Below are 57671 nucleotides of genomic sequence, written 5' to 3'. Positions count from 1 at the left end.
GCATTAGATGATGAATTAGATTACCAAATATTGAAACTCCTTCAAAAAGACGGTAGAATGTCGTTTACTGAAATTTCTAAAGAAATTAATGTGGCAGTGAGTACCATTAGACACCGTTATATTAACTTAATTGAAGATGGGACTTTGCAAATTATTGGTAGAGTCGATCCTAATAAAATTGGGTTTAATGCTTATGCAAGTGTTTTGATTTCGGTTAAACCAAAATCATACATGAAAACCATTTTTGAGGAATTAGCAAAGTTGCCTGAAATTAGTTTCTTGGCATCTGTTTCAGGGGATTATGATATTGAAGCCAATATTATGTGTCGGGATATGGAGCATTTGAATGAATTATTAGGAGATAAAATTCATGCAATGGAAGGTGTTTTTGATACCAAAACAAATATGTATATGAAAATTTACAAATTCGCGCAACCCGATTTAGAATTAGCAAAATTATCAAGCAAGCAAAATGAATAATACAGACAAATTATACGAAAGAAGAAAAAAAAGTGTTCCAAACGCTTTGGGAATTTTCAATCCATCCAGCATTCAATCTGCCAAAGGAGCCATCATTATTGATGCCGATGGCAGAGAATTGATTGATTTTGCAGGAGGAATTGGGGTAAATAATGCGGGACATGGTGTGCCGGAAATTATTGAAGCAATTCAAAAACAAGCGGAGAAGTTCATTCATGCTTCCTTCAATGTTTCTGTCTACGAACAATATTTAGACTTAACAGAAAAATTGTGCGAAATATTGCCACACGGGGATTCTACAAAAGCCATGCTGACATTATCAGGTGCGGAATCAGTGGAAAACGCCATTAAAATTGCTCGTGCCGTAACCGGAAAATCAGGAATTATCTGTTATGATGGTTCTTTTCACGGACGTACGATGATGGCGATGACTTTGACATCCAACGTGAAATACAAAGAAGGTGCCGGACCTTATGCTCCTGAAGTATACCGTTTGGAATTTCCGTATTATAAACCGAGTATGAGCGCCAGAATGACTTCAGATGAGTTTGATGATTTGATGATTATGAAGTTACATAAAACTTTTTCATCAACCGTTTCAGTAAGTCAAACTGCTGCAATTATATTGGAATTAGTACAAGGGGAAGGCGGTTTTACCGTTGCTTCCAAAAAATATGTTCAATATTTGCGTAAATTCTGTACCGAAAATAACATTTTCTTAATTTTTGATGAGGTGCAATCCGGTTTTGGACGTACCGGAAAATGGGCCGCTTATGAGCATTATGGCGTGACTCCAGATTTGTCTACTTGGGCAAAATCTATGGGCGGCGGAATGCCTATTGGAGCTGTTATTGGAAAACAAGAAATAATGGATGCCGTAAAACCGGGACTTATTGGAGGAACGTATTTAGGAAATCCGTTGAGTTGCGTGGCTTCATTGGCAAGTATCAATTACATGCAAAAAAATAATATCAATGCAGCTGGCGAAAAAGTAGGTAAGATAGTTCGAGACAGATTCAATCAGTTTCAGGCAAAATATCCAAAAAACATTACCGATGTCCGTGGATTGGGAGCTATGCTGGCGATTGAATTCTTTAATCCAGTAACTAAAATGCCTGATGGTGATGCCACAAAAGCCATTGTCAATAGATGTTTGGAGAAAGGATTAATCGTGATCACTTCGGGGACTTACGGAAATTGCATCCGAATTTTAAGTCCCTTATTTATAGAAGAAGAAATTTTAGAAAAAGGCTTATCTATTTTGGAACAAACAATAGAAGAAATACTATGAGAAAGCAATATATAAATGGAGCATGGTGCGACGCAATTGGTGGCGCCACTTGGGATTTACAAAGTCCGGCTACAGAAGAAATAATTGATAAAGTCCCTTTTGGAAATACTGCCGATTGTACGTTAGCTATTGCAGCCGCTGATGCTTCTTTCAAAGAATGGAAAAGTACAACACCTTATTTTAGAGCTGAAATATTAAAAAAAGCAGCTAATTATATTCGGACAAATGTTGAAGCTTTTGCAAAGGAAACTTCATTGGAGACAGGAAAACCAATGTTGGAATCAAGAGGAGAATGGCAAGTTTCTGCTAATCTTTTTGAATGGTTTGCAGAGGAAGGAAAAAGGAATTATGGACGAGTAGTTCCTACGAATGGAGCTGATAAAAGAGCGATGGTTATTTATCAGCCAGTAGGAGTTGTGGGAGTGATTACAGCTTGGAATTTTCCGGCGTACAATCCGGCACGTGCTGTTGCAGCTGCTTTGGCCGCTGGTTGTTCTGTAGTCATGAGAGGTTCGGAATTTACGCCGTTGTCGAGTTTTAATTTGGCTACAGCCCTACACGAAGCCGGAATTCCTAAAGGAGTTTTTAATTTAATCAACACAGAACCAGTTTCTACGGGAACTGAAATGATTGATAATCCTTTATTGAAAAAAATAAGCTTTACGGGAAGTACCCGAGTGGGGAAAATATTAATGGATGGCGCTTCAAAAACGGCAACTAAATTGTCTTTGGAACTTGGTGGAAATGCACCAGTAATTATCGATAAAGATGTAGATGTTGCTGTAATCGCTCATCAAGCTTTGGTTGCTAAATTGAGAAATTGTGGACAAGTTTGTGTTTCACCGCAACGTTTTTATGTGCATGCTGCCATTTTTGGGCAATTCATCGCTATTGTGAAAGATGATATTTCAAAATTAAAAACAGGAATTAACGGGGGAGAAATTGATTTTCTGGGTCCGCTTATCAATAAAAAACAACAGGAACATTCATTGGCTATGCTTGAAAAAGCAAGAAATGAAGGCGCAACAATTCATATTGGCGGTGAACCGGCTGAAAAAGGGTTTTTTGTGCATCCGGCTTTGATTGAAGCGCGACAAAGTCAATCTTTTATCAAGACGGAGATGTTTGGACCGTTGATGATCGTGATTCCTTTTGAAACAAAGGAGCAAGTTATCGAATGGGCAAATGATACTGAATACGGCTTAGCTTCCTATGCTTTTACCAATCATATAAAAACAGCTAATTTCTATGCCGAAAATCTTGAATTTGGAATGGTAGGAATTAATGAATGGGCTCCTCAAGGGACTGAATTGCCCTTTTCAGGTTGGAAAAGTAGCGGAATAGGCCACGAATCCGGTTCTGAAGGATTGAAAGAATACATGGAATTGAAACTAATCAGTTATGGAAATATGTCATAAAGATTTTTGATTTAAGATTAACGATTTTTGATTGCAGATTGTGAATCCATTTTTGTCATCATGAGCGCGGTTAAGAGAAGTGTTCCAAATGATAACAAGATTAAATAAAAAATTATGAAAAAAGAAATTTTAGGTAAATACACGTTGCAAACGCCTTTGCCGGAACATGCAAAACAGCAAGCGGAATTACAGGAAATTGTTTTTCCTACTTTGTCTGCTGAGGAATTAATTACGGAAGAAAAATATAAAAGACATTTGGAGATTTTTCCAGAAGGACAATTTATTGTTTTAGACGATGATAAAGTGATCGCTTCTTGTACGACTTTGCTTCAAAATTACCACAAAGGACATCATACTTTTTTGGATATTTCTGATGATTTATGGTTGGGAACGCACGACCCTAAAGCCGATTGGATTTATGGTCTGGATGTTTCAGTTCATCCGGATTACCAAGGAAAAGGTATTGGAAGAGCAATTTATAATGCACGTCAGGATGTGGCTAAAGTATTAGGTTGTAAAGGGCAAATGACTGCGGGAATGCCAATAGGTTATGACAAAGTAAAAGATCAAATGACGATTGCGCAATACTGTGATAAACTGATAAAAGGGGAAATCAGTGACCCAACTGTTACGGCTCAAACCAAATGCGGATTCATTCTGGTGGAACCATTATTCGATTATTTAGATGATCCAAGAAGCGGGAATTGTTCGGTATTGATGTATTGGCCTTTGGATCCAAACACTAAATTAAGCGTGAACCATTAAAAAAGTGTTCAGTTTGCAGTATTCAGTCGCAGTTAACAGCTAGACAAACTTTGATTTATTATTGAATAATAAGGGGACTATCTTAATGGTTCAAAAGCAAAAAAAATTAAAAAAAACAAAATGATATTCAAATCAATAAATCCATTTTCAAGAGAAATTATTGCGGAACACGAAGTGTTGACAAACGCACAACTGAATCAGAAATTGGAATTGTCAGAAAGTACTTTTAAAAATTGGCGAAATACTTCTTTTCAGGAAAGAGCTGATAAAATGAAAAAACTGGCCAATATTCTGAGAGAAAAGAAGGACGAGTTAGGTTTATTGATTACTAATGAAATGGGTAAAATTTTACCTGAAGGAATTAGTGAAGTCGAAAAATCAGCAGGAAATTGTGACTTCTATGCGGAGAATGCAGAGAAAATGCTGAAAGACGAAAAGTACGATACGCCTTTTACTAGCCTATCTGTTTATGATCCGATGGGTGCTGTTTTTGCGATTATGCCATGGAATTATCCTTTTTGGCAAGTATTGCGTTATGCTGCGCCGGCAATTATGGCTGGTAATGTGACACTATTAAAACATGCACCTAATGTTATTGGTTGTGCCAAAGCTATTGAAAATGCATTTCTGGAAGCTGGTTTTCCGGAAGGTGTTTTCCAACAAATAACCATCGATATTGAGCAAGTCGAAAGTGTAATCGCGTCGGATATTGTACATGGAATTACGTTGACAGGTAGTGAAATAGCAGGTTCTTCTGTGGCTTCATTGGCTGGAAAGCATATCAAAAAATCAGTTATGGAGTTGGGAGGTTCAGATGCATTTATTGTTTTGAATGATGCCGATATTGAAAAAGCAGCTACTGTCGCTACCCAATCCAGAATGTTAAATGCAGGTCAGGCTTGCATTTGTGCCAAACGTTTTATCGTTACCGAAAAAGTTGCAGATGAATTTGCTGCCCTTTTTGCCCAAAAAGTAAATGCTTTACATCAAGGAAATCCATTGCAGGACGGAATCAATATGGGACCATTAGCCCGATTGGATTTGGCCGAAAAACTAAGCAATCAATTAGAAAAATCATTGCAACAAGGGGCTAAATTAATACTGGGAGGAGAGCGTGAAAATTGCAATTTCCAACCAACATTAATTGATTTTGTGGATGCTAATAATATTGCTTTTCAAGAGGAAACTTTTGGTCCATTGGCTACAATTATAAGAGCCAAAGATGAAAACGATGCTATCGCTATTACTAATAATCACAGATACGGTTTGGCATCCGCAATTTGGACGGAAGATCGTGAAAATGCATACCGATTAGCTAGAAAAATTGAAGCTGGAAATGTTTTTATAAACTCATTGGTACGTTCTGATTCCAGAATTCCTTTTGGTGGAACAAAAAAATCAGGGTATGGAAGAGAATTGTCTGAAATTGGTATCAAAGAATTTATGAATATGAAATCAGTAATTATCGAATAATTATAATTTAAGAATAGAAAATGGATTTTAAAATTAACGACCAAAACCAACCAAAAATGAAAAAAGCAGTATTAATTTTAGCATTAATGTTAACAAGCGGTTTGGCATTTGCACAAGATGCACCTGTTTCCGAACCAGAAGCTCCAGAGCCTAAATTTACAGCTGCAGTAGATGTTGTGTATCCTTATTTGTGGAGAGGAATAAAATATTATGGAGATAAAGTAGCTTTTCAGCCTTATATGGCATATGCCTTTACGGATAAATTGTCTGTTGGAGTATGGGCAACAACAAATTTTTCTAATGCTGCCGATGCTTACAACGAGTTTGATTGGAGTATCTCCTATCAAATATCTCCTGTTGTGAAAGTAATGTTGAGTGATTACTATTGGCCGGCAACTAAGAATAATCAAGATTGGGAGAGAAGCAGCTATTTTGATTATTCAGAAGGTTCAGCACAGAGTTTAGATCTTTCTGTATTATTAGATTTTTCTGAAAAAGGAGTGCCATTAGACTTTCAATGGAACACGTTTATTGGTGGAGGTGATTATAAATATGATGATAATGGAAATCCGACTACCAGAGCTTTTTCTAGTTATGCTGAAATAGGATATACGTATTCTTTAGAAAGTGCAGGTTTGGATATTAGACCTTTTGTAGGCGCTGTGGTTATTAATGGAGGGTATTATGGTGTTGATGCGAGTGGCAAGGCAGGATTTACTTTCTCGAATGTAGGAGTAAATGTTGCTAAAGAGTTAAAAATTACGGAGAAATTTAGTTTGCCGGTTTTTGTTAGATACACGAACAATGACTACGGAATTCAAGAATTTGATGCCAATGATAATTTGACTAAAACGGTTAGAAATTTCTTTTCTGCGGGTGTGACTTTTAATATTAAATAATTTGTTTATCTATCAAAAACACTTCTTCTTTTGATAGCCTAGTTTAAGAATTATATAAAAAAAAATCGCCTTATGGCGATTTTTTTTTATTTTAGAATCTCAATTGATAGACTTCATCTAAATCCTTTTCTGAACTGATATTTACATTTAAATCAGTTACAAAACCTGAATTTAATCCATAAACCCAGCCGTGTAGTGTTAAATCTTGTCCATTTTTCCAAGCTGCTTGAACAATGGATGTTTTGGCTAAGTCATAAACTTGTTCTTTTACATTAACTTCAACGAAAGCATTGAAGCGTTCTGTCTCATCAGCAATTGAATTTAGGTATTCATCATGTAATCGATAAACATCTTTTATGTGTCGAATCCAGTTGTCAATAATCCCAATGGAATCATTCCCCATCGCAGCCTTTACACCTCCGCAACCATAATGGCCGCAAACAAGGACATGTTTTACTTTCAAAACATTTACAGCATAATCTAATACACTCAACATATTCATATCTGAGTGTACCACCATATTGGCAATATTTCTATGCACAAATACTTCGCCAGGTTTAGCACCAATTATTTCATTAGCAGGAACTCTACTGTCTGAACAGCCAATCCATAATAATGGTGGAGTTTGGCCTTTGGCTAAATCTTGAAAATAATTGGGATCCTTAGCTAAAGAGGTTTCGACCCATTCTTTATTGTTGTCTAATATTTTTTTATAAAAATCTTTCATTTTTTTTAATAATTAAAATTTAACTTTCTATGTGTTTTTAATATAAATGTATTTTCTTAAATCTTATTTTTTGATTAAATCTTCTGAGGTAATTTCTCTTTGAACCATTTTTCTTTTTGCAACATCATAATAATGTTCAAAAGTAACTTTGTTTGGTGTTTCTTGACTATTTTCTAACTGATAGGCTTTTTTAAATCCTCTAAGCTTAACTTTTATATGATCCTCTTTGGCTCTGGTAGTTTTAAATTCATGGATTAAATCCAAAATATCATGGGCAATATAAACAGTGTCTGTTGCATCAATAATTACTTTGGAGTTTTCAGGGATATCATTCAAAGTAGATTTGATTGCGGCTTTATTCAAAAAAGAAACTTCTTGTGCTAAATCGATGTGAATAACATCACCATCTGCATATTCTTCTTTTCTAAAATGGTACGCTCGTTTCAAGTTTCCTTTTAAAACAAATATAATACTGATGATAATTCCCAATGCTACTCCTTTTAATAAATCGGTGAACACAACTGCTAGCAAGGTAGCGATGAAAGGGACGAATTGGTATTTTCCTTTTTCCCAAAAATGCTTAAATGTTGATGGTTTAGCCAATTTATATCCTACTAATAACAATATAGCGGCTAAGGTAGCTAATGGAATTTTATTCAAAATTAATGGAATAGAGAGAACACTAATCAATAACAACGCACCATGAATGATGGTTGACATTTTAGATTTGGCCCCAGAATTACTATTTGCAGACGTACGTACAATTACCGATGTTAATGGCAAACCACCTAAAAGAGCGCTAACCATGTTCCCAATTCCTTGAGCTTTCAGCTCTATATTGGTGTCGGTATATCTTTTTTGAATATCCATTCTGTCGGCCGCTTCGATGCTTAATAATGTTTCTATCGAAGCAACAATAGCAATTGTAAAGGCAACAACCCAAACTTTAGAATTTGTAATTCCAGAAAAATTTGGGGTTACAATTATTTGTTTGAATTCCTCTAAAGATGTTGGAACGGGTAGTGATACTAAATGTTCTTTGGCTATAGTCAAAAAACTACCAGTTGATGTGAAAATTTCGTTCAAAACAACTCCAACAATTACTGCTACAAGTGCACCTGGAATCAATTTTAATTTTTTCAAAAAAGGAACCTTATCCCACGAAATCAATATTAGTAATGAAACGGCTGTTATTACTATAGAGCCCAATTGTATGTAATTAAAAATATTCAATAGTGCAGAAAATGTATTGCTTCCTCCCAATTCGGAGAAGGCTTGATCCCCTTCAAAATCATTATCATAACCAAAAGCATGGGGAAGTTGTTTCAGAATAATAATAATTCCAATTCCGGCCAGCATTCCCTCAATCACATTGGTTGGGAAATAATTTGAAATAGTTCCTGCTTTGATAAATCCCAATGCTAATTGAATTAAACCGGCAATAAAAACTGCAGTTAGAAAAACGTCAAAAGCACCTAAATCAGTAATAGCAGTAAGAACTATAGCAGTTAGTCCAGCGGCTGGACCAGAGACGCTTAAATTAGATGTACTTAAATAACCCACAACGATACCACCTACAATACCTGAAATTATTCCCGAAAATAGCGGTGCACCAGAAGCCATTGCAATACCTAAGCACAATGGAAGCGCCACCAAAAAAACCACTAAACCAGATGCAAAATCGGATTTAAGGTTAGCAAAAAGATTGATTTTTTTTGTCATAATACCTTACTGAAAATTGAATACAAAGAACTTGTTCACATTGTTATAATGTGAGAATTAGATTTTAAAATTTTAAAATCAACGTTGTATTAAACTTGGTCGGGTGGGGGAATAAATATAGAAGAAGCAATTATATCGTGCTTAGACAAATTCTCTGATAGAATAAGAGTTGAAGTTAATTCTGATAAATTGATTATTTCATAACCCATATCAAAATGGCAAATTGCTTTAATCTGTTTGTGTAATTGTTCTTCCTCAGAAAAACTATAGGTAATAGAAGTGTCAGCACTTTTCTGTATTGCACTAACAATTGTTGGTGTTAAAAGAAAAGCAATAAAAACAAACAATAATATTTGTGCGATCAGCTTCATAGCTGCAAAAATAGAATTTAACAAATGAAATCAATACTACTTTGTGAAATTTAAAATAAAATTAACATCTGTATAGCTAATAAAAGGAGAAAAAGGTTTTCATGATGGTATTTCTCTTGCAATTGAAATTTTGATTTACGGGTAATTAATTATTTGATAATACATAAAATAAATTTCTGTAAAATTTTGGCTTTTTAATCTTTAGATGTTTTTTATTTCTTGCACATTGGATTGGAAATTGGGAAAGCGTTTTTATTTATAGTTTGGATTTTTATAATGAAGAATTGGATAATAATAGTTGTTTTATTTTTTTAATGTAAAAAGAATGATTTTAGTCACAAGGGGTAAAAATATAGGGTATGAAATAATTTAAAGTATAAAATAGATATAAAAAATCATTTTTAATAGGTGTTTTAATGGTGGTGTATGAAAAAATGGAGGTTTTGAGAATATCCTTATTATTGATTTTTTAAAATATTACAATAATAATATGGAATGTATATTATTCTCCAATGATTTTTTGTTATCAATAATTCTTCTCAGAAAGAGCTAAAAAAGTAATTATTAATTATTCATCTTAAAATAAAAGTTAATAAATTCGCCAAAAGAAAAAGGTGTTTTACTCATAAAAAAGAATAATTATCACTGCTTTTTTTTATTTCGTATTAATAAAAAGGATTTGATTTGAATATTTTATAAGCATTAAACTAAAACAATAACCAACCAGATTAATAATTAAAACTAAATTAAACATGAAAAAAGCAGGACTAATTTTAGCATTAATGCTAACGACGAGTATGACATTTGCACAAGAAACACCAGCACCAGCAACTACTTTTGGAGGATCAGCAGATATGTATTACAAATATGATTTTGCTAATTTAGCGGGAAACGGTAAAACTAGTTTTACTAATTCTCATAACTCATTTGAGTTAGGGATGGCTTCTATTGAGGCATCTCATAAAATGGGAAAAGGATCTGTGTTTGTTGATTTAGGCTTTGGAAATAGAGCAAAGGAATTTACATACAATGATAATGCAAGTTCATTTATGATTAAACAATTAAATTTCACTTATGAATTTTCAGATAAATTTAAAGTTACTGCAGGTAGCTTTGGTACTCATATAGGATATGAGTTATTGGATGCTGTGGATAATAAAAACTACAGTATGTCTTATGCTTTTACAAACGGACCATTTTTTAATACAGGTGTAAAAGCGCAATTTACCTCAGGTAAAGTTAGTTTTATGGCAGGGGTAACTAATCCAACGGATTTTAAAACGGCTATTGAAGCTGGTTCTACTCAAAAAACATTCATAGGACAAGTTGCTTATGTTGGGGATTCAGGAAGTGTTTATTTTAATGCAACTTCTGGAAGTGCAAATCCTGCAACTACTGTGAATAAAACGCAATTTGATATAGTAGCTTCTAAAAAGATTTCTGATAAATTTTCTCTAGGATTTAACGGAACGTACGCTTTAATAAATGATGATGTGACTAGTGCAAATGATGAAAAATGGTTTGCTTTGATTGGATATGCTAGTTATGCTGCAAAAGATAATCTTAGTTTAGCATACAGATTAGAATATTTTGATGCAACGGATGCAGCTGTAGCTCTTTCTGCTTTAGGCGGGTCTAGTATTGTGGGGAACACGCTTTCATTGAATTACAAAGTTGGTAATTTAACGATTATTCCTGAGGTTAGAATTGATCTTTCATCAGAAGATGTATTTTTAGATAGCGATGCACTTCCAACAAGTTCTAATGCATATGTTTTACTTGGAACAACGTATAGTTTCTAATTAATTTAGAGAAAATAATATTTTTTTTTTGCTGTCAAGATACTTTTTAAGTATTTTGGCAGCTTTTTTTATTGAACCAAAACTGGATATTTTTACAGATGAATTGTCTTGAGATGAGTGATTTTTTATCTTTGAAAATGCAGTGTCTTTATAATGTCAAATAGAGTCTTTTTATCAAAATTTAAGACAGAATATAGTTAAAGGATTTGTTGTTGTTTAATAGTATTAATAAGGGTTTAGACTTTGTTAAATCTGACAATTATCAACAATCAATTTATTCATGCAAATTATTAGAGAAATAGTATCAAACAAAAAAATCGGCTTTTTGAATTTTTCAAAAAGCCGATTTTGCTTTAATTTATTTGGAACGAATGAATTATTGTTTTTTATAAATAGAGTAGATGGTATTCTTAGTGTTTTCATCTACTGTAGCATCAACCTGAGATTGAATATAATGTAATTTGAATGCAATTACAGCTGCCGAAAGATTTTTAGTATCATAGCCGATAATTCGTAATCCTTGTTCTACATTAAAATCTAATGGAGCAATTTCTAAAAAATCATCTGACCAAATTCCAAAACCTTTCTCCGCTAAAATTTTCCATGGAAATAAAGCACTGGGATCTTTTTTTCTGGTTGGAGCAATATCAGAATGACCAATTATATTTTGAGCAGGAATATTATAGTCTTTTTTTAATTTAGTCAAAAGTGCCAGTAAACTGTTTATTTGTAATTCAGTAAAAGGTTCTGTACCATTATTATCTAACTCAATTCCTATAGATGATGAGTTGATGTCAGTGTTTTTTCCCCATGAACCCGTCCCGGCGTGCCAGGCTCTTAAATAATCATTTAACATTTGAACCACTTTTCCATTATCTGAAATTACATAATGGGAACTTACCTGTGTTTCCGTTTTTGTAAATGTTTTAACGGTTTGTTGCAATGAGTCTTGGGCAGTATGATGAATAATTATGAAGTTAGGTTTTCGTAAATTAAAATTTACGGTACCTATCCATTCTGTATTAATTCCATTTTGCAAAGGGGTTGATCCCATTTTTGAAATGGAATCTTTAAAAATATGTAATTGTTTCGCGTATAAAGTATCAATGCTTATTGCAGTTTCGGCAACATATGGCAAAGGCTGTGGCTCTTTAGTTGAAATCTGGTCTTTTAATGTTTTAAGTTTTGCGTCATAAACTTTCTCACTGGCTTTATAAGGATTAGTGGAGCAAGATGTAATTACAACAGCTGAAATCAGGTAGTAAAAGGATTTTCTCATATTTTAAATTTCATTTTTACGTACCAAAATACGAGTTATCTATTTCTTTTTGGATTTTTTCGGGTTTTTACTTTCTTCTTTAAGAACCTTGTATTTTTCTTTTTGATCATCATTCAATAATTCCACGATTTTCCGTTCAGTATTTTCGTTCAGAATTTGAATATCTTTCATTTGATCGCTTTGATTGGTTTCTTGTTTTAGTATGACCCCTTGGCGTTTTATACTTTCAATGAAAATATTTGATATAGCAATTTCTTGAAGCGCATCAAGAGTAAGTGCGGGCTTTATTTTTTCCATTATTTTTCCAACGGTCTCTTCCACAGGAATTTCTTTTGGTTTTTCTTGACTTCTATCTTGGTCCATGCTGCTATTCATGCGGCCGCTTCCATAGCCATTTCCACCATAACCGCCGTAACCACCTCCGCCATACCCATTATTTCCATATTGTGCGGATATAGTGTTAATAGATAATAACATAAATGCACCCACTACTAATGACTGAACTATTTTCATATAAAATGTTTTAAAAATGTTTTCAAAAACTATATTATAAATCTAAGCGGGCTCACCATACAAATCAAATTCTGTAGCCTCGATAATTTTTATCATTACAAACTCACCAGTTTTTACATAATGTTTTGAAGCATCAATTAAAACTTCGTTATCTACATCAGGACTATCAAATTCAGTACGTCCCACAAAATGACCACCTTCTTTTCTGTCGATGATACATTTGAATGTTTGTCCTACTTTCTCTTGGTTTAAATCCCAGGAAATTTGAGATTGTAATTCCATAATTTCATTCGCACGCTCCTGTTTGACTGTATCTGGAACATCGTCTTCCAATAAATAAGCATGGGTATTTTCTTCGTGAGAATAAGCAAAACAACCCATTCTGTCAAATTTCATTTCTTGAACAAAATCTTTCAATATGTTGAAATCCTCTTGTGTTTCTCCGGGATATCCTACGATCAAAGTGGTACGAATTGCCATTCCGGGAACAGCTTCACGGAAATCTTTCAATAATTTTGTTGTTTTTGCCTGAGTTGTTCCGCGACGCATTGATTTCAAAATTGAATCTGAAATATGTTGCAACGGAATATCAATATAATTACAAATCTTAGGTTCACGTTTCATGATTTCCAGAACATCCATTGGGAAACCAGTCGGAAAGGCGTAATGCAAACGAATCCATTCGATTCCTTCTACTTTTACCAACGCTTCTAATAATTCACCAAGATTTCTTTTTTTGTAAAGATCCAGCCCATAATAAGTCAAATCCTGGGCAATCAAAATTAATTCTTTTACACCGTTTTTAGCTAAGCCTTCAGCTTCTTTTACCAATTTTTCAATGGTTTGTGAAACGTTTTTTCCTCGCATCAATGGAATCGCACAAAAACTGCATGGTCTGTCGCAACCTTCGGAAATTTTTAAATAGGCATAATTTTTAGGAGTTGTAGTTAATCGTTCTCCCAATAATTCATGCCTATAATCGGCACCCAAAGCTTTCAGTAATTGCGGCAACTCAGTAGTACCAAAAAACTGATCCACATTTGGAATCTCTTTTTCTAAATCAGGTCGGTAACGTTCAGATAAACATCCGGTAACGAATACTTTATCTACTAATCCTCTTTCTTTTTTATCGGCATATTGCAAAATCATGTTTACTGATTCTGCCTTAGCATTATCAATAAATCCACAAGTATTTATCACAATAATATTTCCTTCTTCAGCTTCTGGAGCTTCGTGAGTAACATCTTTTCCGCTTGCGCGAAGCTGTCCCATAAGCACTTCACTGTCATATACATTTTTCGAACACCCAAGAGTGATTACGTTGATTTTATTCTTTTTTAAAGACTTCGTTCTCATAACATTAGAATCCCGATAATTTGGGAATTTTGCAAAATTACAATTTTTTATTCAAACTGAACTTATTTCAGTTTCTTTTCAATTTTTTTATGGAGCCATTCCTGCTGTACGTTGCAATCTCCCGAAAAAAAATCGGGAGGATTTCTCCCGAAATTTCGGGACCATCAGGGCTAAAAAAAACCGTTCCATAATAACGAAACGGATTCTTATTAGTATTTTTTTTTGGGGAAACTATAATTCAAACAATAAAGTCAAAGAAACGTTATTGTTGATAGTATTTATTTTAGCGCCATCTGTAAATCCTTGATTGAAAAATCCTTGTTGAGAATTTCTTTCCGACGATGAATACGATAAATCTACCTTGGTTGAGCCAAAATTATAACCCAAACCGCCTGAATAACCAGTCAAATCACCAACAGTTGTTTTGTTTTTATAGGGGCTTTGTTCGTAGCGGTATCCTGCTCTTAAACTTAATCGCTCAATTTTGTATTCAGCGCCCACTCTTACTTCATTGGTTTTATCCAAAACTGAATTCATATAGCTGTTTGTATTACTGAAATAAGAATCGTTTTCTGGTTTGAATTTCGTCTTGCTGTAATCTTTCATGGCATAATCAATGCTTATCAATCCTGATTTGCCAAAAACATAAGCAAAACTTCCCGTAAGTTTACTTGGTGTTTGTAATTTGTAAGGTTCGTAATAATTTGTAACTTGGGGATTTACCACATCATTCGTGTCTGGAAGATTTGTTGCGCTACTCACGGCTACTAATCGTTGTGAAAACTCGTCGCTTAAGTGATACCAAGTTGATGATTCGTAAGCTAGTCCTAAGCGAATTTCATTAGTAACTTTTGCAATAGCACCGACTTGAAATGAAAATCCAGTTCCGTAAGTATATAATTCGTTGTTAAAATGTAAATTAGTCACAGTATAATCCGAGGTTAATGGAGCGCTGTTCTCTTCGTAAAAAATGGAAGATTGTCTGTAATCTGTAAAATGGGAGTTTAAATTAACTCCTATATATAGTTTGTCTTTATAGGATGTTGCGGCATTAAATGATAATTTTCCGTTATATCCATTAGTGCTGATGGTGTTTTCTTGATAATAATTTCCACCTGCAGGAACATTTGAATTGTATTGTGTGTTGTTTGGATTTGTGCTAACAGGGTTAATGATATATCCTTGATATCCTAAAAAAGCTTGTTGAGCTCCGTGATCTAAATTTCCATAGCTTGAGTTTTCTAGTATATTTAATGGGACTCCATCAGCATAACTTAAAAAATAGCCGTCAACTGAATTATTTGGATTGGTTCCCGCAGCGAACAAAGAATTATTGAAGTTGTTTATGTTGTCATAATTAACTCCTACTGAAAACTTTTTCCAATTGCTATTTGAATTTCTATTATTAAAAACAAAAACACCTCCAGCTTGATTTAAATCAAATGAATTATCTTTCTCGGTGGTTTCAGTACCAAAATAGTTGGAATTATTTTTCGTATTGTAACTGCTCAAAGTTACACCTATTTGATTATTTGAAAAAACAGCAGAACCTGCGGGATTTATATTCAAAGAAGATAAATCTCCACCAAGCGCTCCAAAAGCACCACCCATAGCTCTAAAACGTGCTGTTCCATTCAAATTGTCCTGCGCATATCGCATCGCATCTGTTATTTCTTGTGACTGTGCAGCACTAAAAGTGAAGCCAGTTATTAGTAGGAATAAATATTTTTTCATTTTTATTTCAGGTAAAGTTTAGTTTTTATTCAAATATGAGGGAAGCGTTATCGTCTTCCACCTCCGCCAGATGATCTTCCGCCACCGCCACTGTTTCCGCCACCGCTTCCACCATAGTTGGAACCACTTGAGCTAGGGTTATATGATCTGGAAGTTGAAGGACTGCTGTCGCTTCTTGAACTTGGTGTGTAAGATCTTGTAGTGTTGTTGTTGTTGTTGCTTTCGCTGCGAGCACTGTTTGTATTTGTGCTAGTTCTTCGATTAGAATTACTGAAAGTATTGTTCTGATTCTGATTTCTTGTGAAAGTAGGACTTGTTCTGCTGTTGATGCTATTATAAGTAGAATTTCTATCGTTTGATCCTCTGTAACTATTAGTTTGGTTTTGAGAATAATTTGTGGAACTTCGGTTGGTATAGTTTCTATTGCCGTTTACTGTATTAGAATAGGAGGAGGAGCCTCTTCGGCTAGGATTGTAAGAGTAGTTGTTGTAATAGCCTTGATTATAGCCATATCCATAATTAGCATACCCGTAATTAGCATATCCAAATCCAAACCCAAAACCGTAATATGGGAAGTTCCAGCCAAAACCAGAGTAACCAAAACTAGAATATCCATATCCATAATATGGATAACCATAGCCGTAATTTGCATAACCATAATTAGGATAGCCCATACCATAGCCTAAAGAAAAATCCCAGTAATTAGGCGATACATTTATTACGGTTTCACGGGAATTACTTCCCCATCCGCCATAGTTTTGGTTCGTGCCTTGGATGCTATCGTCATAAGAAGTATAGTTATCCACATCGGTAAAAACCTCAGGCGATTGATTGTTGTCTTGTAAAGAACCAAAATAATTTTTGTAATAATTATTTGGAGTATTTTGATTCTCACTTTCAATGATTTTTCTGTTTGAATTTCCATAAATCCCATCCCCGTCATAGTAAGAGCTATTTTGATAAGAGCCACATGAGGTTAACAGAATGCTCAAAAAACCAACAATATAATAAATTGATGTGTTTTTGAGGGAAAAAGTACTAGTTTTCATATCTATGGGGTTTTTTATTGTTGGACAATACAAAAATAGTTAGTTTTGCGGAACTATTTAGTTAAAATTATTAAAACAAAATTTGTGCCAAACTATTCAATATGAGTAAGAACTTAACTACAAGATCAGAAGATTATTCAAAATGGTATAACGAGTTGGTTGTAAAAGCCGATTTAGCCGAAAATTCAGGAGTTAGAGGCTGTATGGTTATCAAGCCTTACGGTTATGCAATATGGGAAAAAATGCAAGCTGAGTTGGATCGAATGTTTAAAGAAACAGGTCATCAAAACGCCTATTTTCCTTTATTTGTTCCAAAAAGCATGTTTGAAGCAGAAGAAAAAAATGCGGAAGGATTTGCAAAAGAATGTGCTATTGTAACGCATTATAGATTAAAAAATGATCCCGATAGGCCAGGAAAACTTATGGTGGACCCTAATGCAAAACTGGAAGAAGAATTAATTGTTCGTCCAACAAGTGAAGCTATTATTTGGTCAACCTACAAAGGATGGGTGCAATCTTATAGAGATTTGCCGTTGTTGATTAATCAATGGGCAAATGTGGTGCGATGGGAAATGAGAACAAGATTGTTTTTACGTACTGCAGAGTTTTTATGGCAAGAAGGGCACACTGCTCATGCTACAAAAGCTGAAGCTATTGAAGAATCTGAAAAAATGATGCATGTGTATGCTGAATTTGCGGAGAATTTTATGGCAATTCCAGTAATAAAAGGTTTTAAAACTGAAACAGAACGTTTTGCCGGTGCTGAGGAAACCTATTGCATAGAAGCCTTAATGCAAGACGGAAAAGCATTGCAGGCAGGAACGTCTCACTTTTTAGGACAAAACTTCGCTAAAGCATTTGATGTTAAATTTGCTAATGCTGAAGGAAAGCAAGAACACGTTTGGGGAACTTCATGGGGAGTTTCTACTCGATTAATGGGGGCTTTGGTAATGACACATTCAGATGATAAAGGATTGGTTTTACCTCCAAATTTAGCGCCTATTCAGGTGGTTATTGTTCCAATTCACAGAACAGATGAACAATTAGAAGAAATATCAACTGTGGTTGCTGATTTAGTTTCCCAATTCAAGAAACTAAAAATTGCGGTTAAATACGATGACAGGACTACGCAAAAACCAGGATTCAAATTCAATGAATATGAATTGAAAGGAGTTCCTATTAGAATTGCTGTTGGTCCTAAAGATTTAGAGAACGGCACTTTTGAAGTTGCACGAAGAGATACATTGACTAAAGAAGTTGTTTCCAAAGACGGAATTGTAACTTATATCAACGATTTATTAGCTCAAATTCAGATTGATTTGTTTGATAAAGCCTTAAATTATCGTGACACGCATATTACTGAAGTAAATAGTTTTGATGAATTTAAACAAGTTTTAGAGGCTAAAGGAGGCTTTGTATCAGCTCATTGGGATGGAACTGCAGCAACGGAAGAGAAGATAAAAGATTTAACCAAAGCTACGATTAGATGCATCCCTTTGGATAGGGTAGAAGAGGCGGGAAGCTGTGTTTTTACTGGGGCTGAGTCTGTAGGAAGAGTGTTGTTTGCGAAGGCATATTAAAAAAAAATAATTTTTTTTGCATCTACTATTGTACGTTTCAAAAATAGTTGTATTTTTGCATCCGCATTAGAGAAGCAGGGCCCGTTCGTCTATCGGTTAGGACGCATGGTTTTCATCCATGTAAGAGCGGTTCGATTCCGCTACGGGCTACTATTTTTTTTGCATGTTAAAGTTTTCCTGAACTTAGAGGGAAAAATGGCCCGTTCGTCTATCGGTTAGGACGCATGGTTTTCATCCATGTAAGAGCGGTTCGATTCCGCTACGGGCTACAATTTCAATTTAGATTGATAAAAACTTAGGAGGATAAGGTCCGTTCGTCTAGGGGTTAGGACGCCAAGATTTCGTCTTGGTAACAGGGGTTCGATTCCCTTACGGACTACAAAAAAATAGTAAAAGATAAAAAAGCAATAAAATGGCAAATCATAAATCAGCTCTAAAGAGAATTAGAAGTAACGAAAAGAGAAGAGTATTAAATAGATACCAACACAAAACTACTCGTAATGCAATTAAAGCATTAAGAATAGCTACTGATAAAGTAGATGCTACTTCTAAATTATCAAGTGTAATATCTATGATTGATAAATTAGCTAAGAAAAATATCATTCATGATAACAAAGCTTCTAATTTAAAGTCTAAATTAACGAAACATGTTGCTAAATTGTAATTAGTACAATTTTTAAAATAACTATAAAAAAAGCTCTCAATTTATTGAGAGCTTTTTTTATAGTTATTGTTTTTTATATTTTATTTTTTAAGTATTCAAGCATTGACACGGTTATAGGTTTTGATAAAAAATCAATGACCATAGAGTATGATTTTGCTTTTTCTAAGTCTTCAGGGTCTATTGTAGAGGAAAGAACAATTACTTTTATAGTGTTGAATTCCGAATAGTCATCGGTGTTAAAAATATCTAGAAACTCCCACCCTCCCATTACTGGCATATTTAAATCTAAAAAGATTAATTGAGGGTGTTTTTTTAATTCGCTTTCAGAGTTAGTGCCTTTTAGTTTGTTAAAGAAATTAAGCGCTTCTTCTCCGTTTTGAGAAGTAATTATTTCATTTGAAAAGGATGCTTTAGTGATCACTTTTTTGCATAACATAAGTGTTATGGGGTCGTCATCAACGCATAAAATTTGATCCAACATTATTGTTTGTTTTTAAATGTTAACGTGAATGTAGTTCCTTTGTTTACTTCACTTTCAATGTTAATAGTTCCTCCCATAGTTTCAACCTGAGATTTTACAAGGTATAATCCAAGTCCTTTACTATCAGGATAATTGTGAAATCTCTGGTATAGTCCAAAAACTTTCTCTCTATTTCTTTCTAAATCTATGCCTATTCCATTGTCTGTGAATATTAGATAAACAGTGTCGTCAACTTCATTAGCGTTAATTGTTATTTTAAGCTTTCTATTTTCAGATTTGTATTTTATAGCATTTGTCAATAGATTTAACAATATGCTTTCTATATAGGCCTTGTTTGTATTTAAAACTGAAACTTTTTCGAAATTAAGTTTAATTATGGGTTTGTACAATTCAATTTGAAAACTGAGCTGATTAAAAACGTTTTCAAAGATTTCTTTTAAAAGTACAGCTTCTTTTTGAATTGAAGGATTGTCTTTGATGATAATAACTTTTACTAAGTCATTAATTGTTTCATTTAATAAATGCGTTGATTTATTAAAACCGTTTAGGATTTCCTTTAATTCTTGATTCTCTATGGGGATATCTTCAATTAAGTTTAAAAGACCTGTCAGGTTAGATAAAGGTGCTCTAAGATTATGAGAAGTAATGTAAGAAAATTGCTTTAAGTCTTTATTGTTTTGTGTTAATTCTCGAATAAGCTGCTCTTTTTCTTTTTCTTGTTTCTTTTCTTCAGAAACGTCTCTTTGTATTGAAATCCAATGCGAAAGTTCATTTTCTGAATTGTATATAGGAATCATAGAAAAGCGAACCCAATATTCTTCTTTACTTTTTTTATAACTAATAGTCTCAATTAAACACTCTTCCTTATTTTTTAAAGCGCTAATTAATTTGTTGTACTCTTGTTTGTCAGAATTTGGACCTTTAAAAAGATTTGGAGTTTTTCCAATAATTTCCTCAGAATTGTATCCTGACATAATGGTAAAAGCGGGGTTGACATAAATTATTTTTGGAATCCTGGCGTTGCTGGAATTGGCTTCGGTTATAATTATGGAATCTTTAGATTGTGTAATTACAGTTTCTAATAGTTTAAGTCTTTGTTCTTCTTCTTTTTGTTTTGTTATATCTTGTATTGCTCCGATCATTCTTATGGCTTTTCCGTCTAAGTCTTTAAGAAGGAATCCTCTGTCAAGAACGTATTTATAGGAGTTGTCCGCACATCTAAACCGATACTGGTCTTGCCATTTTTCTGTTTTTTGTTCTATGAATGAATATAATTTAATAGACATTTTAATACTGTCTTCAGGATGGATTTTATCAAACCACCATGTTGAGTTTTCGCCTACCTGATCTTCTTTATAGCCAAAAACACTTTCTATTCCTTTATTCCAAGATAAATTATCTTCTTGTATTTTCCAATCCCAAATAGTGTCACTTGTTGCTTTTGCTACAATGTCATATTTTTCGTTTGATTCTTTAATTTCGTCATTTGTATTCTTTAATTTTTCAAAAACAGCGATATTTCTATTGTCGTTTTTTGATAAAATAAATTTGTAAGTTATACCTGTAAAAGATATAAATAACAAATCTTTTAGAAAGTTATAATGTTGGTAATTAGTATTGTGAGTGTAGTTTTGAAATAATTTATGGTAAATAATGGCCATAAATATGGAGATGAGGACGTAGGTTAAGGTTATTTGATTGGTTTTATTTTTCATTACTCAAATATAATTAAATAAAACTTAATTATTAAACATGATATCAAACTATTTTTAAGCTTTATTTACTTACTATTTCTGGCTCTAAATGGTTAACAATAGGTAAACTATTGTATTAATATTTTTTATATCAAAATAAAGTGTACCTTTGCACCCATTAAAAATCACAGATGGAATCTATTAGAAACATTGCAATTATTGCCCACGTCGATCACGGTAAAACAACTTTGGTTGATAAAATTATGTATCACTGTCAGTTATTTCGTGACAACGAAAACACAGGTGACTTAATCCTTGATAACAACGACTTAGAGCGTGAAAGAGGTATTACTATTACTTCTAAAAATGTTTCTGTAGTATACAAAGGAACAAAAATCAACATTATCGATACTCCTGGTCACGCCGATTTTGGTGGTGAGGTAGAACGTGTATTGAACATGGCTGATGGAGTTTGTCTACTAGTAGATGCATTTGAAGGCCCTATGCCTCAAACTCGTTTTGTATTACAAAAAGCACTAGACCTTGGTTTAAAACCATGCGTTGTTATTAATAAAGTTGATAAAGAAAACTGTACTCCTGAAGAAGTTCATGAGAAAGTTTTTGACTTAATGTTTGAATTAGGAGCAGAAGAGTGGCAGTTGGATTTTCCAACAGTTTACGGTTCAGCAAAAAATAACTGGATGTCTGACCATTGGGAAAACGTAACTGATAATGTGGAAGCATTGTTAGATATGGTTATTGAAAATGTACCAGCTCCAAAAGTTTCTGAAGGAACACCACAAATGTTGATTACTTCATTAGACTTTTCAGCTTTTACAGGTCGTATCGCTATCGGTCGTCTTGAAAGAGGTGTTTTGAAAGAAGGAATGCCGATTTCATTATGCAAAAGAGATGGTGTAATAATGAAATCACGTATTAAAGAGTTACATACTTTTGAAGGACTAGGTCGTAAAAAAGTTCAAGAAGTAATTGCTGGAGATATTTGTGCAATTATTGGAGTTGAAGGTTTTGAAATTGGAGATACAATCGCTGATTTTGAAAATCCAGAACCGTTACAAACAATTGCTATTGATGAGCCTACCATGAGTATGTTATTTACAATCAATGACTCTCCTTTCTTTGGTAAAGAGGGTAAATTTGTAACTTCTCGTCATATTAGAGATAGATTGAATAAAGAATTGGAAAAAAACTTAGCAATGAAATTGGGTGAAACTGATTCAGCTGATAAGTTCATGGTTTTTGGTCGTGGTGTACTTCACTTGTCTGTTCTTATTGAAACAATGAGAAGAGAAGGATATGAGTTACAAATCGGTCAACCACAAGTTATCATCAAAGAAATTGATGGTAAAAAATGTGAGCCAATTGAGGAATTAACAATCGACTTACCAGAAACACTTTCGGGAAGAGCGGTAGAGTTTGTTTCTTTCCGTAAAGGAGAAATGTTGAGTATGGAAACTAAAGGGGAACGTATGATTATAAAATTTAATATTCCATCACGTGGAATTATTGGATTACGTAACCAATTACTTACTGCTACTGCTGGTGAAGCTATTATGGCACACCGTTTCATAGGATATGAGCCTTACAAAGGAGAAATTTCTGGACGTAACAAAGGTTCATTGATTTCTATGGAAAAAGGAAAAGCTATTCCTTATTCTATTGATAAATTGCAAGATCGTGGTAAGTTTTTTGTTGAACCAAATGCCGAAATTTACGAAGGTCAGGTAATTGGAGAAAACTCTCGTGGTGATGATATGTGTGTAAACGTAACTAAAGAGAAAAAACAATCTAACGTTCGTTCTTCTGGAAATGATGAAAAAGCTAGAATTATCCCTCCAATTATTTTCTCATTAGAGGAAGCTTTAGAATACATTCAAAAAGATGAATATGTAGAGGTTACACCAAAATCTATTCGTTTAAGAAAAATATATTTGACAGAAACAGATAGAAAAAGATTCAAATTCTAAATTTAGATTTTATAGTAAAAAAGCCATTCGAAAGAATGGCTTTTTTTATGCTTTTACTTTTTTTTATCAAAGGATTAAAACCGCTTAAAAATATAAAAATAATCCAATTTTTGCTTCCTCTTTTTGGAGAGAGGGAGTGAGGGCAGAAAAAAACTGTTTCATTATTTCTAAATGGTATAATTTATCTCTTTAAGCTAAAATGCCCTTTAGCTTCTCTACCGTCTTCTAATTTTAAGGTATACCAATAATCATCTGTTGGTAGAAGAAATCCATTGAAAGTTCCGTCCCAACCTTGACTTGAAGGAATTATATGTTTAAGCAGTTTTCCGTATCGGTCAAAAATATAGATTGTCGATTTTGAATTGAAAACAGCGCTTACTCCTTTTATATTCCAATAGTCATTATATCCATCATTGTTTGGAGTAAAGAATTTTGGAATACCAATTACAGCGATAGTTTGACTAACTAATCCACATCCATTTTTGTCGTTTATGAATACTTCGTGAATTCCAGCGGGAACATTATTAAAGATATTGGAATCTTGGAAATATCCGGAAGCTTCATTTAAACTGTATTCATAATCGCCGGGTCCCGTAACATTTACAGTGACCATATTTATGTCGCTCATGTCAGTAATAACAATATTTTCAATGTGAGCCAAGTTTGAAGCAGTGACTTTTATGGTTCGAATTTTACTGCAACCGGATAATGTAGCTACTTCAACGGTATAAATCCCTTCGGCATTTACGTCTAATGTATACCCTGTTTTGCCAAGTAAAATGGCTCCGTCTTTTGACCAAACATAAGTGTAATTACTTGTAGAAGATCCATCTTGAATTCCCGCATCGAGTTGAATAAAGAAAGTAGGGTCGTTTTGGCAAACCAATCTGTCTTCGCTTCCATTTGTGTTTAAATTTATTTTTGGTGTAGGTTGTACAACAAAAGGAATTATTGTAAAGGCTGTACAATTCGTGTTTATTGGGTTTTCTATTACAACTTTTATGTCTTGTGTTCTAGTAACGAATGGATTTGGTAGCGGACTTGACAATGGATTTCCATTTCCGTCAAAATATTTTACAGTCATTCCGGTTTGAGTTCCTAGAATAGTAGATTGGAATGTGGTTGTATCGAAAGCAAATTTACCATTTTGAGTTAAAGGATCTGATTCGTCATCACAAGTTGTCGTCAAATTTACCGGAACAGCAAAGGCTTCCGGCAAATCGTCCACAATAAATTGAATGGTGGTTTCGTCAAAACATTTTTGCGTCGTATTATTTGTAACAACAGCCTTTATAGTTTGTGAAGCAGTTGCGAAGGTCGCTGGAAATGGACTAGTTATCAAGACCGCGTTAGCATCTTTTAAAGGATTGTTTGCCGCATCAAAATAGGTCACGGTCACAGGAAACGATTGATTGGTTCCTAATAAAGTGGTTTCTAAATTTGAAGTGTTGAAAGTAAAAATTCCATCTTGATTGTCATCGCATTGTCTTGGAATTGAAACAACATTGGCATAAGGTAATTTTTCTACGGTTAAAGCAACAAATGGTCCCAAACCATAACAAGCATTGTCCACATCACTATCTACACGAACCCAAATGTTTTGAGTATATGGATAGCCAATATTTCTATAATTGGAAATATCAGTAATTGCATTGAGTTCGGCTAAGGTATCGACCTGATTTCTATAGTAGGTTATAGTATAATTTCCAGCGGGTAACAAAGCTTTAATGTCAGTTGTAACGCTGCTAAAATTGAAGGTAGTAATTCCATCCCTTTTGTTATTATTAATAGTAGTCGCTCCGTTTGTATCTAGAAAATCATCACAAACCACAAAATTTCGCTTAAAAGTAATCGGAATTTGTGTTGCCAAAACTTGTAAAGTAATTTGTGAGGTTCTAAAACATCCATTTGTGTTTACGACTCTAGCCCAAACAGGCATTGTTACTGCTGTTGTGTTTGTAAAAGCCAATGGTGTATTTATTAGTTGTGCTGCATCGGCGGTGTTGGCTCCAGCCAAATTTTTGTAGTACGTAAAAGTTTCATTGGCAGAATTGCTTGAAATTACGTTGTTTTTTACCGTTAGATTAAAGGTTGAAATCGCATCCAAGTTATCATCACATTGTATTATCGTCACATTATTGACAACTGGTAAGGCATAAATAACCAACGTGGTTTCGGACGAAGTCAATCCGCATGAATTTCCTATTTTGTTTAATATTACACGATATTTGTAACCGTTCATTGCATTGGTAACACTTATTATGGATAGGGTACTTGCAGTTACGTTTGGATAAGTTGCATTGTTGGTTAGGTTGTTCCAATTTACTCCATCAGTAGATAATTGCCACTGGTAGGTATTTCCGCCGTTATCCGTTAATGAAACTATAGCGTTTTGTAATTCGCACGTTGGAGCCAAATCAGGTTGCGTGGTTATTACGATAGGGGCAGCCGTTAGATAATTTGGATTAGGTGTTGTGTAACCAATGCCGCTTGTTACTAACCCATTTGCGTCAACTATAGGTGGTGTAATACTTCCAAGAATTCCATCTCCATTGGCATCTAAAAAACCAGCTTCAATAACATCACTGCATAAATCTTTGTCACTGTCTAAATCGCGGTAATTTAGAATTCCGTCAGCATCTATGTCATTTCCAGTTTCTGCTGAATCTAAAATTCCGTCATTGTCGCTGTCTAAATCCAAATAATCTAAAACTCCATCTTTGTCAATATCAACAGGAGTAAAACCTGGCTCAAAGGCATTGTCTAAACCATTATTGTTTGAATCGGCATTTGATAAAGCCACCGAATTGTTTACTTGAGCTTCTTTAATATCTGGAATTCCATCATTGTCGCTATCTGGATCCATTTGGTCGGGAATTCCGTCTAAATCAGAGTCTTTTGGGATACAGGTTGTAAAAAGCTTTAAGGTGACTCTATTTGGGGTCGTTTCAGATAGATTTTTGTGGGTGAAACTTATCGAATTGGCTAAATGTGTTAAAAATTGGAAAGTACCAGTTCCGGCCGTTAATGGTAAAGTTCCATTCAATCTAAAGCGTATTTCAAATGATGAATATTGGGTTATTCCAGTTTCGTAAATGCCATCATAATTCGTGTCTATCAATAATTGATTGTTAGGATTGAGGACTGTTATGGTTTTATTTAAATCTAAATTTATGACATATTCAGCATCGGCATTTAATAAATCAGTTGAATTTGCAGTTGAAACATATTCAATTCCTGCGCTCATTTGAATGGTAAAGTTCATCGTATAAGTTATACTATTTGTTTTTCCTGCCGGAATTTCAGTGATAAAACTACCATCTGTATTTCCTGTAAATGTTCCTGATGGCAATCCCGACCCAGTAGTTGTAATGGCTCCCGTAAAGGAATTAGAATAACTACCAATAGCAATAGTTCCTGTGGCGGAATTTGAAATGTTTATATTTTGGCTTCCATATGATTCGGTACAATTAGTAATTCCATCATTGTCGTTGTCTAAATCAATATTGTCGTTGGCTTTGTCGTTATCATAGTTTGTAGGACAGCTACTAACTGGAATTTTATCTGAAAACACGAAGGTGCCACAGTTTGAGTTAGTGCCTTTTACTTGATAGTAACCAGGTGCAGAAGGAGTATATGAATTGGAATTAGAATTTGGAATGACAACATCATTATAATACCATTCAAAAGCATCATAAGAAGTCAAGGCACTAATACTTAAAACTACATCCGGGATGCAATTAGAGCTTGCGCCAATTTTTATATCGGATATAATTTCTGGTTTCAGATCAAAACCAGAATAATAGCCGCCATAAGTCGCAGCTCCATTAGTTCCAAAGTAAGAAACATAAACTTGTTTGGTAGATTTGATGGCAATGTTTCCTGATAGATTATTTATTGTATATCTCACAAAACCTGAATTTCCTGTAATATCAATGGCAGTAGCTGTAATATTATTATTGTTTATTTTAACCAAAGCGCCTTTTTCAGTAACGATGTTTAAACCTCCATTAAATGTTACGTTTCCTATCGATTCAATAAGAGGGATATTATCAACACTACTAGGCGTAGCACAATTTAATGGCGGTACAAAAAAAAGATTTTGATTAGCGGGAGAGTTTGTTCCCGCAATACTTTGATAAGCAAAAACATTTTCAGAAGTGGTAACATATAAGTTTCCATTAATAAACTGACTCCCGTCAATAGCCACATAATTGCCAGCATTAATTAATGTGGTAAAAGGGGTTGGGATACCATTCAAATAAATTATGGTATTTGGATTATGTGCAATCAGTAAAACACGCTCTATATCATTAGTACCATTGCCTTTGACAAAGATGTATTCTTTTCCTGTTTTTTCAAAAGGAACTATTTGGTCAAATCCCACATCTCTTCCTGTTGGATTTCCATTGTTAGTGGCTGTACTGTTACTTCCACCAAACGAACCAGAATTGACAACTATTGGTTTATCCGATTCTACTAGGGCACCAATCATTTTAGAGCTATTGGAAACACTATTGTTGTAATTTTCTAAAGCCAAAACATAACTTTCGTTCTTGTTTAAAGTAACTATTATTGGTCCGGTAATAATGGTCCCGTTTGATAACACTGTGCCGGTTTGAATATTTGAAATAGTGACTTTTGTTCCATTTTCTGTCGATAATATCGATGCGAAATTTAATAAAGAAGTATCAAAAAGCGGATTTAACATTGCGCCTAATCTAAATGTTTTACCAAGCGCGCTATTTCCTTTAGATACAAGTCCACCAGCGTGATTGTATGAGCCATTGTTGTTTCTAGTAGCATTTCCTCTTACACTCGCATAAACTAAAGCTTCCGCTTCTATTATATATCCTTTGTTTTTTACAATTCCAATATTGGTTTTTGGGGTGAATAATTGAGTTGTATTTCCTGTGCCAATACTATATACATATGGTGCATTGTTGCTTACAACACCGGTTATTATAGCTCCCCCAATTTCAATAATTTTAAAATTTACGTTATTTGTATTCGGAGTTGAAATGTATAAATAATGATCCTCGGCCATGCCATTTTGTGCGGTTATTGGCGGAATATAATGCGTTTTACTAAATTGGGCAAAACACCCTATCGATAAAAAAATAAAGAAAAGGAGTAATTTTTTTTTCATTCGCTAAAAATAGGAAATTAAGTTTTATCTTTTTAATGAAAAATGGCCTTTTATTATTCTTCCATCTTCAAAAGTTAAATTAAACCAATAATCATCTGCGGGCAAAGCATATCCATTAAAATTTCCATTCCAACCAAAGCTGGTTGACCTAAGTTCTTTTAATAATTTACCATAACGATCAAAAATTGTTATGGTGGATTTAGGCATCAAATCAAGATTTTTAATTTTCCAAAAATCATTATACCCATCACCGTTTGGAGTAAAATAACGAGGATAATCGAGTACATAAATTTTGAATGGATTGGATAGACCGCAACCATTTTTATCTCGAACATAAACTAAATAATCGCCAGAAGCTACTGCGTTGAAAAGAGGCTCGTCTTGAAAAAAAGATCCGTCAAGAGAAAATTCATAATTTCCTACTCCTGTATATTCAATCAAAACTGAATTTTCGTTTCCATCAAAATCATTTATTTTAGCTCCGGTAATAGTTGCAATTCCTGATGACGTTACATCAAAAGTCTTTGTTGCCATGCAACCACTTGGATTATTAACTGTTACCGAATAATTACCGGGAGTATTAACATTAATTGCATTTGTAGTTGCTCCAGTATTCCATAAATATCCTGAAAATCCAGTATTAACAGCTAAGTTAATGGAGCTACCGTTGCATAATACAGTCTTCTCTTCTTGAAAATTTGGTGGACTAAAAGTACTAACAATGAGCGTTTCAGGAGTAATAGCGTAACAATCAGAACCATTTACTATTCGGGCATAAATAATTTGTTGATTGGCAACGGTATTATTAAAAACGTTCGGTAAAGGATTTTTTTGAGCAATAGCATCAGTAGTATTTAAATAATATTCAACGACTAATCCGGCTGGCAATCCATTCAATACTTGCGGTGTTACTTGAGCATTTAAATCAAAATGATACAAACCATCTTGAACGGTATCTGCATCACAGGTTGTAACTGGATTTTGAGGAGTTATGCTATTATTTGAAATTTGGAGGTTAAGTTTTGCATAATTGGCACAACCATAGGAATTTGTAGTTCTTGCAAAGACAATTTGGTTTGTTGTTTTATTTTGATAATTTGTTGTATTCGTAATTGGATTGAGTTGTGCTTGAGCATCTGCTAAAGATTCGTAATAGACAAGGTTACTTAAACCAACAGTATTATTTTTTACTAACGCATCCACTCGGGTTAAATCAAAAATAGTAACTCCATCATTGTTAGCATCACATTGGGAAAGAGTGGTGTCATTCAAAGCGATTTTTGGAGCATATTCTACTTTTATTTCATCACTGGTCATACAAGTTGCAGGAGTCAAAGTAATTTCAACTTTATAGACGCCTGTATCTGCAACTGATAGAGATGGGTTAGTTTCTCCTACTATTTCAATTGAATCTTTAAACCATTTGTAGCTATAACTTGTTGGTAATTTAGTGTCAATAGTATAGCTTTCGCCAAAACAAATAGGGTTATTGGTTGTTAATAATCGATCCGGTCCTAAATCTATTTTTGGAGAAAAGCTACCTGCCTTTAGAAAAACAGCTGAGTCGTAATATTGAAAAGTGTCATCAGCAATTACTAATTTTATATGATATGTTGTTCCAGCTATAACATTTGTTTGAGCATTCATCACCACAGTTTGGGCACTATAGTTTGTAGGACTAGTGGCAGAACTATAACCTCCAAAATAGTTTTCGTTTTTTGGAGGACATCCACCGAATACGCCAAATGACGGGATCAAAGGATGGATATTTAGTGATGAAACAGGAGTAGTAGTGCCAGGAATCACTGCTAAATTTTGATAATTTGCAGCGCTGCCTTTTACCTTTATTAAAAATGCAAATCCATCAGAAAAGCGGCAGGGAAAATCATCTTGGTATTCATTGGAAGCGAATAAATAATCAAAACTTATGAAATTAGTTAGAGGTGTAAAATCGAATTCTAAGATGGTAGCATTTATTGTTTTAAAACCTAATTCCTTATCTAAATCGGCATCACCTAACCACGAAGTATCTCCTCCTCCTTGATTTCGTATAAATGGCCCTATAGAATTTTGGCTGCTCCACGTGCTTAAAAGTACGCCTTCGGTAAAAGGAAAACTACCTCCTTGATTATTAAAATAGGCATAACTGTTTTTCCCTGCAGTAAATGTATCTCCAGTTGCAATTGGGTTTGTTATAGAAGCACAAGAGCTATTTACTAAAATATTTTCAACAAGTTGTTGTGCTGTATAAGAATCATTTACTGAAATAGATTGCCCCGTTGCACTACTTGAAGTACAACAAATGAAGATATAAAATAAGATTGTTTTTACACATTTCATAGCTCTGTAAAGATACTACAAATCTCTATTTTTTAATAAGCGATAGGATAAGAATGTAAAAATGAAAGTCCAACATAAAACGATTAGAATAGATGAAAAATGTACACCGTAATCTTTACTGTTTTCCATTCCAATTTGGTTTCCAATAGACTTAATAATTGATAATCGGGAGAATGGTTCCACGATTAAATTAGACATGGATTCCAAAGGCAAAAATTGTGTAATGTAGGATGCGGTGTTGCTTTCTGGAAATATTTTAAAAGTTAAGATTCCTTTGGCAATTCCTTCAATAATATTCCAAACTAAAAGAAATCCAAGTGCAAATGCCGAACGTTTTACCAATATTCCTAAAAATAAACAGAAAGAGAAAAATCCGATTAATTTTATGAAATAAGCCAAAATATATTCTAAATCAGAGAAAACGATGCCAATTTCAGTATAAGAAGAAAAGCTGTAGCCGAGAATTAATGACATCATAAACACAAAAAGAGTTGATACAGCAGCAAATAAAACGATTGTCAGGAATTTAGACAGAATAAATTCTTTTTTACTCATTCCGTCTATCAAATTTTGTTTTAAAGTTCCGTAGCTATATTCATTTGCCATCATTGAAACAATAACAATCGCCAGAAATAACTTTAAAATTGCCGCAATATAGGTGTTGAAATGCCAAATGAAAGGAAAATTAAAAATGCCCATTTCAGCAAGATGAAGCTTAAAAATTCCAAGATCAAATTTGATTGAAGCTATTAAAGCAATAAAGGTTAAGAGAATAAAATAAGTCAGAGTCAAAACGCGACTAGCTTTATTTTTCCATATTTTTTGTAGTTCAATTGAGAGAAGTCGTTTCATTGTTTTAGTTTTTGATAGTTGGTTTAGTGTTATTTGTTAATTCTAAAAATTGCTCTTCCAAGCTATTTTTTCGTTTAACCAAATGACTTAATACAATGTTTTTTTCGAAAAGAAATTGATTCAATTCCTTTGCATCCCAATCATGTTTTAAATAAACTAAAACTTTTGCTCCTTCATTTACAACACTTTTTACAGCAGGATGTGTTTTTAAAACGAATAACAAATTTTCAATATCATCAGCTTCCAACTCAAAGAAACCTTCATTTGTAGACATACCCCCAACTAAACCGGAATATAAAATCTCACCTTTTCTTAAAACTAGCGCATGTGTACATACTTTTTCCACTTCGTCCAATAAATGGGAAGCAAGTAAAATAGTAGTTCCTTTTGCAGCTATTTGCTTGATAATATCACGGATTTGATGGATTCCTTGGGGGTCTAAACCGTTAGTAGGTTCATCAAGAATTAAAATTTCCGGATCATTCAGTAGGGCAGAAGCTATAGCTAATCGCTGTTTCATTCCAAGAGAAAAAGTACTGAATTTACTGTTTTGTCGGTTTATTAAACCCACTAATTCCAGTTTTTCGTTAACTTTAGCATAATTTATCCCTTTGATTTTGCAAACCAATTCTAAATTTTCTTTTGCCGTCATGTATGGATAGAAATTAGGTCTTTCGATGATAGCTCCCACTTTTTTTAATGCTTCATGAGTTTGCATTGAACCACCAAACCAGCTGTATTCGCCTGAGGTCTTATTTACCACATTCAAAACAATTCCTAAAGTTGTCGATTTTCCGCTACCGTTAGGACCAAGAATCCCGTAAACATTACCTTTATATATTTCGAAGGAAACGTCTTTCAAGGCTTGTAAACTGCCATAACGTTTGTTGAGATTTTTAATAGAGAGTATAATTTCCAAAGTGCTTGTTTTTTTTAGTTTTATATAGGACGAACAAGGTTAGGATTTGTTACTATTAAACTGTATTTAGTTTATTTTGCCAATTAGTAGGCATAGCGCATTTAATTTTTGAGCAGTAATAGGTTTCATAATATAATCTTTTACTACGCTGTATTTTTTTGCCATTTCAATATCAATGGGGTCTATTGAAGAAGTGATAATAAAAATTGAAATTTCTTTTTTTATTGGCAACAGAATGAATTCATCCAGAAATTGCCATCCATCCATGACAGGCATATTCAAATCAAGTAAAATTGCATCTGGCAGATTTTCATTTTCAGTACAATTTTGTTTTAATTTATCTATAGCAAATTCAGCATTATAAAAAGGATGTACTTCCTCACAAAACTTGTTTTTTGAGATAAGAATACTGATTAATTTGACAGACATTTTATCGTCATCAATAATATAAGTTAATTTATTTTTCATTTAGATACACTTTAAAAATGGAACCCAAACCTACTTCGCTTTCTACTTCAATTTTCCCATCCATCGCCTCCAGTTGGTTTTTGGTTATAAATAATCCAATTCCTTTAGCATCTTCATTGCCATGAAAAGTTTTGTACATGCCGAAAATTTTATGTCCGTTTTTCTTTAAATCTATTCCTAAACCGTTATCCTTAAAGGTTATTACGGTAAAATGTTCATTAACTTCATGACCGATTTCTAGAATAGCATGATGTTCAGGAGATTTGTATTTTATGGCATTTGTAAATAAATTAAGTAGAATGCTATCTAAGTATGCGGGAATCGCATTTACAATTAGTTCGTCGGGGATAGTATGAGTTATCGTTATCTGACTTTCTTTAATAGCTAGACTTAATGCCTTTTTTGTTTTTTCAATTTCACTTTTTAAATGAATTTTTGTTTTTTCAATATTAGTTTTTTGCTGGATCGTTATAATTTCATTTAAATATTCAATAGTTTCTGATAATTTTTCGGTTCCTTCTTTAAATAAATCAAAATAAGAAAGTTTCTCCGTAATATCTTCTGTATTTTCAATTACATCTACAACCATTGCTAAATTGCTACTGTGTGAACGTATATTATGGGAGACAATGTGAGCAAAATTATAAAGTTTATTGTTTTGTTGGCTGGTGACTTCTAATAAATGCTTGAGTTCAATCTCTTTTTCAATTCGGAGTGTAACATCTCGACCCACGCCAACAAAATTTATGAAATTATTTTGATTATCAAAAACAGTAGTGATATTCAATTCAAACCAGTATTTTTCTTTTTTCTTATTGTAATTTAGAATAGTAATTTTGATACTTTTTTTATCCCGAATTGCTTCCCGCATTGTGGCCGTAGCTTGTAAATCAGTTTCAGGGCCTTTTGATAAATATCCGGGTTTTTGACCAATAATCTCGTTCATAGCTAATCCTGTAAGATCTAAATAAGCCTGATTTACCCATATCACCTCTCCCTCTGGATTCGCAATTACTATAGTGTCGGTGGTTTCTGAAGCTGCAAGAGATAGCAGTTTCATTTTTTCTTCCGTATTTTTCCTTTCGCTTATGTCCCTAATGAAACACACTAAATAAGTAATCTGATTGACCTGAAATGTTTTTCCGGTAGCGATTTCTACAGGTATTGACTCCCCGGATTTAGATTTTATATAGGTTTCATTTACACCATAATCGTCCCTTGTTAAATTATAGGCTAGAAAAATTCGGACTTGTTTTCTATATTCTAAAGGAAATAATTCAGAATTATGTGTACCTATTAAATCGGAACATTTGTAACCGGTAAGGGATGTCGTTCTTTGATTGCAATCGGTTATGATACCATTAAAGGCATCAATGATAATAATGGCATCATTAGCGCTCGAGAAAATGGAAGAAAATTTTTCAACATTTAATTCAAGTTCATTGATTAAATTTTGCTCTTTTGTAATATCTTGAAAAGTACCAATTAATTTATAAGGTTTTTCGTCTTTGTAAACGATTTGTCCTATACTTTCTACATATCTTATATTACCCTTAGCAGTAGTAATTTGAAATTTATCATTGAATGGAATTCCTTCGTTAATGGTTCTTTCAATTAAGTATTTTATTTTAATTCTATTTTCACCTTCAGCATAAAAAAAAATCCCCTTTTCTATACTTGGAATAAAATAATCAGGAACTTCGTGGATGTCTCTCGTAACAGAATTCCAATAAACTAGATTGGTTTCTAAATTAATTTCCCAAATCCCAATCTTTGCTGATTGTGCAGTTTTGAAATAGAGTTCAAGTTTATTTGTCATGGGAGGTATTCGTTTAATCTAATAGGAATTAATCAAATGTAAAGTAAATATGCTTGTATGTTTTTTTTTTAACATAATATGAGATGCTATTTTAACTTTTTAGATGGTTTTTTTAATATGTTTAAATTTAGGGGGTTATATATTAGCTTTAAAAAAAACCATTTGAATTTTTTTTCAATAATTAATTATGTTAACGTGTTAGTTTTGTGTAGAATTGGCTTTTGAAATACCTTGAAAGAAATCAAAATCATGATTTAACAGAAGTTGAATAAGTACGTATTTTTTGATGTTTTTGAGTTCTAATTTGTTGTAATTTTGCATTAAATATTTTTCGAATGAGCGAGCCGATAATGCTTTTTAAGAAACCGTCTTATCCTATAAATAATTCGCTTTTGGATTATTTGGAAAGATTTGATAGAATCTCCAAGGTGCCTATTTTTTATGATGATTTGTTGCGTTTTTCCGGTTCCATAAATGTGTATGATAAAAACGATCAAGATACGTTGTGGATTCGGGTGTATTATAATGAATTTGAACGAAAAGAGATTGATTTGACTTTGATGAAAATATATTCTCTGTTACATTCTGATGGTAATTTGGGAATTATTAAATTTCTGAATGTGGATTCAATCGATTATTGCACTTTTGGAAATTCGAAACCTTTTCGAATCAAAGTCAGAAACATCTTGAATGATAATTATACACATTTTTACATCAAGAAAGCAGATGCTTCTCGTGTTTACGGACTGGAACTGGAACATATTCTGTCACCGGATAAGATAAATTTTTTAGTCTACAAAGATACTTTAATCGAAGAGCATATTATGGGAATTGCAGGAGATGTATTCATAAAAACGCTTCTGGCTGATTGTACCGAAACCGAAAAATCACAAATAGCAAAAGAATTTGTCAAGTTCAATGAACGCTGTATGATTCGCTTGTTAGGAGACATGCGTTCTTATAATTATGTAATTATTCCTATTCACGATTTTGATCAGGTGGTTTATAGAATTCGTGCTATTGATTTTGACCAGCAATGCTTCGAAGGAAATTTTAAGGTGTATCGTCCCCAGTTTTTTAAAGAAAATTATCCAATGGTAAAATTGGTTAAAGAAAAACTTCAACATAGTTCGATAGAACAGTATAAAGATGAAGAGCGGGCGGTTCTTGCAAAAAGAATCCATTCTGCCGAAAATCGTATCAAAAGATTATTGCAAATCATGGGTTCTGACACAATATCAACCGATGAACATTTGAATCAATTGAAATTAGAACTGTATAGTTATACCAATGATTTAAATTTTAAAAAAGCAAAATCTATGGGGAATGTAATGAGTGCGGCTTTTGAATTTATTACCAGAAACTTTAAAAACACAAATTTATTCAATACTGGATTTTAGTCTTTCTATAAATTTACATTTTCAATACAATGAGTTCTAAAAACTATATTTCTGTCTTATTCTCCTTTGTTTTTTTATCTTGTCAACAAGATTCGAATTCATTAGAAACCCTATATTCTTTACCTAATAAGTTAAAAGAAGTTTCTGGAATTACTTATTCGTCAGAAACAAATTTACTTTGGACACTGGAAGACAGCGGTAATACAAATGCGATTTATGGTTTGAATTTTCAAAATGGTGAAATTGAAAAAACCATACGCATCGAAAACACAGAAAATATTGATTGGGAAGATATTACCAAGGATGACAATGGAAATCTTTATATTGGAGATTTTGGGAATAATGACAACGAAAGAAAGGATTTGTGTATTTATAAAATAGACAAAAAAACATTAAACAGTGAAAGTGTCGTTCCAGCTTATAAAGTCTCATTTGCTTATCCGGAACAAAAAGATTTTCCGCCAAAAAAATCAGCAATGTTCTATGATGTTGAAGGTTTTTTTGAGTTTAAAAATAATTTCTATCTGTTCACCAAAAATCGAAGCAAAGGATTTGATGGCATTGCTTTTTTATATAAAATTCCGAATACTCCCGGATTTCATCAAGCGGTTTTAATGGGACAATTTATAACTTGCGACGACTATAACCATTGTGCGATTACCAGTGCGACTATAAGTCCGGATGAATCCAAAGTCGCCATTTTAACGCATGATAAAATTTTATTATTCGAAAACTTTAAAGATGACAATTTTTTGAATGGAACAAAAACGATACTCAATTTAAACCATTTTTCTCAAAAAGAAGCGGTTTGCTTTGACGATAATGATTATTTATTCATTGCCGATGAAAGAACCAAAAGTATTGGGGGAAATGTTTATAACGTCAGTATCAAAAAGCTAAAATCCAAATCCTAAACCAAAAGTAATTCGGGCTTCTTCATCAGCACTTTTAAAATAGGCGATTCTGGCCGTAAGTGCATTCAGACTGCTGAGCCACAATCCTCCTCCAAAAGATTGATGCCATTTATCTGAATTTTCGCCTTTTAGCCACACTCTGCCATAATCAAAACCAGTAAAAATTCCGTAAGACATTGGTAAAATACTTCTTTTTATTTTTCCTAAATTCAAGCGGATATCGCTACTTTGATAAAAAGATTGGTTCCCTAGAAAACGTTCATTTCTAAAACCTCTCAAATCATAATCACCACCTAAAGTGGCACCTTGATAAAAATCAAAATTGTTATTCAATAATATTTTTGCTTTCAAAATTGTTGCCAAAACTATTTTGCCGTTAGCATCAATTTTATGGTTGAAATTTAGTTTGCTTTCTACTGTCGGAAAATTCATTTTAGTATCATTTAAATTCATTTTCCAACTTCCAGCTACTGAAAATCCCATTCCCATGGTAGGAAATGAAGGAATATCATAATTTTCAAAACTGTATTTCATTGTAGCTCCTGCAAATTTTTGGCTGTTAAAAACATCTTGATTTACGATTCCGGGGATGTTTATAAAACGATCATTCGTTTCTTCTACACTGATTCTTTCAAAGGAGGTTTGAAATAAGATTGCACTACCATATTTCCCTGTTTTTTTAATGGACGGCATAACCATTAATGTTCTAAGACGCACCCGATTATAATCCATTCCAAAAGTTTCGTCATTATTTAAAGATTCATTTCCGTATCCAAAATAATTAATCGTAAAGTTGGGACTCGTGAATTGGGCTTCCAAATCTAAATCCCATTTACCTACTGATTTTGGAAAATGAGCATTATAAATGAGTTCATATCCATCGGTTGCAAAAAAGTAATTGGCTTTTAAGATGTGTTTTTGCGTATACGGATTTTGATTGAATTTATTAACGGTGTAGTTAGTTACAAACCCTAATTTTATACCATTATCAGGATTATAACCAATACTTGGTAAACCAGAAAAAGCATTATATTTTGGTTTTTCATAATCATAAAGATTGGTTTGATAATCATCCGTCAAAAGGACTTTGGTTTTAGAATCTAAAGCATAGGTATTTGCTTTTGATTTAAAATCATTAATTTTTACCTTTTTTCCATTTTCGACAGTGTAAGAATCGTTGTCTTGTCCCCCAATTAATCGAATGTTTATTGCAGAATTTGACATGCCTTTTACTTCAAAAACATCATCATCATCTAATCCGTAAATCCAAATATTCTTAGTTTTTCCAGTAGTGAAGTCTTTTGTGTAAAGTAATTCTTCACCTTCATTTTTCATTCGATACACTCCAATTTCAAGTTTATTTTTTGCCTTGTGCTGGATTATAAATTTATCTTTTTTGTCCGTTCCAACAATTAAAACTGTTTTCTGCAGCACGTTGTAATATTCCGAAGCATAGCGCTGCAATTGCGTTTTTCTGACTTTCAATTTATGCTTAATACTTTCGATAGTTTGATCCTGAACGGATGCAGGCAAATTATTAAAAGCAGCATCTATATCAGCATCCAAAAGGTTTTCCTCGATGTATTTTGCCTGTTTTAACCATTCGCTTTCATCTGTAGTTTTAAGTAAAGCAAGGTCTAACGGATACGGTTCACGATTGAGCCATTTCACATTTTTAATTTTCTCTTTAAAAGTTTGCATGTGGCGCAATTGTGGATTATTCATCAAAAGAGTGACTAACGCACCATCATATTTCGTAAAAGCTTGGTCTCTATCGCGTGGAATGGGTTTGTAAATTATTTTTTTGCCTTCTTTATATTCGCCCCAACGCCATTGATCCTCATGTCTATCCCAATCGCCAATGAGCATGTCAAACAATCGCACTTTGATATAAGCACTTTCATCTACTGTGTATTTTTCATCTTTGTGAAGATTTTTTAATAAATCAGCAGTACTGATAATTGCAGTTGGTTTTCCAAAGCTTTTTACTGCTATTTGACTGTCATTAGGACGTTCTTCCACCATATATAATTCATCCCCAAAATTGGCATTAAAGTCCTTTAACACTTCATGTTTCGGAATATAATACAATACGGGATTGGTATGTGAAACGCCAATTTTGTCTGCTAAATTACCTACTGCAAAAGGGGTATAGGGATGTGAGGTGGTGTAAAAATCAGATAAAAGATCATCAGCATACGTATCCTCAAATTCGTTTTGAATAAACTGGTCTTTAAAAGCTACCGATTGTAAAAACCGTCCAGTACTTTTTTTCATGGCACGCATTACATATTCTTTGCCATTTTTATCAAAAAGTTGCAATGATTTTGATTGATGACCACCTCCTGCACGTTTCCGTTTTAAGCCTCCAAAGAGAGTGTCAATAGTAGCCGTTTTTACTTCTATTGGCAAACTGTAATATTTTCGATAATGGTTTCCAAAAAAGAATTTATAAAATAATGATTTTTTAGTTTTTTTCGTTGAATAGATAGATGTCGCGGTAGTTTTACTAAATGAGGTTGGAAAATCTGAGGTTATATAATTGCCTTTTTCATCTAACACGAACTGCTCAAAAATCAGTTTTTCTTTATTATTTTCTTTGCCATAAAAAGAAACCTTTGCTGCTCCATTTTCATAAATAGAAAGTGTGGCATATCCGTTTCCACCATACGAAAAATCATTTGGAAAAACAGCTTTAGCCGCTTCCGATTTTGAACCGGCTCCGCTGATAATTTGCCTGATGTTGTCTTTATTAATGTATTGTAAATTATGATCATGGCCCGAAACCACAATAACATTATCCTGACTTTGCAGTAGTGTTTTTATACGTTTTATAAAAAGAGTATAGCTTTTATTCTGAATGTCTTGCGGACTTATTCCAGAAGTTTTTCGGGTTAGATTGATGAGGGAGCCAAGGATAGGAAGTGGGATTTTTTGTTCCAATGGAAAAAGCTGTTTCTCTAATGAAAATTGACCACCGTGCGTTCCGTTGCTCATCAACGGATGATGAAGCGCCAGAACTACTGTTTTTTCTTGATTTTTATTCAAAATATTCTCTAATTCAGCAAAAAAATCTTCCCGTGTTTTGATATCACAATCATCATTTATAGTGGGGCTTTTATCCCAATCTTCCAAAAACCATTGGCTGTCAATAGTTATAAGAGTTACGTTTTTACTTATTTCCAGATCTTCGATGGCACAGCTTTTTCTGGGTAAAAATGATTTTTTGTCATTCAGATAATCGGTTACAAACTTGGCCTGGCGCTGTAATCCTTTAATTCCATTGTACCAATCATGATTTCCAGGAATGAAAATAGTTTGGCCTTTGAAGTTTTTAGATAATTTTAGTTGGTTTGTTAACTTATTTTCGGCAATAATTCGTTCATTTGGACTGTCAGTATTGGGCAGTCCTTTAGGATAAATATTATCTCCAAGAAATAAAAGAGTCGAGTTTTTAGTTGCTTTTTCTAATTGATTTTCAAGCAGGCCAATGGTTTCTTGTGCATTTTTTTCATTGGCATTTCCTGCGTCACCAATTAAATAGAAAGTATGCACAATTTTTGAACTATCTATTGCGTTTTGTGATATTGGATTCTTAATATTTTTACCAAACTGAGCATGATGCGTAGCGCAAGATTGAAGAACCAAAAACAAAAGAATAAAACCAAAGTTTATTTTATTCCTATTTTTAAAACGATTATCCAAAAACAATTCCATAATTTAGTAGTATAATTATTTCTTATGAATCTTATAGAACAAGCCGAAGATTTTGTTGTGAAATTACTCAAAGATAAACTTTCTAATTCATATACTTACCATAATATTAATCATACACGTGAGATGGTTGCAGCAGTTTTGGTACTTGTTGAAGGAATGAATGTAAATGCTACTGACAAAGAAATTTTGCTTGTAGGAGCTTGGTTCCATGATACAGGATACATTAATGGTTGTACTAATCACGAGAATTGCAGTAGTGCTATAGTTACACAGTTTTTGAAAGAAAAAGGAAAATCAGAAGAGTATATTGCAGAAATCACCAGCTTAATTAAAGCCACTTCAAAGGAATATGTGCCTCAAACACTTCTTGAAAAAATAATAAAAGACGCCGATTATTATCATCTTTTTAGTGATGACTATTTGTCCAGTTGTGAAGTTTTGAGAAAAGAATGGGAAAATACAGAGGATAAATTATATTCAGATAAAGATTGGGCAGCTGAAAACTGGGATTTTTTAGTGAATAAGCATCGGTTTTATACTGATTTTGCATTGGAAAATTGGCAACCTTTAAAGGAGAAAAATATAAAAAGGATTCAGAAAAAAATCAATGTAACTGATGATAAAAAGGACAAGAAATTGAAAAAAGAAGATAAAAAGAAAGAAAAAGAGGAAAAGCCGGAGCGTGGTATTGATACTGTTTTCAGAGTTACACTAGGTAATCATACCCGTTTGAGTGGCATTGCAGATAGTAAGGCTAATATTCTACTTTCTGTAAATGCGATTATTATTTCAATTGCACTTTCTACGATTATTCCAAAACTAGATAGTCCAAAAAATGCCCATTTGGTGGTTCCAACCTTTATTATGGTAATTTCTAGCGTAATCACAATCATTTTTGCCATACTTTCTACAAGGCCAAAAGTAACAAAAGGCGTTTTTACGAAACAAGATATTGAAAATAAAAAAGTGAATTTGCTTTTCTTTGGCAATTTCTACAAAATGCCTTTGCTAGACTATGAATGGGCTATGAACGAAATGATGAAAGACAGAGAGTATATTTATAATTCGATGATTAAAGATTTATATTTCTTAGGAATAGTTTTAGAGAAAAAATACAGATTATTGAGAATTGCCTATAATCTTTTTATGATAGGAATAGTTGTCTCAGTTATTGCTTTCATCATTGCTTTCAAAATGGTTGGAGTTTAGTTTAGTTCATCCAATAAATCCTGATAGGAATAGTTTTTAGAATCGGGTTCTTTATTTTTATTAATTACTTTTACTCTAATGGCTCTCAAACCCGAAACGCCTTGTAATTCCTCAACTTCAAATTCCTCGATAGCGGGTTCTAAGATATTTTTGAATTGTAAAAATTTTATGTAATTCAAATATTCGGTTTGCTCGGTATTGTGAGAATAGACGATGGTGATTTTTTCTTTTTCGGTTATTCTTTCTTTGGTACCTTTAATGTTGGCTTTGTCGATACGTTTTTTTACAACTTCATAACGGGCATTATAAGTTCCATCTACATCAAAACGTTTTTCATCCATTCTAAATCGGATTGAGATAGGGGAACTAAATACTAAAATTAATGAAGTCACATCAAGTTCGTAAGGCAAAGAAGCTTTAAGTTGATGGTGTTCCAATTCCATTTCGCACAACGTTTGCAATTGCCACAATCTTAAATTATGGAGGTATATGCTGTCAAAATCTTTGTTTGGAGTAATTGAAGCACCTATATAAAGATTGTGTTCCACGCCATCAGTTTTGAAACGTTCATAATAATGCGGAAAAATATTTTGTGCTTCAACTTGTTTTTTATCAAGAATTGAGGCCAATTTTTTATTGACAATAGACATGGCGTTATCAAATTTCTTTCTCGATTGGTAAAACATTCCTGTTTTTTCATCCAAACTCTCAAAATAATTTTGCTCTAGTGTTTCACCTATTTTATTTGTTTTTGTATTTCTTAAAATAGGATGTATCTCTTTTTCAATATAAAGTTGAATTTGTTGTTCTGTATCAGCTTTTAGAGGGAATGCCAGTTGTTCGTAAAATGATTGCAGTTCAAATTTTCGTTGTTCCAATAAAACCAGGTTGCTATTTGAATTTTGATTTTCAAAGATTAGAATAAGAGCCTCCAATTGATTTTTTAAATCTTCCTTTACTGTCTCATTTCTGTGCTCCGAAGAGCCTTTGATATCTATTTGCCCGTATAAAGGATATACTTCTTTGAATACAATTTCTTTGAAAATATAGTCTTTATTTGGATTATTAGTTTGAAAATATTTGAGAGCTTCTCTTCTGAATTTCCAATAAACACTTGGATGAATAGCCGTGTATTCCCTCTGAATGATTGCTTCTATATGGTGTTGCATATCATTGTTGTAGCGCTCCAATGTATCTACCAAATAAGGTAAAATCAAATTTAGGTTATTTGCATTAATGCTGTTAAGTTCTCTTGGTTTTGCTGAAACTAATTCTATAATACCTAAAAGTTTACCATTCTTTATTACAGGTGCAAGAATGCAGCTATGAATATTTAGTCCTAAAAAATGTTCTCCTAATTTTTCATTTCCTGGTGTTTTAGCAAAATTTTCAACTTTTGAAATTACAAAAGGCTTATTTTGTTCTAAAAGATTTTCCAAAGAGCATCCAAAAAGGAGATTTTTACAATCGGCTTCTTGCATATCGTGAAGAATAAAACTGCCTATTTTTTTATCATCGTAAGGAGGTTTTACAAACTTTTCATCTTCTTCATTGTAAATGATGAAACCAACTTTTAAATCGGATATTTTGAAAATGGAACGAAAAATAGTTTCAAAATTTTGATTGCCTTCAGTATGATCTTTTTCTGATTTCAAAAGATTACTTTTCAAGTTTGAAACGGCACTTTCTATAGAAGCATCGAATAGAGATACGATACCAAAGCCTTTTAAAATCCAGCTTTCGGACGGGAATTTTTCTTTCCACAAATCGATATTCTCATAATTGTCCATCAATAAATCGATATCTTCTGGAGTTAATGTTATTGCTTTATCAGTCGGGATAATTTCCATAAAATCGGCATTATATAGAATTCTATAATGTTTCATAATGCCATTTGCATCTGGAATATCGTAAAACAAAGGTTTGTTGAAATCAAAATGTTGATTGTAGAATGTGTTCAAAATCAAAATGCAATTCATTATGTAGAATTGATTGCCATCGAAATCCCGGATAGCCATGTCAAAAGTTGTTCCGGCATTGTGAAGTATTTTTTTGAATCTTTCGGTAAAATTAAACGTAAAATTTTGAAAAGGAATGGTAACCGCTTTAATTTCATTATTTGTTAAAGCAGTAGGGAATAGGTCAGCTAATAAATATTTTATCAGTGTTTCGTTAGTATGAATTAAATTAAAATCCTCAATTCCAGTTCTGAATTCTGGGAAAGATTCTATTTCTTTCAATAAAGCTTTTGCATAATTTGAACGATAATCCACATTGGTTGCCGCAATTTCATCCAAAGTTTCAATGAGTTTGTGAAACGAAATTAAGGTCTTGAATGGGCTTTCTTTGAACAAATGATAATCCATCTGATAGTTTATTTAGAATACAAAATTACTAATAAACGAAATTGGATAGACTAATTTTAGGTTCTTTTTTTAAGTAGTATGATTCGAATTTAATAAATCGATTTTTTTTGGACACTAAATTTTAATATCCTTTAAAGAAATTTATAATAATTGAGTAATGGGAATGCTATTGTACTTTAATAATTTTTTTTGGTTATTTTTTTGTCTCAATATCATTATAGATTTTATTAGTAGAAGGATTAGCATCTTTTCAAGGTTTTAGTAGGTTAGCAATAGGGAGTAGTTTAATTCTTGAAAGCTTTTATTTAATGAAATTGACTTTAATAAAAAGCTACTAATTTAGAGCTTTGAAATAAAATGATTTTGTTAAATGGAAACGGATTTTAAACGGCATGAACCCTTTTTTTATAAAACCCAATTAATGTTTCGTTTATTTCTTTTAGTTCTGGGGTGAGAAATGTTTTCTGACCATTTTCATCGTTAGTTAATTCAAGATGACAAACAGTACATTTAAATTCTTTGAAATGATTTGTGACATTTCTAGTTGTGATAATTTTATGCCCAAACAATGAACACAAAATGTTTTTCTTCAGAAATTTTTCTTTGATTTCAATTGTGTTCATAAATTTGAGTATTAAGATTTGGGAAGATAAACGTAATAAATAATCGTTTAAATAGCAAATAAAATCGACAAAATACATTTTATGTTAATAAAAATATAAAATTACTTACAAATAAAATAAATACCAATTCTTTTTTGTCTTATAAAATCAAAAAAAATCCCCAATCACTTTCGCAATTGAGGATGGAATATTTAAGTGCAAGAACTGTAAAATTTGACTGAACACTGTAACTAGCTCTTCTCTTCTTTATTGAAATAAACTAAATAATAATACATTTGTTTTTCTTCATCCCAACCTTTTTCAACAAATTTTTCTGCACTTTCAGGATTGATGAAATCCATTTTTATTTGGATATGTGTATCTAAATTAATTACATTTTTGATTGATTTTCTTGCGTCTGAAACTGCAGCATTGGCAATAGGGAAAGAAGTTACATCTTCAATGCTATATTTTTCTCCTTTGTCTATTTTGTAATTTTTGAATTCTGGAATCAAATCCGGGTTGTCTAAAACTTCATTTAAGAAATTAGTTTCTTCAAACTGATCATTTTTAGCAAAATAATTCACGGAACGATTCATGAACATCACTTCTTCTTTCTTGTCTTCGGCAGGAAAAACAACGTCTTTGGCGAAGTTCTGACAGAATTTTAAATATTTTTTAGTAATGAAATTTTCATCCTCAAAAGCATCTACTGAAAGAAAATGTTCCAGCCAATATCTTGCATCATAACGGTTGCTATCTACTGTTAGGATTTTATAACCTTCTTCTTTTTTATAATTAAAGATTAAGCATCCTTTGTCTAATTTATTTAAATTTACACCTTGTTGCAAAATCATTTCTAAGTGCGTTTCCTTTTCCTCAAATTGTAAAAAGTCAGCTTGTATCTCACTTTTGAATATTCCTATGGCGTCCACCACATTATTATCAATACTCACATTTGTTAAATACGTAACATATACTTCTCCATTCTTGATGTGTGGATGATTGGATTGCTCAAATAAGTGTTTCGTGATTTTTTTTGAAACTTCATGAATAGTACTTGGGTTTTCAAAAATTTCCGTTGCAAATTTGAACATGTCATTATAATCCAAATCGATTTCATGTGCAAATTGAAAATAGTTTTCTTCTTTTTCTCTAAAAGGTTTAAAGAAAAACTCCTTCATCAACGGTACAATTTCATCATTTAAATTAAACGGTTGCTCTGATAAAAAAAGAGCTTCGTTTCTGCTTTTATTACCAACTCTATGAATTGATAAGTTCTCGATATGGGTATTATATAAGTTGATCATATATTGTATTTAATATTTAGATGAGAGAGCCAAGATAAATGACAATTTTTAAGTCTTTCATCTTGGCTCTTGATGCTTATTCGCTTAGTTATTTAATTCCAATTCTCCTCAAACCCATAGTCTTCAAAACTATCATCTCCTTCAAACATGTCTAAATCATCTTCGTCCAGTCCATCTTCAAATTCATCATTATAGTCATCGGCATTATCTGATTCAAAGTTTTTTTCCATAGCTTCATCAGGCATTTCACCGTGAGAAAATATCGTTTCTGGATATAGATTTCCAAGAATCTGGTCTTCTACTGCGGCTAATTCTACAAGGAAAGTCCACATGTTGATGAAATCATATACATAGATAATTTTGGTGTTTTGTTTATCTAAAATATCCGATAACTGATAATCGCTCATTACTTTTTGTTCCCCTGGAATATCTCCGGTATCAAAAAGCGAAATTTCGTCTTCCTGATTCCATGTTTCATCACAAGTATAAAATGAAGCCACTTCCATTCCGTCAAAACCAAAGGAATTAAAGATAGCATTGTGTAAATCTTCTAAAGTATCGTCTTCAAGTATTGCAATGTCTCTAAAAACATCATCTTCTGCGTCTAGAATTACTCTAAATTTATAAACCATAATCTTTGTTTTTGTTGAAAGGTCAAAGGTAAAATTTAATTTTAGATTTTATCCCGAAGTTTCGGGACAGATTTCAGATTTGTTGATAAGATTTTTGCGTATGATTCTGTAAGGAGAGTATGTGATTGATTGTCTTTTTTTCTAAAATAGTAATGTGTTTTAAAAATTAAGATGAGCTGTTTCTAAATTTATCGGTAATTCGTTTTCGAATGATGTGATACTTTTTATGATTTGGATAACTTCTGTTCGCGGTCATATTATTGAAAATTAAAGCTACAATCAGTAGAATAAGTACACCACTTAGAACAGGATATAGCACATACCAATAGCCAAGCATTGTAATTTTTGGAGAACCAATTATTGCAATCAATGCGGTAGCGCCTCCAGGAGGATGTAACGTTTTGGTTGCTTGCATTAAAACGATTGAGAATGAGACAGCTAGAGGAGCACTTATCCATAAAATATCGGGCGCAAATTTAGCTACTGTAACTCCTACAATCGCCGATACAAGATGGCCACCAACAAGATTCCTGGGTTGGGATAATGGACTTTGGATTGCGCCATAAACCAAAACACTTGAAGCACCAAAAGAGCCAATCAAAAAAACTACATCTGAATGCAGTAGTGTTTTGGATTGCATATAAGCCATTAGACCTATACCGATAAACGATCCTAAAAAAGCCCAAAAATGTTCTTTGAAATCAACTAAAGTTTCTTTGTAAAGAATGTATTTAGTTTTACGATAATTCCTTTTTATTTTTTCAATTGGCATAAACTATTATTTTGATAAACTGGCAGAATAGGAGTACACAGTGAATGGATAAATCATTTTGGCTGTGTATTTTGAAATCAGACAAGCAACCAAAATGGGAAGAAATAAAGTATAATCATTCGTTAATCCACAAACTAAGAAAATCGCTGTAAAGGGCGCATGAATACTGGCGCTTAAAACCGCAGCCATTCCAATAACCATAAAGTTTACAGGAATTACATTCGCTTTTAAATAGGTATTTAAAAGCAAAGCAACAAGTAATCCTAAAAAGGCACCAATGAATAGGCTTGGTGCAAAAACTCCTCCATCACCACCTGAAGCAAGCGTTGCCGAAGTTACTATTGGTTTTAGAAGTATTATTCCAATAAATGTCAGTCCCAATGAAAATGATAGTGTCACGTCATTCGAATGAACAAATATTCCCTTGATAGCATGATATCCTTCTCCATAAAGTTGTGGAAAAAAGAATAAGGAAATACTCAGAATTAGTGAGCCTATAAGAATCTTATAATAATGAATTTTTATTTTTGAAAATTGAGATTTAAATAATAAAACACAACGAGTAAGATAAACGGAATTGATTCCGGCTAAAATCCCCAAAAGTATAAAATACGGAATCGCTCTTAAATGCCAAGTTTCAATACTTACCGCAAACAAAGGTTTTTCATCTAATAAAGAAACAAGTCCAAAAGCTATTGCAACCGCAATCAAATTACTGATTAAAAACGCTCGGGTTACCTTTCGGGAAATAACTTCAATCGCAAAAAGAATTCCGGCAATAGGACTGCTGAACAAGGCGGTAACTCCGGCGGCAACTCCTGCACAGATCAATTCAGTTTTGTATTGTCTGAATACGTTTTGTTTTCTTTGGGCAACAGAACCAATAGTCGCAGAAGCAACAACGGTGGAAACTTCAATTCCTGTGGATCCTCCAAAAACAACAGTCAATAATCCGTTGATGAAATGGGATGGAATTTTATAATTGGGTAAGTTTTTGGACTTTGAATTCGTGCTTTCAAAAATTTCTTTAATCCCTTTATTTTCTTTTTTTCTAAAAAGATATTCTCTAAGGAAATATATTACGGATAGACCAAAAACCGGAAAAAGAATAATATATATAGGATTTAAGGAAGCCTGATAAAAAAATATTTCCTCGTAATATTCGGTTATTTTCTTTAATGAAATTCCTAAAAAAGCCGAAAGAAAACCAATTAGAACAGAAACAATAACTAATTTTTGAAATTTAATTAATTGGTAATTTTTTTTAATTCGGGTAGTATTGTTCATCTAATAATTGTTTTACAAACCGTAATTCCAAATAAAATAAAAATGATTTATTTGAAAAAATAAAGTTTTTGAGAGTATTACAAATTTAAAGAAAGAATCTTAGACTGGGGTTCTAAAATCAATATAAGTACTATTTTTTATGATTTATTTGTGAATTATGCTTTTTTAGCAGGTTAAAACGGTCTTATTTTTCATAAAATTCAATCGGAAGATTATCTGGATCAGCAATAAAAGTAAAAGGTTTGTTTGTTGTTGGGTCCAATCGTATGGCTTCAGACGCTATATTTTTTGAAGATAAAAAATCAATTGTTTGGTCCATGTCATTTACTTCAAATGCTAGATGGCGTAATCCAGTTGCTTCTGGTCCCGAAGTACGCTGCGGTGGATTTGTAAACGAGAAAAGTTCAATGATGTAAACGCCATTTAAAGCCAAATCAAGTTTGTAGGATTCTCTTTCCTCACGGTAAATTTCCCGAATAATTGTTAAGCCCAAAACATCGGTATAGAACGTTTTAGATTTTTGATAATCAGAGCAAATAATGGCTATATGGTGTACTTTGTTGATGGAAATCATAATTATTTCGTTTTATTTTAAATAAGTCATTTCAGGAAGATTCGCAGTTGGATCTTGCACTAAAGCCTCTGAATGAAGTTGGTGGATTATCGCTTTTGTTTTTTCGAGATTATCAATCCTAAAGAGGAATTGTACTTCATTTTCATCATCGGCATTTTGCCAAAGGTATTCTAAATACATTCCTTGGGATACATGAAACGCTTTGTCTTTTTCCAAAATAGCTTTGATGATTTCCAGCGGGACATTTTTGAGTTTGGCTAGAACGTGTGGCATAATTTTAATTTATTCGTTAAGTTTCCGAATCACTTTTGCTGGATTTCCAACAGCCAATGAATTATCAGGAATGTCTTTTGTGACAACAGAACCAGCACCAATAACACAACCATTTCCTATAGTTATGCCAGGGCAAATAACTGAATTTCCACCAATCCAACAATCGTCTCCAATAGTTATAGGTAAAGCATTTTCATGGGTCTTTCTCAGTTCAGCATCAAGTGGATGTGATGCGGTATAGAGTTGAACACCTGGAGCAAATAGCACATTAGAACCAATGGTCACTTTGGCACAATCTAACACAACACAATTCACATTAAAATAGACATTTTCTCCACAACTGATATTGTAGCCGTAATCACAAAAAAATGGAGGTTCAATATAAAGATTTGCTCCTGCATTAGGAATCAGCTCTTTCAGTATTTCTCGCGCTTTTTTGGTTACTCTATATTCGGTAACATTTAATCTGTGAAGAAGGTTTTTTGATTTTCGCCTGTCTTTTACTAAAACGCTATCACCAGCCAGATAATGTTCTCCGGCGATCATTTTTTCTTTTTCTGTTTTCATAAATGGATTCTAGTTTAGGGTAAATATAAAAGAAATTGCTCAGGAATACAACTCATCCTATAATTTCAACAGTTCAGTTACTTATTGTTTTTTAAGTCTAATTCCCGAAATATATTTGCCTAATCAAAAAAGAATATCATGAAGATTATTTATACGCTGACTATTTTATTGTGCTCGATAACGCTATTTTCACAGACAACGCTTTCCGGGAAAGTAGTCGATGAGAAAGGAAATCCAATAGTGGGAGCCAATGTCTTTATCGAAGGAACGTATGACGGTACTTCCAGTACTGAAACGGGTGATTTCACTTTTACAACTACTACAACAGGGAATCAAACTTTGGTGGTGAGTTTCTTAGTGTATGAAACTACAAAAATGATAATCGATGTTTCAAATTTTAAAAATAAAACTATAAAACTAAGAGACAATGTCAATGCATTGGATGCTGTAATAATTACCGCAGGGAATTTAGAAGCAGGCGACAAGGCAAGAGTTTCAGTGTTGAAACCACTGGATATTGTAACTACGGCAGGTTCGGCAGGGAATATTATTGCCGCTTTGCAAACGTTACCCGGAACGCAAAATGTGGGTGAGGACGGACGATTATTTGTTCGTGGCGGCGAGGCAAATGAAACGCAAACTTTTGTAGATGGGATTCGCGTAGCGCAACCTTACGGCGCTTCTGCTCAAAATTTACCTACACGCGGTCGATTTTCGCCATTTCTTTTTAATGGAATATCATTTTCCACAGGTGGTTATTCTGCTGAATATGGGGAGGCCCTATCCAGTGTTTTGTTATTGAACACGCAGGATGAACCCGACCAAAACAAAACCGAAATTTCGTTAATGACTGTTGGTTTAGGAGTTGGGAATACTCAAAAATGGAAAAAAAGTTCTTTGAGTGTGAATACCGCGTATATCAATTTGGCGCCTTACCAAGCTGCAATCAAGCAAAATGTAGATTGGAATAGTCCCTATCAATCTTTGTCTGGAGAAACGGTATACCGCTATAATTTCAATAACGGGATTTTGAAATTATACGCTGCTTTTGATTCTTCTAAATTCGACATCAATCAGGAAAATATCAATTCAGCACAGAAGATCAGAGTTGATTTAAACAACACTAATTTTTATTTTAATTCTTCCTATAAAGGCGGTTTTGGCAACAATTGGCAAATTACTTCAGGTTTGAGTTATGGTTACAGTAAAAATAAAATAAAATTGGATTCAGATGCTGTTGCAAATGATGAAAACGCCGCCCATTTGAAATTAAAATTAACACAACGTTTTTCTGAAAGAGTGAAATTGTCTTTTGGGGCAGATTATTTTATTACCAAATTCAATGAGGATTTCAAAGAGAATTTAGGAACTACAAATACGAATGGCTATAATTCAAATATCGGAGCAGTTTACACCGAAGCGGATGTTTTTTTCTCCAAAAAGTTTGCTGCAAAAGCTGGATTGAGAGCTTCATACAATGATTTACTAAATGAAACTGCTCTTTCTCCCAGAGTTTCATTGGCTTACAAAATGGCTAAAAATAGTCAGCTTTCATTAGCTTATGGAGATTTTTCACAAACGCCAAATGTGGACTATATCAAATATTCTAAGTTCCATCAATTCGAAAGTGAGAAAGCATTACATTATATTTTGAATTATCAATACAATAAAAATGGAAAAACCTTCAGAGCAGAAGCCTATTATAAAGATTACAGTAATTTGGTGAAATATGATACGCCATCAATACAATACAATTCGATGTTTAATAACAATGGTTCTGGTTATGCTAAAGGATTAGATTTATTTTGGAGAGACGGGAAATCGATTAAAAACTTAGAATATTGGGTTTCGTATTCGTACATCGATACGGAGCGAGATTATAAAAATTTTAGTGCCCAGGTTACTCCTAATTTTGTTGCCGATCATAGTTTGTCGATTGTTACTAAATATTGGATAAACGATTGGAAATCACAAATTGGATTCACAAATTTATACAGTTCCGGGCGACCGTATAACAACCCAAATGAAACGAAATTCATGAACGGAAAAACAAAATCTTATAACAGTTTGAGTTTCAACTGGGCGTATTTATTGACTTCGCAAAAGATTTTGTATTTCTCTGTCTCTAATATTTTAGGAAGCCAAAATGTGTATGGTTATGATTATGCGAAAAATCCAAATACAGCCGGAGTTTATAATAGGGTGGCCATTACGCCAACTGCAGATAGGTTTTTCTTTCTGGGATTCTTTTGGACCATTAGCAATGATAAAAAAGAAAACCAATTGAAGAATCTTTAAAAGGAGTCATAAAGTCAAAGTTATAATGTCCCCGTAAACGTATATTTCTTCAACTTTATGACTTTTGACTTTATGACTTTCGTCTAAATAACAATTCATCCATTAAAATCAACAGTTCAGTAAGTATAAATTTAATAGGAATAAAAACAGAGATACTTTTGAAGTATAAATTAAAAGTTTCAATCGTCAAAATAGTAATCATCTTTAAAAACAGAAATCATGACAAAAGTTATCACCGCAATCGCATTATTTATATGCAGTTTATTATCAGCTCAAGGGCAATTTGAGCAAGGAATGGGAAAAGCATTCGGACTTTGGAAGGAAGGAAAAAGCACTGAAGCTTCGGATTTGTTCGAAAGAATTGCAGGAGCAGAAAAAACGAGTTGGCTGCCTAATTATTATGTTGCGTTGGTAAATACAAGCACTGCTTTTGGAACACAGGATAAAGATAAAATGAATTTGTTGCTTACAAAAGCGCAAAATGCATTGGATACAGAAATGGGTAAAAATCCAAATAATGCAGAATTATTAGTGATGCAAGCCATGATTAATACGGCATGGATTGTTTTTGATCCCATGACGAATGGAATGTTATTATCTGGAAAAACAATGGAATTGTATGCCAAAGCAGAAGCAATAGCACCAGAAAACCCAAGAGTAGTTTTTGGTAAAGCAGAGTTTCAAATAGGAGGGGCCAAATGGACAGGAATTGACACTAAACCTTTGTGTGGTCAAATTGAAAAATCAATCGGACTTTTTGCTACTTTTAAACCGGAAACTCCTTTCTCTCCAAAATGGGGATTGGATAGAGCAACTGAAGCATTGAAAAACTGCAAATAAAATTTACTAGAAAAAATTAAACTAAGAAATGGAAAATCAAAGGATACATACCTATACAGAATTTAAAAAAGGAACAATTGTTTCTCTTAAAATTGCTTTGATTTTTACTTTTGTATTTTCTTTAATCCAAGGCCGTTTTGATTTTGAAACGGTGTTGACCACTTTTTGGGTAAGTTCATTGTATTCTTTTGGGATTGGTTTTGGTAATGGTGTAATCAACTCGCTTCTGAATAAGAAATGGGATTGGTTGGAACACACTAATTTAAGAGTGTATTTTGGAATAATAGCTACAGTGTTGTATACGGTTCCGGTTGTTTTAATAATTGATTATATTACTTTCGTGGTTTTTCAAAAAATGAATCCTGCTGAGTTTTTTAATGACAGAATGATATGGGTCCACTTATTTTATATCATACTTTCTTTAGGCGTTTCGACTTTTATGCATGCACGGAGTTTTATGGCGAATTGGAAACAGGCTTCAAGAAAAGAAGTAACGGAACAAAAAATAATTGCAGGCACAGCTTCGGCAAAGTTTGAGAGTTTAAAGAATCAAATTGACCCGCATTTTCTTTTTAATAGTTTGAATGTTTTAAGCTCTTTAATTGAAGAAAATCCAGAGAATGCGCAACGATTTACGACTTCATTGTCAAAAATTTATCGCTATGTATTAGAACAAAAAGATAAAGAGTTAGTTTCAGTTGAAGAGGAATTGGCTTTCGCCAAAACTTATATGAACCTGCTCAAAATGCGTTTTGAAAATAGCTTGTTTTATGAATTGCCAACAACAACTAGCAATCCTCAAGCAAAAGTGGTTCCACTTTCTTTACAGCTTTTATTGGAGAATACGGTGAAGCACAATGTGGTTAGTGAACAAAGGCCTTTACACATTCGCATTACGATTGAAGGAGATTACCTTGCTATTCAAAATGAGTATCAAAAGAAAGAAGTATTGCAAGATCGCCAAGGTGTAGGATTGCAAAACATCATCAATCGCTATGGAATTATTACAAATAGAAAAGTATTGATTGAACAAAATGAAAAAACCTTTACGGTCAAAATACCCATTTTAACCAAACAAATTTCGGTTATGGAAACGAATAGTAATTACAGTGAAAATAGTGCTTATTACCGAGCTAAAAAACGGGTTGAAGAACTTAAAGGCTTTTATGGAAACTTAATTTCATACTGTTGTGTCATTCCTTTTTTAATATTTATTAATCTAACTTATTCTCCACATTTTCAATGGTTTTGGTTTTCGGCTGCAGGCTGGGGATTTGGATTGCTTATGCATGCTTTGAAAGTTTTTGGATATAGCACCAATTGGGAAGAAAGAAAAATTCAAGAGATTTTGCAAAAAGAAGATAATAAACAAACTTGGAAATAGTATTAGCATTCCGTTATAAATGGAATTTTTATGACTGAACCTGAAGTAATTTTAAATATAAACATCATGGAAAATAACAATCAAAACGAGGAACGTTATTACAAAGCGAAAAAAAGAGTAGAGGAAATTAAAGGTTTTTATGGGAATTTAGTAGCCTATATTGTTGTTAACATTGGACTTTTAGTGATTAATTTACTCACTTCTCCCAAACATTTGTGGTTTTATTGGCCTATGTTAGGCTGGGGAATTGGGGTTGTTTTTCATGGCATGAAAGTTTTTAATTATATGCCATTTATAGGGAAAGACTGGGAAGAGAAAAAGATTAAAGAGTTTATGGATAAGGAAAAAGAGAACAAGGAGACTTGGAGATAATTTAATTTTGAAAGAAATGGGAAGATTTAGAAGAAGGATGTTAAATGATTATAATACGGAAGCGTATAATCCGGACGAGCGCTATAATCTAGCATACAAAAGAGTAAAAAGGATCAAAGGTTTTTACGTTCATTTAATTGTTTATGTCATTGTTAATGCATTTATTGTTATTTCAAGTTTTAATCGAAGCTTACTCGACAACGAGATATTCTGGCGTTGGGAAACTTTTTCAACAGCATTATTTTGGGGAATTGGATTAACAGCTCATGGACTATCTGTTTTTGGAAGAAATATATTTTTTGGGTCTGAGTGGGAAGAGAAAAAAATTAAAGAATTAATGGAAAAAGAAAAAAGTGAGAAATGGGAGTGAAAATGAGTTTTCAATCCCATGTTTCAGTTAACCAAATAACCAAATAAACGATTCACCATTAAATGACGACAATAATAATTGAAGACGAAAAACCATCTGCAAGATTGCTACAACGAAAACTTGAAAAGCTACATATTCAAGTAGGGGTGATGTTGCATTCAGTAGAAGAATCTATTGATTGGTTTTCTAAAAATAAACATCCGGATTTGATCTTTTTGGACATTCAATTATCGGATGGATTGTCTTTTGAAATCTTTGAAAAAGTAGCTATCAAAAGCGCCATAATTTTCACGACGGCTTATGATGAATATGCGTTGCGGGCCTTCAAATTAAATAGTATTGATTATCTTTTAAAACCCATCGACGAGGACGATTTGGAAGTGGCAGTTTCTAAATTTAAAACGCGCTTACCAAAACAAGAAACAGTACAATTGGATTTTGAGCAAATCAAAAGAATGCTGATCAATCCATTTGAAAAAAATCATAAAAAAAGGTTTACAGTAAAAATTGGACAACATTTGAAAGTAATCACTACTGATGAAATCGAATGTTTTTTTAGTGAAAATAAAGGAACCTACATTCATACTTTCGACAATAGAAATTATTTAATTGAAAATACGTTGGAGTTTTTGGAACAAGAATTAAATCCTCTAGATTTCTTTCGAATCAATCGAAAATTCATTATATCGCTTAAAGCAATTAAAGAAATTGTGTTGTACAGTAATTCTCGTTTGAAGGTTATTTTGCCTTCTTACAAAGAGGATGAAGTGATAGTAAGCAGAGAAAAAGTTTCCGAATTTAAAACCTGGATTGGGTAATTAAAGTAATAAAAAAAACTGTTTCAAAACTTCAAACAAAATCCATAAAAGGAAAATATTAAGTGAAGGCTTTTGAAACAGTTTAGTGATTTTTAGCTCTTGAAATTATTCAAATAAGGATCTGATTTCTTTTTCAGTTTTGCCTAATTTTTGTTGTAATTTCCCCCAAGTTTCATCTTCTTTTCCTTCTTCAAACAATACATCGTCATCTGTCAATTCCGCGAATTTTTGTTTAAGTTTTCCTTTTAATTCATTCCAGTTTCCTTTAATCTCTTTTGAATTTGGCATAATGTATAGTTTTAAATTGATATTATTTCTTTTACAAATTTGGTAATTGAAAACCGTAAAACTGTTATGTAATTAAGAGGATTTGTTGTTTAATTTTTGGTAAATTGTTTGGAATTTTGAATGCTTTCGAAATAAAGTAACGACACTTTTTTAATTAAATTAAAAACAGAGGTGATTTCATTTAAATTACTGGTGTTTAATAAACTGAATTTTTATAATAGATTATGTCTATGGTTGTTTTATACCTTAAAAACTGTTTTTCGGATTCCAATTAATGCGAAAATAAACAACGTGTAAAGGATAAAAAAGGGAATGATGTATTCTATTAAATTTAATGGCAGCATAACGGCAATAATCAATAATTGAAAGCCTAATCCGTAAATTGAAAGTAGCGTCATAAACCAATGTGGGAATGTTTTTACCTTGTACGCCTCTTTGTCAAGGGTGTGAATTATTTTGTCAAAAGTGCCATAAACAATCGTGTAAATCCGGAACAAGAGATCCACTGATTTTTGACTTTCTCCAGGCAAAGCTTTGGGGGATTTGTATTCGAAAATTTTACTGGTTGCATCTCCTCCAACAGATTTGTTCCTTAAAATTACATAGTAGTAATTGTATAAAGTTCCTTGTAACTGGATGCCGATAAACGCTAAAATAGTAAGCCAAAGTGTAGTTTTTGAAACATAACAAATGGTCATAAAAAGCAAGAGGTTTAAGATGATATCAAATACACTGTCGAGGTATCTTCCGGTATAGGAAGGCGTGTTTTTTATCCTTGCCAGTTCTCCATCGGCAGCATCAATTCCCGATTTCAAAATGATGAAGAAACTTGCTAAAAAGTAATG

47 protein-coding genes and 3 tRNA genes (2 of these 50 cut by a window edge) are annotated in these 57671 nt (G+C 33.0%); 22 read left to right on the top strand and 28 right to left on the bottom strand.

Annotation, left to right across the window (positions count from 1 at the left end):
- From ACM55M_RS06300 to ACM55M_RS06275, 6 genes are all read left to right on the top strand, one after another.
- Window positions 1–480, top strand: the 3' portion of a protein-coding gene (locus ACM55M_RS06300) for an Lrp/AsnC family transcriptional regulator (RefSeq protein ID WP_039109557.1). It extends 6 nt beyond the left edge of the window; 480 of the gene's 486 nt are visible here — the last part of the coding sequence; its start codon lies beyond the left edge, outside the window; it ends in the stop codon at window positions 478–480.
- Window positions 473–1771: an aspartate aminotransferase family protein gene (locus tag ACM55M_RS06295; protein ID WP_416856725.1), complete on the top strand. Its 1299-nt coding sequence runs from the start codon at window positions 473–475 to the stop codon at window positions 1769–1771. Before ACM55M_RS06300 ends, ACM55M_RS06295 begins: the two co-directional genes overlap by 8 nt.
- On the top strand, window positions 1768–3189 hold the full coding sequence (locus ACM55M_RS06290; protein ID WP_416856724.1) for an aldehyde dehydrogenase family protein: 1422 nt from the start codon (window positions 1768–1770) through the stop codon (window positions 3187–3189). Before ACM55M_RS06295 ends, ACM55M_RS06290 begins: the two co-directional genes overlap by 4 nt.
- A 114-nt stretch (window positions 3190–3303) precedes the next feature.
- On the top strand, window positions 3304–3954 hold the full coding sequence (locus tag ACM55M_RS06285; RefSeq protein ID WP_416856723.1) for a GNAT family N-acetyltransferase: 651 nt from the start codon (window positions 3304–3306) through the stop codon (window positions 3952–3954).
- A gap of 120 nt (window positions 3955–4074) precedes the next feature.
- On the top strand, window positions 4075–5427 hold the full coding sequence (locus tag ACM55M_RS06280) for an NAD-dependent succinate-semialdehyde dehydrogenase (protein WP_416856722.1): 1353 nt from the start codon (window positions 4075–4077) through the stop codon (window positions 5425–5427).
- Between the two features lie 56 nt (window positions 5428–5483).
- A complete protein-coding gene (locus tag ACM55M_RS06275; protein WP_416856721.1) occupies window positions 5484–6326 on the top strand; it encodes a TorF family putative porin in 843 nt (280 codons plus the stop codon).
- 91 nt (window positions 6327–6417) lie between these two features.
- Here ACM55M_RS06275 and can read toward each other — a convergent pair whose 3' ends face one another.
- The 3 genes from can to ACM55M_RS06260 form a co-directional block, all read right to left on the bottom strand.
- Window positions 6418–7053 (bottom strand): carbonate dehydratase, encoded by a 636-nt coding sequence (gene can / locus ACM55M_RS06270; RefSeq protein WP_416856720.1) that lies wholly within the window; start codon window positions 7051–7053, stop codon window positions 6418–6420.
- 63 nt (window positions 7054–7116) lie between these two features.
- On the bottom strand, window positions 7117–8775 hold the full coding sequence (locus tag ACM55M_RS06265; RefSeq protein ID WP_416856719.1) for a SulP family inorganic anion transporter: 1659 nt from the start codon (window positions 8773–8775) through the stop codon (window positions 7117–7119).
- Window positions 8776–8864: 89 nt separating this feature from the next.
- Window positions 8865–9146, bottom strand: a complete 282-nt coding sequence (locus ACM55M_RS06260; protein ID WP_416849585.1) for a hypothetical protein — start codon at window positions 9144–9146, stop codon at window positions 8865–8867.
- Between the two features lie 752 nt (window positions 9147–9898).
- Here ACM55M_RS06260 and ACM55M_RS06255 point away from each other — a divergent pair.
- Window positions 9899–10948, top strand: a complete 1050-nt coding sequence (locus ACM55M_RS06255) for an outer membrane beta-barrel protein (RefSeq protein ID WP_416856718.1) — start codon at window positions 9899–9901, stop codon at window positions 10946–10948.
- 376 nt (window positions 10949–11324) lie between these two features.
- Here ACM55M_RS06255 and ACM55M_RS06250 read toward each other — a convergent pair whose 3' ends face one another.
- The 5 genes from ACM55M_RS06250 to ACM55M_RS06230 all read right to left on the bottom strand — a co-directional run bounded on the left by ACM55M_RS06250 (window position 11325) and on the right by ACM55M_RS06230 (window position 16879).
- Complete coding sequence (locus tag ACM55M_RS06250; RefSeq protein ID WP_416856717.1) at window positions 11325–12227, bottom strand: N-acetylmuramoyl-L-alanine amidase; 903 nt, start codon at window positions 12225–12227, stop codon at window positions 11325–11327.
- Between the two features lie 39 nt (window positions 12228–12266).
- A complete protein-coding gene (locus tag ACM55M_RS06245; RefSeq protein WP_416856716.1) occupies window positions 12267–12740 on the bottom strand; it encodes a hypothetical protein in 474 nt (157 codons plus the stop codon).
- 42 nt (window positions 12741–12782) lie between these two features.
- Window positions 12783–14096 carry a 30S ribosomal protein S12 methylthiotransferase RimO gene (gene rimO / locus ACM55M_RS06240; RefSeq protein ID WP_416856715.1) on the bottom strand — a complete coding sequence of 438 codons (1314 nt, stop codon included), beginning with the start codon at window positions 14094–14096 and terminating at the stop codon, window positions 12783–12785.
- 231 nt (window positions 14097–14327) lie between these two features.
- Complete coding sequence (locus ACM55M_RS06235) at window positions 14328–15830, bottom strand: OmpP1/FadL family transporter (RefSeq protein ID WP_416856714.1); 1503 nt, start codon at window positions 15828–15830, stop codon at window positions 14328–14330.
- A gap of 47 nt (window positions 15831–15877) precedes the next feature.
- Window positions 15878–16879 (bottom strand): hypothetical protein, encoded by a 1002-nt coding sequence (locus ACM55M_RS06230; protein WP_416856713.1) that lies wholly within the window; start codon window positions 16877–16879, stop codon window positions 15878–15880.
- Window positions 16880–16980: 101 nt separating this feature from the next.
- Here ACM55M_RS06230 and proS point away from each other — a divergent pair, with 101 nt between their 5' ends.
- From proS to rpsT, 5 genes are all read left to right on the top strand, one after another.
- On the top strand, window positions 16981–18459 hold the full coding sequence (gene proS / locus ACM55M_RS06225) for a proline--tRNA ligase (RefSeq protein WP_416856712.1): 1479 nt from the start codon (window positions 16981–16983) through the stop codon (window positions 18457–18459).
- A gap of 78 nt (window positions 18460–18537) precedes the next feature.
- Window positions 18538–18609 (top strand) — tRNA-Glu (locus tag ACM55M_RS06220).
- 47 nt (window positions 18610–18656) lie between these two features.
- A tRNA-Glu gene (locus tag ACM55M_RS06215) sits at window positions 18657–18728 on the top strand.
- A 38-nt stretch (window positions 18729–18766) separates the two neighbouring features.
- A tRNA-Glu gene (locus ACM55M_RS06210) sits at window positions 18767–18838 on the top strand.
- A 33-nt stretch (window positions 18839–18871) separates the two neighbouring features.
- Entirely contained in the window at window positions 18872–19123 is a 252-nt protein-coding gene (gene rpsT, locus ACM55M_RS06205; RefSeq protein ID WP_039109573.1) for a 30S ribosomal protein S20, read from the top strand.
- Window positions 19124–19196: 73 nt separating this feature from the next.
- On the opposite strand, the gene ACM55M_RS06200 is transcribed toward rpsT, so the two are convergent.
- Both ACM55M_RS06200 and ACM55M_RS06195 read right to left on the bottom strand, forming a co-directional pair.
- Entirely contained in the window at window positions 19197–19604 is a 408-nt protein-coding gene (locus ACM55M_RS06200) for a response regulator (protein WP_416856711.1), read from the bottom strand.
- Window positions 19604–21319, bottom strand: coding sequence for a PAS domain-containing sensor histidine kinase (locus ACM55M_RS06195; RefSeq protein WP_416856710.1), 1716 nt, complete (start codon window positions 21317–21319; stop codon window positions 19604–19606). The genes ACM55M_RS06200 and ACM55M_RS06195 overlap by 1 nt, the downstream gene beginning before the upstream one ends.
- 170 nt (window positions 21320–21489) lie before the next feature.
- Between ACM55M_RS06195 and typA the strand changes: the two genes are divergently transcribed.
- Entirely contained in the window at window positions 21490–23286 is a 1797-nt protein-coding gene (gene typA, locus ACM55M_RS06190) for a translational GTPase TypA (RefSeq protein ID WP_416856709.1), read from the top strand.
- Between the two features lie 181 nt (window positions 23287–23467).
- On the opposite strand, the gene ACM55M_RS06185 is transcribed toward typA, so the two are convergent.
- The 6 genes from ACM55M_RS06185 to ACM55M_RS06160 form a co-directional block, all read right to left on the bottom strand.
- Entirely contained in the window at window positions 23468–28435 is a 4968-nt protein-coding gene (locus ACM55M_RS06185; protein WP_416856708.1) for a T9SS type B sorting domain-containing protein, read from the bottom strand.
- Window positions 28436–28459: 24 nt separating this feature from the next.
- Window positions 28460–30775, bottom strand: a complete 2316-nt coding sequence (locus ACM55M_RS06180; RefSeq protein WP_416856707.1) for a choice-of-anchor L domain-containing protein — start codon at window positions 30773–30775, stop codon at window positions 28460–28462.
- A gap of 15 nt (window positions 30776–30790) precedes the next feature.
- Window positions 30791–31627 (bottom strand): ABC transporter permease, encoded by an 837-nt coding sequence (locus ACM55M_RS06175; RefSeq protein ID WP_416856706.1) that lies wholly within the window; start codon window positions 31625–31627, stop codon window positions 30791–30793.
- A 4-nt stretch (window positions 31628–31631) separates the two neighbouring features.
- Complete coding sequence (locus tag ACM55M_RS06170) at window positions 31632–32546, bottom strand: ABC transporter ATP-binding protein (protein WP_416856705.1); 915 nt, start codon at window positions 32544–32546, stop codon at window positions 31632–31634.
- A 66-nt stretch (window positions 32547–32612) separates the two neighbouring features.
- Window positions 32613–33014, bottom strand: a complete 402-nt coding sequence (locus ACM55M_RS06165; RefSeq protein WP_416856704.1) for a response regulator — start codon at window positions 33012–33014, stop codon at window positions 32613–32615.
- On the bottom strand, window positions 33004–34833 hold the full coding sequence (locus tag ACM55M_RS06160) for a sensor histidine kinase (RefSeq protein ID WP_416856703.1): 1830 nt from the start codon (window positions 34831–34833) through the stop codon (window positions 33004–33006). Before ACM55M_RS06160 ends, ACM55M_RS06165 begins: the two co-directional genes overlap by 11 nt.
- A gap of 335 nt (window positions 34834–35168) precedes the next feature.
- Between ACM55M_RS06160 and ACM55M_RS06155 the strand changes: the two genes are divergently transcribed.
- Complete coding sequence (locus ACM55M_RS06155; RefSeq protein WP_416849602.1) at window positions 35169–36233, top strand: hypothetical protein; 1065 nt, start codon at window positions 35169–35171, stop codon at window positions 36231–36233.
- Between the two features lie 29 nt (window positions 36234–36262).
- On the top strand, window positions 36263–37147 hold the full coding sequence (locus ACM55M_RS06150; RefSeq protein ID WP_416856702.1) for a hypothetical protein: 885 nt from the start codon (window positions 36263–36265) through the stop codon (window positions 37145–37147).
- Here the strand turns inward: ACM55M_RS06150 and ACM55M_RS06145 are convergent.
- Window positions 37130–40864, bottom strand: coding sequence for a metallophosphoesterase (locus tag ACM55M_RS06145; RefSeq protein ID WP_416856701.1), 3735 nt, complete (start codon window positions 40862–40864; stop codon window positions 37130–37132). The genes ACM55M_RS06150 and ACM55M_RS06145 overlap by 18 nt on opposite strands.
- A gap of 24 nt (window positions 40865–40888) precedes the next feature.
- Between ACM55M_RS06145 and ACM55M_RS06140 the strand changes: the two genes are divergently transcribed.
- Window positions 40889–42073 (top strand): Pycsar system effector family protein, encoded by a 1185-nt coding sequence (locus ACM55M_RS06140; protein WP_416856700.1) that lies wholly within the window; start codon window positions 40889–40891, stop codon window positions 42071–42073.
- On the opposite strand, the gene ACM55M_RS06135 is transcribed toward ACM55M_RS06140, so the two are convergent.
- The 9 genes from ACM55M_RS06135 to ACM55M_RS06095 form a co-directional block, all read right to left on the bottom strand.
- Window positions 42070–44439 (bottom strand): GAF domain-containing protein, encoded by a 2370-nt coding sequence (locus ACM55M_RS06135; RefSeq protein WP_416856699.1) that lies wholly within the window; start codon window positions 44437–44439, stop codon window positions 42070–42072. The two genes, ACM55M_RS06140 and ACM55M_RS06135, sit on opposite strands and share 4 nt — an antisense overlap.
- Before the next feature lie 383 nt (window positions 44440–44822).
- Window positions 44823–45062, bottom strand: a complete 240-nt coding sequence (locus ACM55M_RS06130) for a hypothetical protein (RefSeq protein WP_416846438.1) — start codon at window positions 45060–45062, stop codon at window positions 44823–44825.
- A gap of 230 nt (window positions 45063–45292) precedes the next feature.
- Window positions 45293–46351: a nucleoid-associated protein gene (locus ACM55M_RS06125; RefSeq protein ID WP_416856698.1), complete on the bottom strand. Its 1059-nt coding sequence runs from the start codon at window positions 46349–46351 to the stop codon at window positions 45293–45295.
- 92 nt (window positions 46352–46443) lie between these two features.
- A complete protein-coding gene (locus ACM55M_RS06120; protein ID WP_416856697.1) occupies window positions 46444–46983 on the bottom strand; it encodes an IS1096 element passenger TnpR family protein in 540 nt (179 codons plus the stop codon).
- A 166-nt stretch (window positions 46984–47149) separates the two neighbouring features.
- Window positions 47150–47755: an HPP family protein gene (locus ACM55M_RS06115; RefSeq protein ID WP_416856696.1), complete on the bottom strand. Its 606-nt coding sequence runs from the start codon at window positions 47753–47755 to the stop codon at window positions 47150–47152.
- Window positions 47756–47761: 6 nt separating this feature from the next.
- On the bottom strand, window positions 47762–49042 hold the full coding sequence (locus ACM55M_RS06110; RefSeq protein WP_416856695.1) for a chloride channel protein: 1281 nt from the start codon (window positions 49040–49042) through the stop codon (window positions 47762–47764).
- Between the two features lie 184 nt (window positions 49043–49226).
- Complete coding sequence (gene gloA2 / locus ACM55M_RS06105; RefSeq protein ID WP_416856694.1) at window positions 49227–49616, bottom strand: SMU1112c/YaeR family gloxylase I-like metalloprotein; 390 nt, start codon at window positions 49614–49616, stop codon at window positions 49227–49229.
- 12 nt (window positions 49617–49628) lie between these two features.
- Window positions 49629–49889, bottom strand: a complete 261-nt coding sequence (locus ACM55M_RS06100) for a hypothetical protein (RefSeq protein ID WP_416856693.1) — start codon at window positions 49887–49889, stop codon at window positions 49629–49631.
- 9 nt (window positions 49890–49898) lie between these two features.
- Complete coding sequence (locus ACM55M_RS06095; protein ID WP_416856692.1) at window positions 49899–50456, bottom strand: sugar O-acetyltransferase; 558 nt, start codon at window positions 50454–50456, stop codon at window positions 49899–49901.
- Between the two features lie 138 nt (window positions 50457–50594).
- Here ACM55M_RS06095 and ACM55M_RS06090 point away from each other — a divergent pair, with 138 nt between their 5' ends.
- The 6 genes from ACM55M_RS06090 (at window position 50595) to ACM55M_RS06065 (ending at window position 56538) form a co-directional block, all read left to right on the top strand.
- On the top strand, window positions 50595–52754 hold the full coding sequence (locus tag ACM55M_RS06090) for a TonB-dependent receptor (protein WP_416856691.1): 2160 nt from the start codon (window positions 50595–50597) through the stop codon (window positions 52752–52754).
- A gap of 219 nt (window positions 52755–52973) precedes the next feature.
- Window positions 52974–53594: a hypothetical protein gene (locus ACM55M_RS06085; RefSeq protein WP_416856690.1), complete on the top strand. Its 621-nt coding sequence runs from the start codon at window positions 52974–52976 to the stop codon at window positions 53592–53594.
- A gap of 28 nt (window positions 53595–53622) precedes the next feature.
- Window positions 53623–54978: a 2TM domain-containing protein gene (locus ACM55M_RS06080; protein ID WP_416856689.1), complete on the top strand. Its 1356-nt coding sequence runs from the start codon at window positions 53623–53625 to the stop codon at window positions 54976–54978.
- A gap of 66 nt (window positions 54979–55044) precedes the next feature.
- A complete protein-coding gene (locus ACM55M_RS06075) occupies window positions 55045–55350 on the top strand; it encodes a 2TM domain-containing protein (protein WP_416856688.1) in 306 nt (101 codons plus the stop codon).
- A 16-nt stretch (window positions 55351–55366) separates the two neighbouring features.
- Window positions 55367–55720, top strand: a complete 354-nt coding sequence (locus ACM55M_RS06070; RefSeq protein WP_416856687.1) for a 2TM domain-containing protein — start codon at window positions 55367–55369, stop codon at window positions 55718–55720.
- A gap of 62 nt (window positions 55721–55782) precedes the next feature.
- A complete protein-coding gene (locus ACM55M_RS06065) occupies window positions 55783–56538 on the top strand; it encodes a LytR/AlgR family response regulator transcription factor (RefSeq protein WP_416856686.1) in 756 nt (251 codons plus the stop codon).
- 105 nt (window positions 56539–56643) lie between these two features.
- Here the strand turns inward: ACM55M_RS06065 and ACM55M_RS06060 are convergent, their stop codons facing one another.
- Both ACM55M_RS06060 and ACM55M_RS06055 read right to left on the bottom strand, forming a co-directional pair.
- Window positions 56644–56826 carry a CsbD family protein gene (locus tag ACM55M_RS06060; RefSeq protein ID WP_416835302.1) on the bottom strand — a complete coding sequence of 61 codons (183 nt, stop codon included), beginning with the start codon at window positions 56824–56826 and terminating at the stop codon, window positions 56644–56646.
- Window positions 56827–57065: 239 nt separating this feature from the next.
- Window positions 57066–57671, bottom strand: partial view of a CDP-alcohol phosphatidyltransferase family protein gene (locus ACM55M_RS06055; protein WP_416856685.1) — the 3' portion only. 168 nt of this gene lie beyond the right edge of the window; 606 of the gene's 774 nt are visible here — the last part of the coding sequence; its start codon lies off the right edge, out of view — the gene reads right to left on this strand; the stop codon is at window positions 57066–57068.

It is taken from the genome of Flavobacterium galactosi (genome assembly GCF_048158585.1).
Lineage (GTDB): Bacteria > Bacteroidota > Bacteroidia > Flavobacteriales > Flavobacteriaceae > Flavobacterium > Flavobacterium galactosi.
This window is presented reverse-complemented; position numbering and strand designations above follow the sequence as displayed.

Bases quoted from the DNA above. Each gene is read 5' to 3' on its own strand.
- ACM55M_RS06295 (WP_416856725.1), top strand. From the start codon at position 473: ATGAATAATACAGACAAATTATACGAAAGAAGAAAAAAAAGTGTTCCA.
- ACM55M_RS06290 (WP_416856724.1), top strand. From the start codon at position 1,768: ATGAGAAAGCAATATATAAATGGAGCATGGTGCGACGCAATTGGTGGC.
- ACM55M_RS06285 (WP_416856723.1), top strand. From the start codon at position 3,304: ATGAAAAAAGAAATTTTAGGTAAATACACGTTGCAAACGCCTTTGCCG.
- ACM55M_RS06280 (WP_416856722.1), top strand. From the start codon at position 4,075: ATGATATTCAAATCAATAAATCCATTTTCAAGAGAAATTATTGCGGAA.
- ACM55M_RS06275 (WP_416856721.1), top strand. From the start codon at position 5,484: ATGAAAAAAGCAGTATTAATTTTAGCATTAATGTTAACAAGCGGTTTG.
- can (WP_416856720.1), bottom strand. From the start codon at position 7,053: ATGAAAGATTTTTATAAAAAAATATTAGACAACAATAAAGAATGGGTC.
- ACM55M_RS06265 (WP_416856719.1), bottom strand. From the start codon at position 8,775: ATGACAAAAAAAATCAATCTTTTTGCTAACCTTAAATCCGATTTTGCA.
- ACM55M_RS06260 (WP_416849585.1), bottom strand. From the start codon at position 9,146: ATGAAGCTGATCGCACAAATATTATTGTTTGTTTTTATTGCTTTTCTT.
- ACM55M_RS06255 (WP_416856718.1), top strand. From the start codon at position 9,899: ATGAAAAAAGCAGGACTAATTTTAGCATTAATGCTAACGACGAGTATG.
- ACM55M_RS06250 (WP_416856717.1), bottom strand. From the start codon at position 12,227: ATGAGAAAATCCTTTTACTACCTGATTTCAGCTGTTGTAATTACATCT.
- ACM55M_RS06245 (WP_416856716.1), bottom strand. From the start codon at position 12,740: ATGAAAATAGTTCAGTCATTAGTAGTGGGTGCATTTATGTTATTATCT.
- rimO (WP_416856715.1), bottom strand. From the start codon at position 14,096: ATGAGAACGAAGTCTTTAAAAAAGAATAAAATCAACGTAATCACTCTT.
- ACM55M_RS06235 (WP_416856714.1), bottom strand. From the start codon at position 15,830: ATGAAAAAATATTTATTCCTACTAATAACTGGCTTCACTTTTAGTGCT.
- ACM55M_RS06230 (WP_416856713.1), bottom strand. From the start codon at position 16,879: ATGAAAACTAGTACTTTTTCCCTCAAAAACACATCAATTTATTATATT.
- proS (WP_416856712.1), top strand. From the start codon at position 16,981: ATGAGTAAGAACTTAACTACAAGATCAGAAGATTATTCAAAATGGTAT.
- rpsT (WP_039109573.1), top strand. From the start codon at position 18,872: ATGGCAAATCATAAATCAGCTCTAAAGAGAATTAGAAGTAACGAAAAG.
- ACM55M_RS06200 (WP_416856711.1), bottom strand. From the start codon at position 19,604: ATGTTGGATCAAATTTTATGCGTTGATGACGACCCCATAACACTTATG.
- ACM55M_RS06195 (WP_416856710.1), bottom strand. From the start codon at position 21,319: ATGAAAAATAAAACCAATCAAATAACCTTAACCTACGTCCTCATCTCC.
- typA (WP_416856709.1), top strand. From the start codon at position 21,490: ATGGAATCTATTAGAAACATTGCAATTATTGCCCACGTCGATCACGGT.
- ACM55M_RS06185 (WP_416856708.1), bottom strand. From the start codon at position 28,435: ATGAAAAAAAAATTACTCCTTTTCTTTATTTTTTTATCGATAGGGTGT.
- ACM55M_RS06180 (WP_416856707.1), bottom strand. From the start codon at position 30,775: ATGAAATGTGTAAAAACAATCTTATTTTATATCTTCATTTGTTGTACT.
- ACM55M_RS06175 (WP_416856706.1), bottom strand. From the start codon at position 31,627: ATGAAACGACTTCTCTCAATTGAACTACAAAAAATATGGAAAAATAAA.
- ACM55M_RS06165 (WP_416856704.1), bottom strand. From the start codon at position 33,014: ATGAAAAATAAATTAACTTATATTATTGATGACGATAAAATGTCTGTC.
- ACM55M_RS06160 (WP_416856703.1), bottom strand. From the start codon at position 34,833: ATGACAAATAAACTTGAACTCTATTTCAAAACTGCACAATCAGCAAAG.
- ACM55M_RS06155 (WP_416849602.1), top strand. From the start codon at position 35,169: ATGAGCGAGCCGATAATGCTTTTTAAGAAACCGTCTTATCCTATAAAT.
- ACM55M_RS06150 (WP_416856702.1), top strand. From the start codon at position 36,263: ATGAGTTCTAAAAACTATATTTCTGTCTTATTCTCCTTTGTTTTTTTA.
- ACM55M_RS06145 (WP_416856701.1), bottom strand. From the start codon at position 40,864: ATGGAATTGTTTTTGGATAATCGTTTTAAAAATAGGAATAAAATAAAC.
- ACM55M_RS06140 (WP_416856700.1), top strand. From the start codon at position 40,889: ATGAATCTTATAGAACAAGCCGAAGATTTTGTTGTGAAATTACTCAAA.
- ACM55M_RS06135 (WP_416856699.1), bottom strand. From the start codon at position 44,439: ATGGATTATCATTTGTTCAAAGAAAGCCCATTCAAGACCTTAATTTCG.
- ACM55M_RS06130 (WP_416846438.1), bottom strand. From the start codon at position 45,062: ATGAACACAATTGAAATCAAAGAAAAATTTCTGAAGAAAAACATTTTG.
- ACM55M_RS06125 (WP_416856698.1), bottom strand. From the start codon at position 46,351: ATGATCAACTTATATAATACCCATATCGAGAACTTATCAATTCATAGA.
- ACM55M_RS06120 (WP_416856697.1), bottom strand. From the start codon at position 46,983: ATGGTTTATAAATTTAGAGTAATTCTAGACGCAGAAGATGATGTTTTT.
- ACM55M_RS06115 (WP_416856696.1), bottom strand. From the start codon at position 47,755: ATGCCAATTGAAAAAATAAAAAGGAATTATCGTAAAACTAAATACATT.
- ACM55M_RS06110 (WP_416856695.1), bottom strand. From the start codon at position 49,042: ATGAACAATACTACCCGAATTAAAAAAAATTACCAATTAATTAAATTT.
- gloA2 (WP_416856694.1), bottom strand. From the start codon at position 49,616: ATGATTTCCATCAACAAAGTACACCATATAGCCATTATTTGCTCTGAT.
- ACM55M_RS06100 (WP_416856693.1), bottom strand. From the start codon at position 49,889: ATGCCACACGTTCTAGCCAAACTCAAAAATGTCCCGCTGGAAATCATC.
- ACM55M_RS06095 (WP_416856692.1), bottom strand. From the start codon at position 50,456: ATGAAAACAGAAAAAGAAAAAATGATCGCCGGAGAACATTATCTGGCT.
- ACM55M_RS06090 (WP_416856691.1), top strand. From the start codon at position 50,595: ATGAAGATTATTTATACGCTGACTATTTTATTGTGCTCGATAACGCTA.
- ACM55M_RS06085 (WP_416856690.1), top strand. From the start codon at position 52,974: ATGACAAAAGTTATCACCGCAATCGCATTATTTATATGCAGTTTATTA.
- ACM55M_RS06080 (WP_416856689.1), top strand. From the start codon at position 53,623: ATGGAAAATCAAAGGATACATACCTATACAGAATTTAAAAAAGGAACA.
- ACM55M_RS06075 (WP_416856688.1), top strand. From the start codon at position 55,045: ATGGAAAATAACAATCAAAACGAGGAACGTTATTACAAAGCGAAAAAA.
- ACM55M_RS06070 (WP_416856687.1), top strand. From the start codon at position 55,367: ATGGGAAGATTTAGAAGAAGGATGTTAAATGATTATAATACGGAAGCG.
- ACM55M_RS06065 (WP_416856686.1), top strand. From the start codon at position 55,783: ATGACGACAATAATAATTGAAGACGAAAAACCATCTGCAAGATTGCTA.
- ACM55M_RS06060 (WP_416835302.1), bottom strand. From the start codon at position 56,826: ATGCCAAATTCAAAAGAGATTAAAGGAAACTGGAATGAATTAAAAGGA.